This is a genomic window from Patescibacteria group bacterium, from assembly GCA_028716665.1.
Classification (GTDB): Bacteria; Patescibacteriota; Patescibacteriia; order UBA2591; family JAQUPP01; genus JAQUPP01.
In genome coordinates this window covers 171,265-228,935 of sequence record JAQUPP010000002.1, presented here as the reverse complement: position 1 = coordinate 228,935, position 57,671 = coordinate 171,265, and the positions used below count along the sequence as shown (strand labels likewise).

At 34.6% G+C, this 57,671-nt stretch carries 59 protein-coding genes and 3 tRNA genes (2 of these 62 only partly in view); all 62 read right to left on the bottom strand.

The features are described from left to right. A protein-coding gene (locus PHF10_04295) for an ATP-binding cassette domain-containing protein (GenBank protein ID MDD5534941.1) crosses the window boundary here: on the bottom strand, positions 1 to 819 show its 5' portion. Its footprint begins 663 nt before the window's first position; the window shows 819 of its 1,482 coding nt (coding positions 1–819); its start codon is at positions 817 to 819; its stop codon lies beyond the left edge, outside the window. A gap of 136 nt (positions 820 to 955) precedes the next feature. Beyond that, a complete protein-coding gene (locus PHF10_04290; GenBank protein MDD5534940.1) occupies positions 956 to 2,227 on the bottom strand; it encodes a hypothetical protein in 1,272 nt (423 codons plus the stop codon). 31 nt (positions 2,228 to 2,258) lie between these two features. Continuing rightward, positions 2,259 to 5,624, bottom strand: a complete 3,366-nt coding sequence (locus PHF10_04285; GenBank protein MDD5534939.1) for a DUF5018 domain-containing protein — start codon at positions 5,622 to 5,624, stop codon at positions 2,259 to 2,261. A gap of 513 nt (positions 5,625 to 6,137) precedes the next feature. Beyond that, entirely contained in the window at positions 6,138 to 7,535 is a 1,398-nt protein-coding gene (locus PHF10_04280; protein MDD5534938.1) for a PQQ-binding-like beta-propeller repeat protein, read from the bottom strand. Between the two features lie 362 nt (positions 7,536 to 7,897). Then, positions 7,898 to 9,541, bottom strand: a complete 1,644-nt coding sequence (locus tag PHF10_04275) for an NAD+ synthase (GenBank protein MDD5534937.1) — start codon at positions 9,539 to 9,541, stop codon at positions 7,898 to 7,900. A gap of 14 nt (positions 9,542 to 9,555) precedes the next feature. Next, positions 9,556 to 10,020, bottom strand: coding sequence for a GNAT family N-acetyltransferase (locus PHF10_04270; GenBank protein ID MDD5534936.1), 465 nt, complete (start codon positions 10,018 to 10,020; stop codon positions 9,556 to 9,558). A gap of 9 nt (positions 10,021 to 10,029) precedes the next feature. After that, complete coding sequence (locus PHF10_04265) at positions 10,030 to 10,470, bottom strand: NUDIX domain-containing protein (protein ID MDD5534935.1); 441 nt, start codon at positions 10,468 to 10,470, stop codon at positions 10,030 to 10,032. Between the two features lie 282 nt (positions 10,471 to 10,752). Continuing rightward, the gene (locus PHF10_04260) at positions 10,753 to 12,006 is read right to left on the bottom strand and encodes a hypothetical protein (GenBank protein ID MDD5534934.1); all 1,254 of its coding nucleotides are present in this window, start codon (positions 12,004 to 12,006) and stop codon (positions 10,753 to 10,755) included. Positions 12,007 to 12,083: 77 nt separating this feature from the next. Beyond that, positions 12,084 to 12,290, bottom strand: coding sequence for an exodeoxyribonuclease VII small subunit (gene xseB / locus PHF10_04255; GenBank protein ID MDD5534933.1), 207 nt, complete (start codon positions 12,288 to 12,290; stop codon positions 12,084 to 12,086). Between the two features lie 9 nt (positions 12,291 to 12,299). Continuing rightward, positions 12,300 to 13,871 carry an exodeoxyribonuclease VII large subunit gene (gene xseA / locus PHF10_04250; GenBank protein MDD5534932.1) on the bottom strand — a complete coding sequence of 524 codons (1,572 nt, stop codon included), beginning with the start codon at positions 13,869 to 13,871 and terminating at the stop codon, positions 12,300 to 12,302. A 391-nt stretch (positions 13,872 to 14,262) separates the two neighbouring features. After that, a complete protein-coding gene (locus PHF10_04245; GenBank protein ID MDD5534931.1) occupies positions 14,263 to 14,988 on the bottom strand; it encodes a ribonuclease HI family protein in 726 nt (241 codons plus the stop codon). A 20-nt stretch (positions 14,989 to 15,008) separates the two neighbouring features. Then, the gene (locus tag PHF10_04240) at positions 15,009 to 15,764 is read right to left on the bottom strand and encodes a hypothetical protein (protein ID MDD5534930.1); all 756 of its coding nucleotides are present in this window, start codon (positions 15,762 to 15,764) and stop codon (positions 15,009 to 15,011) included. Between the two features lie 51 nt (positions 15,765 to 15,815). Beyond that, positions 15,816 to 16,433 (bottom strand): hypothetical protein, encoded by a 618-nt coding sequence (locus PHF10_04235; protein ID MDD5534929.1) that lies wholly within the window; start codon positions 16,431 to 16,433, stop codon positions 15,816 to 15,818. 25 nt (positions 16,434 to 16,458) lie between these two features. After that, on the bottom strand, positions 16,459 to 17,571 hold the full coding sequence (locus PHF10_04230) for a HEPN domain-containing protein (GenBank protein ID MDD5534928.1): 1,113 nt from the start codon (positions 17,569 to 17,571) through the stop codon (positions 16,459 to 16,461). Positions 17,572 to 17,694: 123 nt separating this feature from the next. Next, positions 17,695 to 18,444, bottom strand: a complete 750-nt coding sequence (locus PHF10_04225; protein ID MDD5534927.1) for a hypothetical protein — start codon at positions 18,442 to 18,444, stop codon at positions 17,695 to 17,697. Between the two features lie 145 nt (positions 18,445 to 18,589). Next, positions 18,590 to 19,666 carry an ATP-binding protein gene (locus PHF10_04220; GenBank protein MDD5534926.1) on the bottom strand — a complete coding sequence of 359 codons (1,077 nt, stop codon included), beginning with the start codon at positions 19,664 to 19,666 and terminating at the stop codon, positions 18,590 to 18,592. 4 nt (positions 19,667 to 19,670) lie between these two features. Continuing rightward, positions 19,671 to 20,324, bottom strand: coding sequence for a hypothetical protein (locus PHF10_04215; GenBank protein ID MDD5534925.1), 654 nt, complete (start codon positions 20,322 to 20,324; stop codon positions 19,671 to 19,673). A gap of 4 nt (positions 20,325 to 20,328) precedes the next feature. After that, complete coding sequence (locus PHF10_04210) at positions 20,329 to 21,963, bottom strand: hypothetical protein (GenBank protein MDD5534924.1); 1,635 nt, start codon at positions 21,961 to 21,963, stop codon at positions 20,329 to 20,331. Positions 21,964 to 21,968: 5 nt separating this feature from the next. Next, entirely contained in the window at positions 21,969 to 24,473 is a 2,505-nt protein-coding gene (locus PHF10_04205; GenBank protein MDD5534923.1) for an Hsp70 family protein, read from the bottom strand. 9 nt (positions 24,474 to 24,482) lie between these two features. Further along, positions 24,483 to 25,016 (bottom strand): hypothetical protein, encoded by a 534-nt coding sequence (locus PHF10_04200; GenBank protein ID MDD5534922.1) that lies wholly within the window; start codon positions 25,014 to 25,016, stop codon positions 24,483 to 24,485. Between the two features lie 649 nt (positions 25,017 to 25,665). Next, positions 25,666 to 26,022: a four helix bundle protein gene (locus PHF10_04195; GenBank protein MDD5534921.1), complete on the bottom strand. Its 357-nt coding sequence runs from the start codon at positions 26,020 to 26,022 to the stop codon at positions 25,666 to 25,668. Between the two features lie 60 nt (positions 26,023 to 26,082). Next, on the bottom strand, positions 26,083 to 27,276 hold the full coding sequence (locus PHF10_04190) for a sigma-70 family RNA polymerase sigma factor (GenBank protein MDD5534920.1): 1,194 nt from the start codon (positions 27,274 to 27,276) through the stop codon (positions 26,083 to 26,085). A gap of 55 nt (positions 27,277 to 27,331) precedes the next feature. Then, positions 27,332 to 28,243: a GNAT family N-acetyltransferase gene (locus PHF10_04185; protein MDD5534919.1), complete on the bottom strand. Its 912-nt coding sequence runs from the start codon at positions 28,241 to 28,243 to the stop codon at positions 27,332 to 27,334. Positions 28,244 to 28,283: 40 nt separating this feature from the next. Continuing rightward, the gene (gene dnaG, locus PHF10_04180) at positions 28,284 to 30,113 is read right to left on the bottom strand and encodes a DNA primase (GenBank protein ID MDD5534918.1); all 1,830 of its coding nucleotides are present in this window, start codon (positions 30,111 to 30,113) and stop codon (positions 28,284 to 28,286) included. Positions 30,114 to 30,158: 45 nt separating this feature from the next. After that, positions 30,159 to 30,608 carry an RpiB/LacA/LacB family sugar-phosphate isomerase gene (locus tag PHF10_04175; GenBank protein MDD5534917.1) on the bottom strand — a complete coding sequence of 150 codons (450 nt, stop codon included), beginning with the start codon at positions 30,606 to 30,608 and terminating at the stop codon, positions 30,159 to 30,161. 31 nt (positions 30,609 to 30,639) lie between these two features. After that, positions 30,640 to 31,065 carry a DUF333 domain-containing protein gene (locus tag PHF10_04170; GenBank protein MDD5534916.1) on the bottom strand — a complete coding sequence of 142 codons (426 nt, stop codon included), beginning with the start codon at positions 31,063 to 31,065 and terminating at the stop codon, positions 30,640 to 30,642. An 8-nt stretch (positions 31,066 to 31,073) separates the two neighbouring features. Continuing rightward, positions 31,074 to 31,838 (bottom strand): DUF333 domain-containing protein, encoded by a 765-nt coding sequence (locus tag PHF10_04165; protein ID MDD5534915.1) that lies wholly within the window; start codon positions 31,836 to 31,838, stop codon positions 31,074 to 31,076. Positions 31,839 to 31,845: 7 nt separating this feature from the next. Then, the gene (locus PHF10_04160; GenBank protein ID MDD5534914.1) at positions 31,846 to 32,508 is read right to left on the bottom strand and encodes an MBL fold metallo-hydrolase; all 663 of its coding nucleotides are present in this window, start codon (positions 32,506 to 32,508) and stop codon (positions 31,846 to 31,848) included. A gap of 138 nt (positions 32,509 to 32,646) precedes the next feature. Beyond that, positions 32,647 to 33,186 carry an RdgB/HAM1 family non-canonical purine NTP pyrophosphatase gene (gene rdgB / locus PHF10_04155; protein ID MDD5534913.1) on the bottom strand — a complete coding sequence of 180 codons (540 nt, stop codon included), beginning with the start codon at positions 33,184 to 33,186 and terminating at the stop codon, positions 32,647 to 32,649. A 32-nt stretch (positions 33,187 to 33,218) separates the two neighbouring features. Beyond that, positions 33,219 to 33,413, bottom strand: a complete 195-nt coding sequence (locus tag PHF10_04150; protein ID MDD5534912.1) for a DUF5652 family protein — start codon at positions 33,411 to 33,413, stop codon at positions 33,219 to 33,221. 31 nt (positions 33,414 to 33,444) lie between these two features. After that, complete coding sequence (locus PHF10_04145) at positions 33,445 to 34,632, bottom strand: aspartate aminotransferase family protein (protein MDD5534911.1); 1,188 nt, start codon at positions 34,630 to 34,632, stop codon at positions 33,445 to 33,447. A 38-nt stretch (positions 34,633 to 34,670) separates the two neighbouring features. Then, positions 34,671 to 35,687: a hypothetical protein gene (locus PHF10_04140; protein MDD5534910.1), complete on the bottom strand. Its 1,017-nt coding sequence runs from the start codon at positions 35,685 to 35,687 to the stop codon at positions 34,671 to 34,673. 12 nt (positions 35,688 to 35,699) lie between these two features. After that, complete coding sequence (locus PHF10_04135) at positions 35,700 to 36,104, bottom strand: RidA family protein (GenBank protein ID MDD5534909.1); 405 nt, start codon at positions 36,102 to 36,104, stop codon at positions 35,700 to 35,702. 9 nt (positions 36,105 to 36,113) lie between these two features. Further along, a complete protein-coding gene (locus PHF10_04130) occupies positions 36,114 to 36,692 on the bottom strand; it encodes an MBL fold metallo-hydrolase (GenBank protein MDD5534908.1) in 579 nt (192 codons plus the stop codon). A 12-nt stretch (positions 36,693 to 36,704) separates the two neighbouring features. After that, positions 36,705 to 37,778 (bottom strand): radical SAM protein, encoded by a 1,074-nt coding sequence (locus tag PHF10_04125; GenBank protein ID MDD5534907.1) that lies wholly within the window; start codon positions 37,776 to 37,778, stop codon positions 36,705 to 36,707. Positions 37,779 to 37,831: 53 nt separating this feature from the next. Continuing rightward, positions 37,832 to 38,569 carry a class I SAM-dependent methyltransferase gene (locus PHF10_04120; GenBank protein MDD5534906.1) on the bottom strand — a complete coding sequence of 246 codons (738 nt, stop codon included), beginning with the start codon at positions 38,567 to 38,569 and terminating at the stop codon, positions 37,832 to 37,834. 22 nt (positions 38,570 to 38,591) lie between these two features. Beyond that, positions 38,592 to 39,461 carry a hypothetical protein gene (locus PHF10_04115; GenBank protein MDD5534905.1) on the bottom strand — a complete coding sequence of 290 codons (870 nt, stop codon included), beginning with the start codon at positions 39,459 to 39,461 and terminating at the stop codon, positions 38,592 to 38,594. A 41-nt stretch (positions 39,462 to 39,502) separates the two neighbouring features. Beyond that, the gene (locus PHF10_04110) at positions 39,503 to 39,766 is read right to left on the bottom strand and encodes a hypothetical protein (protein MDD5534904.1); all 264 of its coding nucleotides are present in this window, start codon (positions 39,764 to 39,766) and stop codon (positions 39,503 to 39,505) included. 26 nt (positions 39,767 to 39,792) lie between these two features. After that, positions 39,793 to 41,607: an ABC transporter ATP-binding protein gene (locus PHF10_04105; protein MDD5534903.1), complete on the bottom strand. Its 1,815-nt coding sequence runs from the start codon at positions 41,605 to 41,607 to the stop codon at positions 39,793 to 39,795. A gap of 16 nt (positions 41,608 to 41,623) precedes the next feature. Then, positions 41,624 to 42,247 carry a hypothetical protein gene (locus tag PHF10_04100; protein ID MDD5534902.1) on the bottom strand — a complete coding sequence of 208 codons (624 nt, stop codon included), beginning with the start codon at positions 42,245 to 42,247 and terminating at the stop codon, positions 41,624 to 41,626. Positions 42,248 to 42,253: 6 nt separating this feature from the next. Next, positions 42,254 to 43,231, bottom strand: a complete 978-nt coding sequence (locus PHF10_04095) for a tRNA-dihydrouridine synthase (GenBank protein ID MDD5534901.1) — start codon at positions 43,229 to 43,231, stop codon at positions 42,254 to 42,256. Between the two features lie 97 nt (positions 43,232 to 43,328). Then, positions 43,329 to 44,051, bottom strand: a complete 723-nt coding sequence (locus tag PHF10_04090; protein ID MDD5534900.1) for an SIMPL domain-containing protein — start codon at positions 44,049 to 44,051, stop codon at positions 43,329 to 43,331. 184 nt (positions 44,052 to 44,235) lie between these two features. Next, positions 44,236 to 44,320 (bottom strand) — tRNA-Ser (locus PHF10_04085). Positions 44,321 to 44,339: 19 nt separating this feature from the next. Continuing rightward, positions 44,340 to 44,594: a GIY-YIG nuclease family protein gene (locus tag PHF10_04080; GenBank protein ID MDD5534899.1), complete on the bottom strand. Its 255-nt coding sequence runs from the start codon at positions 44,592 to 44,594 to the stop codon at positions 44,340 to 44,342. 483 nt (positions 44,595 to 45,077) lie between these two features. Further along, a complete protein-coding gene (locus PHF10_04075) occupies positions 45,078 to 45,878 on the bottom strand; it encodes a patatin-like phospholipase family protein (protein ID MDD5534898.1) in 801 nt (266 codons plus the stop codon). A gap of 6 nt (positions 45,879 to 45,884) precedes the next feature. Then, entirely contained in the window at positions 45,885 to 48,383 is a 2,499-nt protein-coding gene (ppsA, locus tag PHF10_04070; GenBank protein MDD5534897.1) for a phosphoenolpyruvate synthase, read from the bottom strand. A gap of 74 nt (positions 48,384 to 48,457) precedes the next feature. Beyond that, a complete protein-coding gene (locus PHF10_04065; GenBank protein ID MDD5534896.1) occupies positions 48,458 to 48,820 on the bottom strand; it encodes a hypothetical protein in 363 nt (120 codons plus the stop codon). A 289-nt stretch (positions 48,821 to 49,109) separates the two neighbouring features. Continuing rightward, a complete protein-coding gene (gene groL / locus PHF10_04060; protein MDD5534895.1) occupies positions 49,110 to 50,759 on the bottom strand; it encodes a chaperonin GroEL in 1,650 nt (549 codons plus the stop codon). 12 nt (positions 50,760 to 50,771) lie between these two features. Continuing rightward, positions 50,772 to 51,065 carry a co-chaperone GroES gene (locus PHF10_04055; GenBank protein ID MDD5534894.1) on the bottom strand — a complete coding sequence of 98 codons (294 nt, stop codon included), beginning with the start codon at positions 51,063 to 51,065 and terminating at the stop codon, positions 50,772 to 50,774. 34 nt (positions 51,066 to 51,099) lie between these two features. Continuing rightward, positions 51,100 to 52,074: an NGG1p interacting factor NIF3 gene (locus PHF10_04050; protein ID MDD5534893.1), complete on the bottom strand. Its 975-nt coding sequence runs from the start codon at positions 52,072 to 52,074 to the stop codon at positions 51,100 to 51,102. A gap of 4 nt (positions 52,075 to 52,078) precedes the next feature. Continuing rightward, positions 52,079 to 52,369, bottom strand: a complete 291-nt coding sequence (locus PHF10_04045) for a hypothetical protein (GenBank protein MDD5534892.1) — start codon at positions 52,367 to 52,369, stop codon at positions 52,079 to 52,081. 14 nt (positions 52,370 to 52,383) lie between these two features. After that, complete coding sequence (locus PHF10_04040; protein MDD5534891.1) at positions 52,384 to 52,848, bottom strand: hypothetical protein; 465 nt, start codon at positions 52,846 to 52,848, stop codon at positions 52,384 to 52,386. Positions 52,849 to 52,991: 143 nt separating this feature from the next. Beyond that, entirely contained in the window at positions 52,992 to 53,219 is a 228-nt protein-coding gene (locus PHF10_04035; GenBank protein ID MDD5534890.1) for a hypothetical protein, read from the bottom strand. An 88-nt stretch (positions 53,220 to 53,307) separates the two neighbouring features. Next, entirely contained in the window at positions 53,308 to 53,988 is a 681-nt protein-coding gene (gene ftsE, locus PHF10_04030; protein ID MDD5534889.1) for a cell division ATP-binding protein FtsE, read from the bottom strand. 53 nt (positions 53,989 to 54,041) lie between these two features. Continuing rightward, positions 54,042 to 54,815: a hypothetical protein gene (locus PHF10_04025; GenBank protein ID MDD5534888.1), complete on the bottom strand. Its 774-nt coding sequence runs from the start codon at positions 54,813 to 54,815 to the stop codon at positions 54,042 to 54,044. A gap of 28 nt (positions 54,816 to 54,843) precedes the next feature. Next, positions 54,844 to 54,917: transfer RNA gene (locus tag PHF10_04020), tRNA-Thr, on the bottom strand. A gap of 68 nt (positions 54,918 to 54,985) precedes the next feature. Next, a tRNA-Gly gene (locus PHF10_04015) sits at positions 54,986 to 55,056 on the bottom strand. A 264-nt stretch (positions 55,057 to 55,320) separates the two neighbouring features. Beyond that, complete coding sequence (gene def, locus PHF10_04010) at positions 55,321 to 55,803, bottom strand: peptide deformylase (protein MDD5534887.1); 483 nt, start codon at positions 55,801 to 55,803, stop codon at positions 55,321 to 55,323. A gap of 84 nt (positions 55,804 to 55,887) precedes the next feature. After that, the gene (gene rplM / locus PHF10_04005) at positions 55,888 to 56,244 is read right to left on the bottom strand and encodes a 50S ribosomal protein L13 (protein ID MDD5534886.1); all 357 of its coding nucleotides are present in this window, start codon (positions 56,242 to 56,244) and stop codon (positions 55,888 to 55,890) included. Positions 56,245 to 56,259: 15 nt separating this feature from the next. Further along, positions 56,260 to 56,613, bottom strand: a complete 354-nt coding sequence (rplQ, locus tag PHF10_04000) for a 50S ribosomal protein L17 (GenBank protein MDD5534885.1) — start codon at positions 56,611 to 56,613, stop codon at positions 56,260 to 56,262. A gap of 9 nt (positions 56,614 to 56,622) precedes the next feature. Then, positions 56,623 to 57,420 carry a DNA-directed RNA polymerase subunit alpha gene (gene rpoA, locus PHF10_03995; GenBank protein ID MDD5534884.1) on the bottom strand — a complete coding sequence of 266 codons (798 nt, stop codon included), beginning with the start codon at positions 57,418 to 57,420 and terminating at the stop codon, positions 56,623 to 56,625. 10 nt (positions 57,421 to 57,430) lie between these two features. Further along, positions 57,431 to 57,671, bottom strand: the 3' portion of a protein-coding gene (gene rpsD / locus PHF10_03990; GenBank protein MDD5534883.1) for a 30S ribosomal protein S4. Its footprint extends 383 nt past the window's final position; 241 of the gene's 624 nt are visible here — the last part of the coding sequence; the start codon falls outside the window, past its right edge — the gene reads right to left on this strand; the stop codon is at positions 57,431 to 57,433.

Genomic DNA, 57,671 nt, shown 5'->3' with positions numbered 1-57,671 from the left:
TTCTGTTTCTTCGCGAAGCTTGCTGGCCAATTTTCTCATCTTTCCACCTTTATTGGCGAAAAAATTAACTTTTTCTTTGCGATCAAGAATTTGTTTTTTTAATTGAGCGTTTTTCATTTGTTCTCTTTCCACTCGCTTTGAAATTTCCTCAACCACTGAATAATAATCTCCCAAATACATTTCTGTCTGATGCGTAAAAATATCAAGATAAATTACGCCCTCGGTAAAACAATTTAAAAAATCAGCGTCATGAGAAATAACAATCACGGTTTTCGGATACATAATCAAAAATCCCAACAAGTGATCAATGCCTTCTTTGTCCAAATTGTTGGTCGGTTCGTCCAATAATAAAATATCAGGATTTTTAATCATGGCAAAAGCCAATAATAACCGAGCTTGTTGGCCACCGGAAAGATCGCCGACTCGCCTCTTCAAACTGATCGCTCCGCTGCTTTCTTCGGGGCCGATGGACATATTAACCGCATCCATAACTTTGGCTATCTGACTGCGCAAATCAGCCGGCACAATGGAAAAAGCTTTGGAAAAATAATCTTCTATGCTTAAATCCAAATCACTTCTGTTGATAGTTTGACTGGCAATACCTACCGTAGCACCCAAAGAAACCGATATTTGACCGCCCTTCGGTTTGATATCTCCTTTAATTAAATTAAAAATCGTGCTTTTCCCCGATCCGTTCTGACCCATTAAAGTTATTTTCGCGCCTTTTCGCACGCTAAAACTGGCCTCGTTCAACACGGGCTTTTTATGGACATATTCAAAAATAACTTTATCAAAACGCAAAACTACTTCTTCAGCCATAAAAAATTTAAATTATATAATTGCAATGCTTGATTTAATAGATTAGCAAATTTTTAAAAATTTGTCAAATATTTTTAACAAAATGAAAGGCGGATGAAAATCTCATCCGCCTTTCCGAGGTTCAATTAAAACTTAATTATTTTATCAACGGTTCTTGTTTTACTTCTTTCTTAACTTTCTTTTTTCCTTTAAGAATGAAGTAGCCAATAACACCGAGTATGATCAAAGTCACTATTACACCTAACCACACTTTACCGGTTCCGAGAGATAATACATTTGCCATTGAACCCAACAAACTTGATTTCGCAACTTTTTTAGCAGCAACAGTTGCGGTAACAGTATAAGCTTGAGTTGTATCGTCGGCAGCGGTAACAGTGTAAATAACTGAATGAGTGAAATCTTGCGTCATTCCGGAAGCCGGGCTGACCGCCACTCCGTTAATAACGATGGTCGGAGTAAGAGCGTTAACCTTGGTTCCAAAAGGAACGGTTACGGTAATGACATGATTTGTTTCATTGATAACACCCGCGCCTAAACCTTTAAAGCTGAAATCAGTGATTGCTTTAGCCGGATTAGCGGCAACGGTTATGGCAACAGTATAAGTTTGAGTGGATTTATCTTCAGCCGTGACTGTGTAAGCGATCGGATCAGAGAAATCCTGAGCCGCGCCAGAAGCCGGGCTGACTGATTTTCCGGTTGTAGTAATCATTGGAACAAGCGCGGTGACATCAGTGCCATAGGGCAAGGTGGCCACGATTGTTTTTGTATCTTCATTAATAGCACCTACGACCGCATAAGCTGCAAAGTCAAACGAAGTAATAGCTTTGGCTGAATTTACAACAGGAGCAGGCGTGGTTTCTTTTTTTGTTGAAGGAGTTGTAGTTTTCGGAGTTGTTTTAGGAGTTTCTTTCACGACAGGAGCCGGAGCAACAGGAGTCGGTTTGACAACAGGAGCGACATTATAATTTCCGGCTACGGAAGTATTAGAAACTGAAGTTCCTTCACCGATAATATCAACACCTTTGAAACTGATTGAAGACGGTTTGGCATTTTCCGCTTTAACAGATACAGTCATTAATGTTCTATCCGACACTGTACAACTCGGTATACCGATTAAGAAATAAGGACTTGAACAACTTGGAGAAGATAACGCTTGCAAACCACTTGAAAGAGTTATGCCCTGACAAGTTAAATTGTTAAAAACCAAAGTACCTTCAATGGTGCAAACCTTATCACCGGCATTATTAAGTCCTACGGTTGCGTTAAATACGCTTCCGGCAGTTTTGCTGACGTTTGTCGGAGAGACGTACAAGAAAGTACTGGCAGCATCTGCTGTTCCGATAAAACCGGCAACCGACAATAAGAGGACAGTTGTCAATAATACAATTTTCATTTTTATATTTTTCATATTTTTCATATTTATAATTATTTATTTATTCTTATAGAGACCAATTTAACATTAATAATGAGAAATCATATTTATCGACTTTGCTGTCAGTATTGACATCGCAAATGTTTAAACCTGTCTGTCCCCAATTTGCCATCAATATTGAGAAGTCATATTTATCAACTTTTCCATCCTTGTTAATATCACCTGTTTTAATATTTTGAGTAAAGGCTACGGTCACAGTATAAGTTTGCATTGCGCCGCTCTCGGCAGTGACTGTGTAAACAACAGGATTGGTGAAATTTTGAGCAACACCTGAAACTGGAGAAATTTTTGCTTTATCAGAAACCGTGATAGTCGGCACTAAATGAGTTACGTCTGTGCCATAAGGAGCAACCAAAAGAACTGTATAATTTGTTTCATTAATAGTGCCTACGATTGGTTTTAATCCATCAAAACTGAAAGCTGTGATTGCCTTGGCAGAGCTGTAAGTATAAGAACTTCCACCGCCGCCTCCGCCTCCACCGCCGCCTCTAACAGTTATGGTAACAGTATAGGTTTGAGTGGAATTATCAGCAGCAGTAACAGTATAAGTTACCGGGCTGGAAAAATTTTGAGCTACGCCAGAAGCGGGATTAACCGTTGCTCCGGCAGAAACCGTGATAGTCGGAACGAGCGCGGTCACAACCGTGCCATAAGACATGGTTAAAGTGATCGTGTGATCGGTTTCGTTAATAGCCGCTGCTTGATCAGAAATAATAAATGAAGTAATTGCTTTAGCTGAACTGGTGGCTGCGGCAACAGTTACCGTGTAAGCTTGAGTAGAAGAATCAGCAGCAGTAACAGTATAAGTTACCGGGCTGGTGAAATCTTGAGCAGTATCACTTAATGGATTAACAAATAATCCGGTATGCACGATGGTCGGCACAAGCATTGTCACGTCTGCGCCAAACGGCATAGTCAAATGAATATTATGAGTAGCTTCATTGATAGTTGTAGTACCTACTTGGTTAGGAATTGTAAAAGCAGTAATTGCTTTGGCCGGATTAAGAGCCACAGTAACATTCACAGTATAAACTCTTTGTGAAAAATCCGCGGCCGTGACAGTATAAGTTTGCGGAGTTGTAAAATCACGAGCTATACCGCTGAATGGATTAACAAATAATCCGGTATGCGCAATGGTTGGAGTCAACATTGTCACATTGGTTCCAAACGGAACAATTACTGTGATAACATCACCGTTAATAACACCAACAGCTGCCGGAGTTAATTCATTAAAAATGAAAGATGTAATTTCTTTTTCAGAACTGGTGGCGGCGACAACAACCGTAACAGTATAAGTTTGAATTGTCATATCAGCCGCAGTAACAGTATAATCAACCGGAATTGAAAAATCTTGAGCAGTGCCGCTTATCGGCCAAACTGATTGTCCGGTAATAGTAATGGTTGGTGTCAACATTGTCACGTTAGTTCCAAAAGGAACAGTAACGGCAATAGTGTGATTGGCTTCGTTGATAACGCCATTGGCTTCCGGAGCCACAAAACTGAAAGCAGTAATCGCTTTCGCCGGGCTAGGAGCCACAGCAACAGTGACAGTATAATCTTGAGTTGTCATATCCGTGGCAGTGACAGTATAGGTTACCGGATTGGTAAAATCTTGAGGTATGCCGCTCAATGGATTAATAAATGATCCGGTAATAGCAATGGTTGGTGTCAACATTGTCACGTCTGTTCCAAAAGGAACAGTTAAAGCGACAGTGTGGTTATTTTCATTAATAACACCAATAACATCCGGATTTAATTCATTAAAATTAAAAGATGTAATTGATTTGGTTGGATTGGCTGCGACAGTTACAGTCACAGTATAAACTTTTGTGGAAGAATCGGCCGCAGTAACAGTATAAGTTACCGGGTCGGTAAAATCTTGAAGTATTCCACTCCAAGGACTGACTGTTGCTCCTTCGGAAACCGTAATTGTCGGAGTAAGTAAAGGAAGTGTTCCAAATGGGACAGTCACGGCAATATCAGTTCCGGTAATAGCACCTACGCCTTCCGGGAAACTGAAAGAAGTAATATCTTTGGCTGAACTGGTGACAGTGAATGTAGGAAGTTTGGAAGGATTACCTTCTGGATAATTAAAATGCGCAATATTTCCCGCGTAATCTTTAATATCAAGTTTTTTTACTTCCCAAATTCCAAGCTCGCCATTTAATGGAATTAATAAATCACAAGAGAATTCTGAGTCTTGAGTGGTGCACTCAACTGTTTGATTTCCTGACGGACTGGCAATAGTTACTTTAGCAAATTCAACACCCGATCCCACATCATGAGCTTTGACAGTTGCGGTGACAGAATTTCCTATATGTATAATTGATGGATTAATTGTCACGCCATCAGGGTTGTTCTGGTCATTATTAAGATATGGTAGTGTATCATCAATTCTATTAAGAACATTTACGGTAACGAAATAATCTTGAGTATCACCGGAATCAACCGCAGATGTAACTGTATATTTAACTCGTGGATTAGCAAAATTTTGAGTTATGCCCGATTTTGGTTCAACTTCATTACCCTTAATAATAACGGTTGGGGTGAGAGCAGTTACCTTCGTGCCATGAGGCATATTTAAATTAATAGTATAATTATTTTCATCAGCTTCATTTATAGTTGTATCGCCTACCTGACCTGGAATAGTAAAAGAAGTAATCGCTTTATCAGTACTAGCCGCCACATTAACAGTGACTTCATAATCCTTGGTTGCATTATCTTCCGCAGTCACAGTATAAATTACCGGGTTAGCAACTGAATCGGTAAAATCTTGAGCAGTACCGCTTATCGGACTAATAGATGATCCGTGAAAAACGACGGTTGGCGCAAGTGTAAGTAAATCCGTGCCAGAAGGTACAGTTGCGGTAATTTTATGAGTTTCTTCATTAATAACACCGGCAACCGCTGGATTTAATCCTTCAAAAGTAAAAGAATCAATATATTTGGGTGAATTATAAACATTAAAAGTTGTGCCGGACATGGCAAAAATACCCGGATCGGTTTGTTCGGAATAAGAAGTAGACGCGCCTCCATTATCTACAATATCAACTCTTGCCACTTTCCAAAGTCCTCCTTCATTATTAGGTGAAATTGATATCGGACCAAACCATGTTGTTCCCTGATGCATAGATAAATCATTTTCAAACTGAGTTCCTCTTGGATCTTCCACGATTACTTTAACAGAACTTGCATCACTGGCATAAACAGTTGCCAAATAAGGATAAACAGTACCCCCTATTTCTACGTTTGTAGAAACATACACTGTGTTAAATTCAGTTAATGCAAAAGCAGGCAATGGAGAATTGCCTAAGATAATAAAACTTGCTAAACAGACTGTGAGAAATAAACTTAACTTTTTCATATTTTTCATAATGATAAACATTTAAAATAAATTAATTATGCGAAATAAATTATATTTTCTTGATTTTACATTATTGCTATAAAGAGCTTTAAATCTATGTTATAGGTCTGTCCTTTTATTTATTTATATAATATATCATAAAAATGAGAATTTGTCAAGCCCCCTTTTTGGGGATAAAACAAAAATTAACATTTTGTCAACCCCCTCACATGTGGAAAATTATAAAAGATATTAACCTTGTGTTGCCCGCACTCGCTCGGAAAAGAAAATAAATTTTCTTTTCCCTCACTCGCTTGGCAATAAAAATTGATTGTTTCTTATTATTTTATATATATACTGATTTTATTTTAATTAAGAGACTTATATTTAAGGAGGTAATAATTTTTAAGAAAGACAATAATTTTCCTTGTGAGGGGGTCAATCCTTCTGCTGTGGATAAGCTATTCCCCCACTCTTTAATAGTCCTTTCTAAAGAATAAAAAAGGCAGGTGTAATTTTACACCTGCCTTGTGATTGATAAGATCATCTCATCAATATTATCTTCTTCGTAACCGTAGCTCCACCTACGCTTACGTTAATAAAGTACATTCCGTTCGATAACTTCTTGTTTAATTCGTTTGTCCCATCCCAACTTGAGCTCCCTATGGTTTTAACCAGTTTACCGGCTATATCATACACTTTCTTTATAGCTCTTTCCGGAGCTTGAATTTCAAAGTTAGTGGCTGAAACGGTCGGAGACACTGTTACCATTTTTTCAATTTTTTCTTTTTCTGCGACCCCTACTGCTTGTTTAAAAACATACAATATGCCGCTTAAAGAATTGATGCGGAGCGTCTTATTGGGACCGATAGACGGGCTTCCAAGAGGTCCTTGTTTGGTGTCATATTCCCATAACAAAGTTCCATTTTTGGAAACTGCCAAAACTTTGCCTGCATCATTGCCGACGTAAATTGTTCCATCAGCACCAATGGCTGGGGAAGAAATTGTGATCGGACCTGCTAAAGCATAGTTCCAAACAGTGCTACCATCAGACAAAAGACAAGCCGTAATTCCGTTATCTCCGCAATAAATAATCGTGTCTCCAAATATTCCTACACTTGAATAACGAATTTTCGGCGATGATTTTTGCCAAAGTCTCCCTGATTCATTTATGCAGTACAGACTTGAAGGCCAACTCTGTGTTGGATAAGTCCAAACTAGAACTTCACCATGAGGACCAATTGTTGGTGTTCCATGAACACCCGTTGGTTCACCTGTTAAGGCTGTATATCCCCATTTCATTGTTCCGTTTGGATTATAGACATATAAAAGAAAATCATAATAAGCGGCCGGATTTGAGAGAGTAGCAACATAAATGTTACCACTGTCATCAACTGCCGGTGAAACGCTTTTATCATTTCCTTTGTCTAAAGTTACGGTCACCCAGCTAAGTCCGGTATCAACAAAACACCAGAGTTTATTATTGGCGTAAACATAAATATTTCCGCCGAAAATAGTTGGTGCCGAAGGGTTGGCTCCCAAATAATATGACCAATTCTTTGTGCTGTCTGTCAGATTCTTTTTAATCAAAGAATCTTTAGAGCAAAAGAAAATCGTACTATCATGGACAGCCACTGACACTTCTGTTCCATAACCGGTATCTATTTTTTGAATCAGACCTCCCTGAGAACTTATTTCATACACACCCTTTTGGGTGCCGAGAAATATTCTTTCATCACCATTAAACGAATCACTGATCGGTGAAGAAAATAATCCGCAGGTGGTCCCTAAATTTAAAGACCAACTGACATTATTTGTCTCCGGTCCGGCTGGTCCACTTCCATCGTGTTTTGCATTTCTTTGGAACATTGGCCAGGTACCATAAGCCATCGAGCTGCAAAGAATTGCAGCTATCGCCAAAAATGAAAAGACTTTTTTCATCTTTTCCTCCTTTTGTCTTTTGTAAAGACCTTCTTTCTTCTATCCACGTTACCCTCGTGTAGGGAATATCCATAAGTTATCTTTATAACTCGGATATTATTTAATATTATAATATCAGATTTTTCGGTTTTTGTCAACCCCCTCACATGGGGAAAATTATAAAATTACTTGTCTTTTGTTCTTTTATATACATATCTTAAGATTAGATGTTTATTTTAAGTTTATACTTAATTAAATCGTAATTTTTAAAAAAGACAATAATTTTCCTTGTGAGGGGGTCAAGAGCCCTTTTGGTGGACAAAATCCATTATAGTAAAAACGAGCCGAAAAGCTCGTTTTTACGCACTATTTTAAATAATATATCAATCAAATTTAGCCGCGATCGGCATTCTACGGCCCATACCGAAGGCCTTATTGGTTACTTTTAAACCGGGCGCCGCCTGTCTTCTTTTGAATTCATTGCGGTCAATTTTATGAATAACCCATTTAACTATTTTTTCGTCAAATCCTTTTTTAACAATATCTTTGGTTGAAAGTTTTTCTTCAACATAAAATTCCATAATCGGATTTAAAATTTGATAAGGCATAAGATCTTTCTCGGTTAACTGATCCGGTCTTAATTCCGGCGAAGGTTTTTTTTCTAAAACTTCTTTCGGAATTATTTCTTTATTTCGATTAATGTAATGAGCCAATTCATAAACTTTATTTTTCGGCAAATCGGAAAGGACTCCCAGTCCGCCACTCATGTCTCCATATAAAGTGCAATACCCGACAGCCAACTCACTTTTATTTCCGGTAGAAAGAACCAAATAACCATTTTTATTTGAATAAGCCATTAAAATATTTCCGCGAATTCTGGCTTGAATATTTTCTTGCGCCACGACCACTTTGTCGCTTTTCCCGAAAAGTTTTTTCAAGGCAATTAAATAAGCATCATAAATTTTAGCAATAGCAACTGTTTCAAGATGAGCGCCTAAATTTTTCGCTAATTTTTGAGCGTCTGTTTTGCTGCCCTTCGAAGAATAGGAAGAAGGCATGCTCACGCCAAAAACGTTTTTTGAACCCAAAGCTTCCGCGGCCAAGGCGGCGGTAACACTGGAATCTATTCCTCCGGAAAATCCGAGAATCACGCTTTTATAACCGACTTTTTGGACATAATCTCTAAGACCTAAAATCAAAGCTTGATAAATAGTTTCCATTTCCAAATCAGGTTTGTAAACCATCGTCTGATTAAATTTTGTCGTATCAACAATTTTGACAATTTCTTTAAAAGCCGGACAAATATCAACTAACTCCCCTTTTTGATTAACCACCATACTTCGACCGTCAAAAATCAATTCATCATTGCCTCCGACTTGATTAACGTAAAAAATCGGAAGTTTATATTTTTTCGCCTGGTCGTGTAAAATTTTAAATCTGATTTTTTCTTTTCCGGCATAAAATGGCGAAGCGGAAAGATTTAAAAATAAAGACGGTTTCATTTTCGCCAATACTTTCAACGGTTCTGATGAATATTCCTGTTCCAACCATTGCAGACCGGTCCAAATATCAGCGCAAATGGAAATACCCAATCTTTCTTTTTTAAAAGTGCACATTTTTATTTCGGAGGTCGGTTCAAAATATCTCGGCTCGTCAAAAACATCTCTTCTTGGCAAGCAAGATTTATGTTGTTGAAAAACTATTTTTCCGCCATGAACCAAAATAGCCGAATTATAAAGCTGATTGCCGGTCTTCGCCTTGCGAGTCGTGATATTGCCGAAAAGAATGCCTAATTGAGGATATTGTTTGGAAAATATAATAACCTCTTGATTGGCTTGTTCGGCTTTTTCAATAAACTCTTTTTTTTCTAAAAAATCGCGCGGCGGATAGCCGGTTATAAAAAGTTCGCAAAAAACAGCCAAATCGGCCTTCTCTTTATTCGCTTGAGACAAGGCTTTTTTCATTTTGGCTAGATTTCCTTTGAAATCCCCGATCGTCGGGTTTAACTGACAAATGGCAATTTTCATATTTTTTAATTATACTACTTTTTTAATATCATTTCAATCTCCTTGCCTTTTTCTTTTGTTTTTTTAAAACCAAGCGACTGATAAAGATTAATGGCGGGATCATTCAGCTTATTAACCTCTAAAATCAAACGTTTGAGTTTCAATTTTTTAAAAGCAATATCAATAAGATAATTCATGGAAATTCTGCCTACGCCCTTACCACGATATTCCCCTTCTCCGATTAAAATAAAAACTTCTGCTCTTTTTTCTTTCGTATCAATTTTTGATAAACCCATAAAACCAATAGGTTTATCATCGTTTAAAATCGTAAAAAAATTCTTACAAGGATTATTTTCGTAATTTTTAAACCACACCTTTTGTTTTGCCAGTGTCGTAGGTTGTTTAAAATTATCAAAAATAAAATTAACGACTTTTTTATCATTAAGCCATTTGAGTCGAAACGGTATCTCCTCCTTGGAATGCGGACGAAATTTAATCATATAAAAAATTTAAATTAAATCAACCACTTCTCCAACGATTTTATTAAAATAATCCCTAAGGTTTGCGTAACTGATTCTTTTCCCGACTTCTGCCAATGGCACCCATTCCACCTTATCGCCTTTATACTCCGGTTTGATCTCGCCGGATATTGGTCTTAATAAATACATATAACAAATAATTTCTTCATTGCTGTTAGTATTAAAATATTTAAAGGGAGTAATTTCTTTGATAATTTCTGATTTTATTTCACCTTCTTCCTCCACTTCTCTAATAACCGTTTGTTGAACAGTTTCGCCGTGTTCTGTATGGCCCTTGGGAAATGACCAGTCTTCATGATTGCCGCGATAAAGCATCAGAATATAAATTTTGCCATCTTCTTTTTTAGCAACAATTCCTCCGCCCTTCATCACCGAACCTTCGTTATCTTTTACTTTGTTTTGTAGCGTCATATGTATCATTTTTATTTAAAAAATCTTTTAATTGATTATTTATCTATTATTAGAATAGCATATTTTTTCACTTTTGTCAATTTCATTAAAAAAGTTCTAATTTCCACAACGAGTATAAAAAAATAACCGCTTGAATAAGCGGTTATTTTTTGGCTCCCCTCTCGGGTTTCAGAACGCTTTCGCATCTAGACCACGCAAGCGTTCCTGAGGGTCGGCCTAATGATTCTACTGACAGGGACGGGTCGGATTCAAACAAACAAAATGAGACAATATAAAAGGAAATTATGGATGTCTCGTTTTTTGAATTTTATCAGAATACTTTGTTAGCCATTTTCCAAAAACTATTGGCTTCCATTCTTGATTTATTAAAGAAATAAATTTATCTACTCCATACCCCATCGTTGCTCCCGCTATTCCGCCAATAGGACCACCAATTGTCCCTATTAATCCTCCTGTCACTACACCTGTTAACGATAAAATACTTTTGCCAAATTTTTCTAATTTAGCTTCCTCTGCCACCTCGTTATGATAAGCAATTATTGCATCCCTATCTCTTTCTCCTTCACACTGTAGCCATTTCCTAAACTTCAATGCTTTTTTCCGGATTTCAAGAATATCCTTAAAGGTTATTAAGTTATTATTTACCAAACCCCTAATATCTGGAAATTCTACTTCTTGATTTAATTCTTTAATAATATTCAAAACTTTATCATTATTCTTTAAGTTAATTTCAGATAATTTATTATTGACTAAACTGCTCATAACTTCTCCCAAACATATATCCGATTCTATAAGCGACGCTGTTTTAATTATCCTGTTGCAATGAGCAATTCCATGAAGTGGAATCCCTGGATTTATTTTAAATTTATTATTCGTTTTTTTATTTAATTCATCAAAATTAATATTCCAGGAAATATTAATTTTTTCTCCCATTTTATTTATTTTACTACTTATAACAGGTGGTTTTCCGAAATCAAATTCTTTATATAATTCATCAACAAAACTTTGAACAATAATATTACAAGTATCTACTTTTTCGTAATCAGCTCTAGCATTTTCAACTGCATCTTTGAATTTGTCTGCCCTAAATTCAATGACTTTATTTTCAATTACTCTATATAGTTGTTGTCTTTCTCTTCCTTTAATTATTTTATTCAATTCATCGTTATATAAAACTCTAGAATTAAAAATATCTTTTTCTTTTGATTCTTCGTCCTCAAGATTCCAGATACTATAAGTATTATTTCTAGGATCAAAAATAGGAGATGTAAAAAAAGAATGATAAACAAAATTTATAATACCCTCGTCCAAAAGTCGTAAAAAATCTTTATATGCATCCTGTTGTTTAAACCATTTTATAATTTCATTAAATAAAAAGTTTTTAGAAAGGATATCTATATTAATAAATATTTTTTCATAATAAATTAAAGATTCACATATTAATCCTATATCTATAATTGATCCTTTGAGTTTTAGTTTAGGCGAATGATAAAGCCATGGCTCAATAGGAATAATTGTTGTTGTATGTTTATTCATAAAATTTCAGTTTATAATTTGCCTATTTTAGAACATTTCCACAAGCTCCTGCTCAATTTCTTTCTGCCACTTAAAAATTACTCTTTGTCTATTTCTCTCTGTATCTCCGTAAACTCATTTTCGACTTCTGATAATCTTTTTCTGCAAACTTTTATTAGCTCTGCTCCTTCTTTAACTTTTTCTAAACCAATTTCAACATCTACTTCTTCTTGTTCATTAAACCATTCAACGATATTATTTAACCTACCTAATGACTCTTTTAAATTAATTTTTGGATCTGTCATATTTTTATATTAATTATTTTTAATAATTTTGACCTCTGAATCAAATACGCCCTCACTTAATCCAACGCTAACAATATCTCCTTTTTGTATTTGACTGGTTGTTTTCAAAATTCGACCATTTTTTGTTACGATACTATATCCTAATTTTAATTGTCTTTTAGGGTTATTATTGATGAGTTGTTTTTGATATGATATTAGTGATTCCTTAATTTTATTTTTAGCATCTATAAATCCTTCAAAAATTTCTTTTATAATGGAATCGGATATGTTATTTCTAATGCCTGATATGGAAAAGTTTATTTTTCTAAATACTGGTATAAGAACTCCATTAATTCTTCTATCAATATCAACCATCTGATCCTTAATTGATTTAAAGCCAATTTTTAATGATTCTTGGGCCTTTGAAAAATCATTAAATATTTTTTGGAAAGTATTTTTCATTATATCCAAACTGTCTCTAATATAATCTTTATTTTCTTGAATTGTATTTTGAAATTTTCTAAAGACTTTTTGTTCTGATAAGATTATTACTGATTCTGCTTTCTCCCATGATTCATTTAGATAATTGGCAACGGCTGTGGGTGTAGAAAACATCATATCAGACGCCAATGCCAAAAGAGAAACATCTTTTTCGTGTCCAATTCCAACTAGAACTGGGACGGGGAAACTCGCTATTTCTTTAATAAGAACTTCATTATTAAATGGTAAAAAAGATTCCATGGAACCTCCACCTCGAATAATAACAAGAACATCAATATCTTTATTTCTAAATGTTTTTATAGAGTTTAATAATTCTTCTGTTGCCAACTGACCCTCAACTCTTGAATCTATCAAAGATATTTTATATCCAAATCTTCCTATGTTAGTAGAAAAATCTGCTATCACAGCACCACTTTTCGAAGTAATTAAGCCAATCTTATTAGGATATAAAGGAATAGGTTTCTTTCTTGCTTCATCAAATAAGCCTTCTTTTTGTAATTTCGCTTTAAGTTTTTCATATGCAATTTTTAATGCCCCTTCACCAACTAATTCTACAGACGAAGCTTTAAATGATAAACGGCCACTGGGTTTATAGATATCTGGACAACCACTTAATATAATCTCCATTCCTACTTCAAATTCAACTCCGTTTAATTCGTAAACATTTTTCCAAATAAGGCAGTTAATAACACTTTCATCTTTAGAATCTTTTAAAGAAAAGTAAACTACTTTGTCTCTTATATCTAAACTACTAATCTCTCCTTGAATTCGCGCTGTATCTTTACTCAATTGATTATTAAGAAAATTAAGATAGTCACTAACTGAAAATGGCTTACTTTCTTCGTCTTTTATAAAATTATCCGCAAAAAATTCCGGCCCTTCTTGCCCTCCATTAACTAAAGCCAATATAGCTTCACCATATTTATTATATTTTCTATCACGGATACCTTTTATCAAGAAAAGAGCTTCTTTGTCTTTTGGTTTAAATTGAGCAATAGCTTCTATGACAGCATTAGAAAAAACTCTAAAAACTGGGACTCCTTCTGCCTCAGCTTTCGCTTTCCGCCAATCTTTTAATTTTTGTAATAAGTTATTATCCATTTTTTAGATTATTCATTCTATTATTATACTTTTCTATCCACGAACAAATACCAATACATTTTTTAGTCAGTTCAGTAAAGGTCTGTATTGTAAAATTGATTTAGTAAGGCAGGACAGCTGTCCGTACACTTATTTTTTATTATATCATAATTTGACTTTTTATCAATCAATTGTTTTTCTAATTTAAAACAAGTTCTAACTTCCACGATGGATATAAAAAAATAACCGCTTAAATAAGCGGTTATTTTTTTGGCTCCGCATCGTAGAGGACGTTAGAACCATAATTCAAAGACAAACTGGATATGTTTATATACCGGATTTGAATCCGAGAAGTTAGTCTACCCCACCGCGTTACTCACTATTGTTTTAAATAAACAAAATAAGAGAAGTACTAAAATAATGATTTAGTTTCATTTTGATGAATAATTTTATATTTTTCATCAAAGAAAACAGTCCTACATTTATTACACTTAAGCCATTTTTCAAAATGATAAATCCTCCGCATTTTTTTGGGGGTCATTTTGCTGTTTGCCCAATAAAGAATTCCACCACAATTTTTAGGACAAGCATCCCCTTCTTGGGGTTTTTTCTTAATTTTAGATTTAATGATATGCTTTTCCTTTTCTTTATCTATTTTCTTTGTAAAATTATATTTAGGGTAAATAGATTTAATAATACCCGCTTTAATAAGTGGTTCTTTCGATAAATCATCAGCTTCTTGATTCTTCTCTCTCGTCACCCATTGAATATTATAATCCATACCCTCTAAATATTTTAAGGCTTCATCAAGTAACTTTTTTAAATGTAAAGCTGTTTCATGGGGCATCCATACCGTCTTTTTCTTTTTCCATCCCCATTCTTTCGCAACAATACAACACACCATTTTACTATCACCATAAATCATTACCTTTTCTTCAATTCTTAATTTTTTAAGAGCTTTTATTCCTTCGATCAAACCATAATACTCGGCCACATTGTTTGTCATTCCTTCTCCTTTGCCTATAATACCTGAACCGCGCTCAATAATTTGATTGTCCCTCTTAATTAAATAACCATAACTTGCAGTACCACCGGGATTTACTGGCTCGCAAGCACCATCAAAATATATTTCGATCATAAATTTATTTTACTATTTTTTTAAAATGATTTAAACTCCTGAAAAGGATTTTTCTCTGCTCTAATTATATCCCAATCAAAATCGTATTTTTCGTTTTCGCGCCATTCGGGTGGTTTGATACTAAATATAAAGGAATCTTTAGAAATTATTTTACCCAAATCATCTTCGTCATAACTCTTTACAATTTGGTAGGGATTAAAAATTTGAACACCATATTGAGAAAACAAAATTATAAATAACCCACAGATTGAGTCAAGTAAATTACCCAAAGAAGCTAAATGAAAGTTTTCTTCCCTAGAGTGTTTTACATTATTGTAATCTTGATACCAAACTAGTATACCACTCTTGCTCTGTGCCCAATTTCTAAAAGGGACGCAACCACCACTCATTCCCCTACCATTGTTCCAAAAATTTATTAACACTTCATAATCAGATAATTTTAATACAGGTTCTAACTTTTTGTAATCAGTCATATCCCACCATCTCCCAGTTTTTACATATCCATTTGCCTTTAATATTGCCTTCATATTGGACTCTAATTCCGTGCAAGTTCTAATAAATATTTCGTATAATCTATGAGAATAAACCGCAGTATTCTCATCACTTGGATCAATATATTCACAAATTTTTTTAAAATCTTCAATTATTAAATTAAAGGCCCTAATCGGGGAACTCCAATCCAAAATGTTTCTATAATCAATAACGTAATCCCCAAAATATCCATCCTTCTGTTTATTTGGCCTAAACATCTTATAAAATGGTTTTTGTATATTCATATGTCTTAAATTATTTAATTATTTTTTGTTGGCCAGTCAGCCATAAAACACTTATGACTTTTTATTTTTTACATGTATCCATCCATACACATACCGAAATAATTGTTCAGTAATACTTATCATAGCTTGTGCAGCTTCAGTGGCGTGTTTCTCTGGGATTGTTTGTTTATCTGAAATAACAAAATCAATAACACCGCCTTCATCTAATTTCTCTACTACACTCAAAATATGTTTATCACTGATGTGCACAAATTTTGATGTTTCTTTGTATAAATTTAAAACCCACGAAGTTTCTTTTATTTCTGAGAGTGACATTGCTAAGTAATTATCCGTCATTTTATTCCCCTTTAAGTCTTTTAAATTATTTGTTTGCTCTCCCTTTATCTTTTTAAACGAAAAATCATCTGAATTTTTCACAATAAAAGCCGCGTGCATCTGTAATAGATTGTCTAGATGTAATCGAATAAGCGGGGCTGCGCTTAAAAAATTATTCTGTCGCACTAATGTACAAAATCCCGTTGTCAACAAAATAGACCTCTTGATTATTCCAAGAATAAACAAATCAAATGAGTATAAATTACCATTATTCGCTTGTAGCATCTCCTTGGTTATCTTGATGTAACTTTCTTTTAAAGATTCTAAATGTTTTAAAGAATTTTCTATGGTCATATTACTTAATATATTTTTCTATTGTTTATTCAGTTACTTTCTTGATATCATCAATCTTGATACTTTTTATACAAGTATTATCCTCGCCCCATACTTCAAAGGTTATATTATTAAAATTGGCATTTAATTTTAACGTTGTTTCTAATTTTAAACTCAGTTTTCCTTTGCTATCTATTATACGATTTAATAAATTTTCCTCAATTAAATCTATTTTAGGTTGTTTGCCAAATTCGTTAATTTTGGGCGGTTCAAAATTTACTAAATTCGCCTTAATAATAAATCTGATTGTTTCATTATATAAATTAGATTTTTGTTTAATTATTTTATCTATATCTTTTCCTTCCATCCCTAATAATTTACCTAATCCCACTATTAAAGTTTTTTTAACAATAGGATTATATTCTTTAATTTCATTAATAAAAATATTATCTAATGGACCACCATGTAAAAGTTTGCCCCTTGCTTTTCTTATATCTTCAAATTTTTTATCGTTAATTTTTATCTCATCAATAAATAATTTTTTAATTCCGGTTGTAATTGGATGAAGGACTTCACCGCATTTTTTACATTTTAATTTCCTTTCCTCCTGAGGAATAATAAATAAATCACATAATAACTCATTTATAGATTCTAATCCAGTCCAAAAAGCAATAAATTTATCAACATGTTTTTGCTCAAGGTACCCCTTTCTTAACCAAGATATAGCCATTTCCGTTCTTTTGTCTTTATTTTTATCAAGAAGGTTAAATAATTTGCCGAAGAAATCTTGATCAATCACTGCGATATTTCTTTCTCGTATAGGAACATATAAAATTTGCTTATATTCTCTGATGGGCAAATTAGAAGAAGCATTATAAGATGTTATAAATTGGGGAGATGCTGAGGCAGATGACATTGAGAGATCAATTAAGTTTAAAATGTTTTCTATAAAAACCTTCGATTTATTCTCAGCATCGTTCAAGGAGTCTGCTTCAATATAACAATCAGAAGAAAGACCTTTATCATGATCATAGAAAGATATTTCATTACTACCTAGCTTAAATTTCAACCCCAAAATCTTACCTGATTCTATATTTCTACGATTACCAACAGAGTTAGGAGTTTCTATAAAATATCTTGTAAAATATATTTTTGTCATATTTATTTTCTAAACTTTGTTTTCATTATAGCAGATTTTTGTATTTATTCAATTTAAAGAGGTGAGATTTTATCTCACCTCTTTAAAGTAAACCGTATTATCTTATTTTATTCTTATCTATTTTTAATAGCCACCGAATTCTACCGCGTTAATTTCTTCTGTTTTAGCTTGTCCGCCAATTACAGGATTTAATGTTACGCTAAAAGTTATATATCGTGTGCGTATATAATCGCCTTCTCTATACTCTGATGTAGTAAAGTCAAAATTTTCTTTAAAAACTTCATAGCTAGAATTTACGGCGAACGCCTTAACTTCTGTGCTCCAATCATTTCCGAGATTAAAGAATAGTTTATAATTGCCATCTAATATTTTATTAATATCATAAGTACTATTAGCTTTTATATATACTGTAAGAATCGATTTATTGGTTGTGATATCTACTAGTTTAGCTATAGCATCTAGGCTCGTCCCATTGTCTATTTTTAATTGTCCCAATCCATTAAAATAATAAGTATTTTTGGATAGAGGTGTGCCATTGGGCAATGAAATATAGTTTTTGGGATCTTTGATTTGAGCCACTGGAGTATCACTCAATTTAATCGATGAATTCTCGTTGCTTGGAATAACCGAAACTGGAGTATGACTATAAGTTGTATGCGTGTTATTTTTTTCTTTTTGGAGGCTGATAAAAATAATTAACAGTAGTAGAGCAAGAATTGGAATATATTTTTTAAAATTATTCCATTTTATTTTTTTAAATTTATTGCTTAGTTGCTTAAAATAATTTTTTAATTTTCTATTAATCGAGATTTTTGCGCCTTGATTGACAGTGTGTGATGTGTGTTTTGAATTAGAATAAATTCTTTCAACCAAAACCCGCCGACAATAAGGACAAATGTCATTATTGTCGGTGATAGAATTTTTACAAAATTGACAGTTCTTCATTTGTTTAAAAGTTATAATGCTAATTCCCCTAAAGATACCAGTACCAATTTCATTGGTGCGTCATCACCTAAAACTACCACCTTTCCATACCACTAAGTTGTTCGTAATGTCGAATTTGTTCTGGCGAAATTGATGAATTAAGTTTGTTTATTGATTTAATTAACATTTTTTCATCAATATTTTTTTCCAACTCTAATGCCACGTAAGCCGCATTTTTAACTATAAGTTCAATATCGGTACTCGCATAATTATTTGTCATCTTTGCTAATTTTTCTATATCAATTTCTTTGCCACAGGGTCTTCCTGAAAGAAAATTTATAAATAGTCCCTTTCTAGCATCAAAATCTGGCGCAGGAACATATATCTTATAATCCGTTCTTCCGCCTCTAAGTATTGCTAAATCAATCATTTCTGGCCAGTTTGTTGCATAAACAACAAGAATTTTCTTCTCTCCAATATTATTTAGTTCTAGTTTAAATTGGTTAATTTCTTCTTTTTTTATATCCGCACTAAATGATAGCTCTTCTGTTTTTGGTATAAGTGCTTCGGCATCATCAATAAATACAATTGACGGTGCTTGTAATTTTGCCCTTTCAAAAAGTTCGGCAATCTTATTAACAGCACCGTGAACATAAGGAACTGCAACCGATGAGGGTTTTAATTCAACAAAGTTGTATCCCAATTCTTCTGCCAGTTTGTTGACAATAAATGTTTTTCCGCATCCGGGTGGTCCGTACAGTAAAATACCGTTTGGAATTGAGAGTCTGTATTTCTTAAATTTTTCAGGATTTCGAAGTGGTTCAATAACTTTTTTAATTAAAAAAGTTTTTAATTTATCCATTCCAGCGACACAATCAAAACCTTTTGTCGTAGTTAGATCTTCAATAGCTGTTAATAATTGACGATTCGAATAATCCTTAACAATAACACCAGGTAATTCCTCTCCTTCTTTTTTTATTCTAACAAGGTCGTATTTTTCGCGACGATCAAATATCTCGTTTGGTTTAAGATTAAAAAATAAGTATAAAAAAGATCCGTCAGATAACGCATATACTTCGGTAAAGAAAATTCGCTCAATGCGATTTTTGACGGTTAACCCGTCTTTGACTTTGAATCCATTATAGAGAATTGGTTTCGTTAATGTTGTCATAACTTTATCTATTAAGTGTGCAATTATTTCTTAAATAATTATTATGGGCTTCAATTTGGGTATTATATCTTTCAACCCGCGAATTAAAATTTGCCTCGTCTCGCTTATATGAAGTAAGTTTAATATTATAATCGTTCACCGTCTCATTGTATTGATTAATCTCATATTGCGATGAGTATTCATCCACATAAGAACTATCAATTTTATTTTTCAAACGATCAAGCTCATTACTTTTATATTCCAAGTCATTTCTGGCGGTATCTATTTGCTGTTCACTTTCACTGGGAGTAAGTGCGACTGCTCTATCGTAGTTATAACTTAAACATCTATATTCACCTATCACAACCGTATTACTATTCGACGACACTTGATTTACACTAGGTGGTGTATAGCTTCCGGTATTAGTATCATTCTTTGAGTTACTATTTGAAAAAATAACCCAGCCAAAGAATATAACAACGCCACCTATTATTAAAATATTTTTCCATTTATATTTTTTACCAGAGCCGGAATTAGCATTAGCCTTGTCTTTATCGTAATATCGCCAGTTTGGTTCGCTACCCTTAGGAGATTCTAGCTTAGGCGGTGTAACTCTAGTCGGCTCCTTTTTATCAAGGAATTCAAGGTCGATATCCAAATGTTTTTTATCATTTTCCATGTATTTATAGACGATTAATGCATGCTTTAACTAACCCTGGTATTACAACCGCATTTGGCGTCGACATCGCTATTGTGGTAAATTGTTGACTCACTCCGTTTTTATCTTTCCATAAAACTACCATTCCGGAACTGAACTTTGGGGTGTAAATAGTATCCGTCCAGTAAACTATCTCTTTCTCGCTCTTGCCAAATAGCTTGGATTTGGTTTGTGAATATCCTTGTTTGGAGAATTCAATACGACCAATGGTTATGGGTTTATCGCGATCAAAAATTTGATCGACCATACTTTCTATAATATGTGACTCAATTAGTCCCTCTGAAAGCCCAATCAACTTTCCCCACACCTCTTGCATTGTTTTGTGACCAATATAGAGGGTAGTTCCAAATGAGAATGAAATAGTCTCATTTGGCGAAGCAACCATGTAACTGAACGATTGTGAAGCCGGAATAAAGTTTATTGACTGCGAATGGGCATGATAAGAAATACTTGTCGCGTCTTTATAGAATATTTTCTTGTTATTGTATTCAAGATAGTTATTCTTAAAAATAACCGTACCTCTCCCAAACGTGCCCGGTACGTCTATGGTAAGAGAATTTTCTGCATCGTCTTTGATATTTTTTTGGATTTGTTCGAGTTGACCTTGAAGTTCGTATTTCAAGGATTCCATACCAGCGAACTTAATTGCTACCTCTAAAAGTCCTCGAGATTTATCAAGCTCGCTTAAGTTATTGTGTAAATCCAAAGCAATAGATCGTAAGGCATTAGCCGAGCGATCCCGCATTATTTTGGTCTGACTATCGTCATAGAGTCTTAAATCAATCAGTTGATTGAGTTCCTTCTGTATTGTAGTAATAAGCCTCTTGATTGTTTCTGACTCTTCTTTATCAAATATACTATCCTTACTCACTTCCATTTTTTCAAGTTCATCAACGGCATTATTAATCATTTGGTATGCTGGTTCTAAAACGTTTTTTTCTATTCGCTCACCTTTTACTGAAAAAACTTTTTGAAATTGACTAATATAATCTACATTTTTATGGGTTTGATATAAATCCGTATAAATATCGGCCAGATAACTTACTACATGCTTTTTGAAATCAAAAATAATATCTTCGCTGGCAGTTTGTTCATCATGAAGTTTGTAGACTTCAGAAAAAAAAGTCCAAAATTTATCTGAGTCTATAAGTTCTTTCCATGCAACTAAGGAACTTCTTAGATAGTCTTTATCATCCTCGGCAGAGAGTACAAGGCAATACAAAATAGCAAGATTCTTCTTATAAGAGAAAGCTTTCGTACTTTGACCTTCGGCCACATTCTGCCAAGTGCGAATGGCATTCAAGTAATCTTTAAATTTAAACAGACCCAGTACCTGCTCATCGACGCTATCTGCTATCTGAAACCAAAAGAAATATTCTTTGATCCGTTTCTTGGAAGCTTGGAGTCGCTGCAGGGCATCTTTTACTGCATCCTCTGTCCGAAAATCTTTAAACAATCCAATATCTAAATCGTAGTCAGGAGTGTCATCAGCCTTAAGACGATTAATAATCTCCTTTGAGCGTTTAAGAATATCTTTCTCACTAGCAGAAGTATCTAGTCCAAGGATGTGATATGCGTTGTTTTTGAGTGTAGATGACATATGGTTTAGCGGGTAATGCCCGAAAGATTATCTTTTATTTTTTCTTGTACATCAGACGGGAGTAACAGCGACAAATTACGGACGCAACGTTTTATCTCATCGACATCACCAAGTTCAATCGCTCTTTTGCCCTTTTCAATATAATACTTTGCTTCTTTTTCATTAGTAAAGTCTGGCTTGCTATCAGTAATTTTTTTAAACTGATGAATCCATGTGGCCGGGTTAGAATAAACGGCTTTTGAGCGAAGTTCGTTAATTTGTTCATTGGTCCGAATCAAAAGAGATTTATCATTATCGGCTATTGCTTTCTCTCCTTCTTTAATGAGCTTATTTAATTGATCATTGTTTATATCTTTGTCTTTTTCATCTGCGTAGTCATTGATGATCGATTGTGTATCTTGAATACCATCTTTAAATTCCTTAACCAGTTGAGGCATTTCCTTTTCTTTTTCAATTTTATCCAACGCAATCTTAATATCTTTAATTTGTTTATTCGCTTTCATTTTTTCATCTTCGTCTATGGAAGAATTATTAACGCTCGTTTGGGCGGATTGAATATCATTATCAATTGTTTTTCTTTCATCGGGCGACAAATTTTCAGAGACAACCTTTGCTCTTTCTTTTTGAATTTCTAAATCCTGTTCGATATTCTTAAGATCAATTGTCTCATTGTGAAAAGTGGAGCGAGCATTAACAGTAAAATCAATCAGTGGAATATGAGCAGTAACAAAAACTTCTTGTGATTCATTCATCACAACAGTTATTTCTACCGGAGTTCCTTCGGGAAGATCATGGGGTAGATCCTTGCCAGGGATACCCACTTTGCATAAAAATCCATTACGATCTGGCATATCGGATTCTCCTTCAACCACTATAATATCAAGATCATTCTCTTCGCCCTTCTTTAGCTTTCTTGATGTTTTATACACATATAAAGTTTTTTTAATAGGAAGTATTGACCCTTTATCAAAAACTAGGTCACAAATATTAAAAGCCACATTCCTCGTATAATCCTTTTGAACCACAACTATTTTTACCGAATGGGACAAGGGTATACCCGATATCGTCTGACCCTGAGTAATGGTAAAAGAATCTTGATCAACTGGAACAGAATTACCTTCTTTGTCAAAAAGATAAATCCAGTAAACATTAGACTTATTCGGCTCGACAGAAACTGTGTCAAAAAATTTACCGCCTTTTAGTTTTTTCTTTGAACCGTTATAAAAGCCACTGTCAGATTGAATTTGTACATAATATTCATCCTTAGCATCTTTGAGGTCTTCTATGATTCCCGCGATCGTTGCCTCTGTGTCAGAAGTAACGGAATCGTAATTTAGATCAATAGAAAGAGTTCCTTCTCGGAGTTTTTTACCATCATTTTCTTGGAATTCCTTTGGAATCTTCTGGCCGATACCAAACACGCAAGCACCTCTCGCAACGACAGTTAAAGGATCAACAGACGCATCAGCAGTTATTTTGAGATCATTCTCTATTCTTTCTCGAATATATGGAATCTGAGTCGGACCACCAACGAGAATCACTTTAGCAACAGAACCACTCTTAATGCCGGCATCTTTCAGGGTTTTCCTAGAAAGCTCGATAGTGCGGTCAACCATTGGTTTGATAAGATTTTCAAATTCTTTTCTCGTAAAATTAATGGAGAGAAAAATCTCCTTATCCTCATCGTCCTTCCCGACATTTTCTACCACGATTGAGGTTTTATTATATTCAGAGAGTTCTATTTTAGCCGTCTCTGCAGAGAACTTTAATCGAGAGAAGGCACTTATATACTTTTCATTATTCCTGTTGAAGTTTTTGACGGAAAACTTCTCTAAGATTTTTGGTACTATTATTTTATCGACAATCTCTAAATCAAAGTTTTTACCACCAAGGAAATTGTCACCGTTATGGCCAAGCACTGAAAGCGCTCTGTCTTTGGAAGCAATTAATGCAACATCAAATGTGCCACCACCAAAGTCGTAAATGAGCCAGTTTTCATTCTTGATATTTGTGGAGCCGTAAGCAGCAGCCGCAGCGATAGGTTCTTGTAATAAAACTACGTGTTTAAATCCGGCAAGATTACCAGCCCGTTTAGTTGCCTCCGACTGTAATACAGAGAAAGCGGCTGGAACCGTAATTACGGCGGCTACAGTATTAAAGTTTGGATATTTTCTTAGAATGTCCTCTTTTAGGCTCTGAAGGATTTCAGCAGATATTTCTTCCGGCCCCATGTCTATATTTACTCTCTCGAAGTGAAACTTCTCTGAAGAGCCCATCAATCTTTTTACTTCCGGTTTGTAGTTTTTTACGTCTGCAGATCTATAAAAACTCTCATAAGCCTTTTGGCCAACTACTTTATTTTCATCTCTATTAAAGCCAAAAACGGACGGCGTATATTCCACGCCCCCCGCCCTTTTTATGATTTCGATGTTACCGTTGTTATTGATGGCAACAGACGAATTGGTTGTTCCAAGATCAATACCTATTGAAATGTTTTGTTGATTAGCCATATTAACAAATTAATGATTGTTTATTAAAATAATTTTTGCTTTACGAACAACCTGGCCCTTACACATAATAGTTGGCTCGATTATTTCTTTTATGATTGGCTCAGGTAAAGAAGAATTTTTTTCAATAGACAGGATATCAAGATTAAGACCGTCGTTATATTTTGTATTTTTATAATCCAAGATTTCAATATCGTATTTTGAAAGATACCGTTTCAATTTTTGAACTGAATTATCTAATCCCATAAGTTGTTGTTCTGATAAGCTTGAAGCGGATTTTGCGATACGCTGTTCAATGCGCCATATTTCAACCGCAAGATCAGTAATCTCATTCACCTCGGCCGACACGTTTATAAATTTAGGAGTTACTGCGTACTTAATTTCCTCTCTAATTTTTAAATGGAGTTCATTAAATTTTACGGATATATTATCTTTATGAATTATTTTTATGAATATTGAGAATAAAATGATAATAAACAGAATTGTTAAAAATAAAACCGACGAGAAGATAATAAAATTTAAATTTTGCAAAATATAGTTGCTCATAATATTTATTTTATTAAATCATTAAGTAAAAACTATAACGACTATTATAAATTTATATTATCACAAAATTTGAATAAAACAAGGACTTTGACTGGAGCTGGACTCGAATTTTTGATCATCATATAACCCAGTATTTACGTTGGGTTCGATTCCTATTCCCTACCGGGGTTGGGACGGTTTTGAAATATAAAAATAAGGGTTTTAAAACCCTTATTTTTATTGACCAATTCCCTGACGGGGACGGGTCGCTTTCACAAGAATATTTGGCTCCGGCGGAGGGAATCGAACCCACAACAAGCTGGTTACACTTATCCTAGAATTGCTTCTAAGCGTGGACTATATCATTCCCGTAGAATTTAATAAAATATTAAATTCTGTGCGGGATAGGGCGCTTCGCCTACATCAACAAGTTGATCGGCTACTCCATAAATGGATAGTCTCTACACCTTCCTTAACTTTATAGGTTAAGGCTTGGCTCGGGATTGCCCCAGTGGGGTTTCCCCGATTTCACCCTATTTTTCTACCCCGAATTACTTCGGAGGGCTGCCTTTTTTTGACAGCCAGCTGCTCTACCATTGAGCTACGCCGGAATAAAAATTGCTAAAACAATTTTACAAATAACAAAGAACAAATAACTAATAACAAAATATTATTTCTTTAATGATCGAGTAAAAGCGCTAATTTGTCTAGCGATATTCTCTAATTGAAACAAATATTTACTATGATCTTCCTCATTAATATAACAACTATCCAACATAAGATCAAGGCAGGCTACAACCTCATAAAGAGATGCTATCGCTTGATTAAGAAAATGAGCAAAATCTTTATCAGACTTTCTATATGAACCCTCGGCAATATTTAAAATAATTGAATTAATTGCTCTCTCAATTTGAGGTATTAAAATATATTTTTCTGCAGATGAAATTTTTGGTAATAAATTTCTTTTAATATCCAATCTTAACTTTCTCGTTTCATTATAAATATTCCATTTCTGAAAGCGAAACATAGTTATTGGTGGTTATTAGTTATTCGTCTTTTGTTATTGGTTACTAATTTGCTCTGCAAATTAGTAATAGTCTTTAATTTTTTCAATACCCTTGAATTCTCTCATTCGCTCCAATGCTTTAGATTCAATTTGACGAATTCTTTCACGAGTAACACAGAAAACTTGCCCCACCTCTTCCAAGGTATGGGCGGCGCCATCGGTTAAACCGAAACGCATATCCAAAATTTTTCTTTCGCGCTGAGGCAAGTCAACGACAATTTCTTTAATATAATCTCTTAATAATTTCAAGGCGGCGGAACGATCCGGAGTTAAAGTTTTGACATCTTCAATAAAATCTCCCAATTCCGTGTCGCTGTCTTCGTCGTCGCCAACTGTGGTTTCAAGCGAAACCGTTTCTTGAGAAATTTTCATTAAATATCTTGACTCATCAATCGGAATGCTTAATTCGCTTGCCACTTCTTCCGGAGTCGGCTGACGTCCAAGTTGCTGAGCCAACCAGCGAGTGGCTTGTTGGAATTTGCTTAAAGTTTCCACCACGTGAACTGGAATTCTGATTGTTCTTGATTGATCCGCCAGAGCTCTAGTGACCGCTTGTTTAATCCACCAAGTGGCATAAGTGGAAAATTTATAACCCCTTTTCCAATCATATTTCTCCACGGCTTTGAACAAACCGATATTGCCTTCTTGAATCAAATCTAAAAAACTTAGTCCATAACCGGTAAATTTCTTGGCAATACTGACAACCAAACGCAAGTTCGCTTCTATTAATTTTTGAGATGATTTATGATCCCCCTTATCTTTAGCCTTCGCATATTCCACTTCTTCGCCCGGGGTTAATAATGGAACGCGTCCAATTTCTTTTAAATACATTTGAATTGAATCGGATGAAAGCTGGCTTAAATCAAACATTAATCCCCCATCCTTTCCTGATTTCTTTTCTTCTTTTTTATGAGGTTTTTCCAAAAATCCTTCCGGAGATTCAATGATTTTGATTCCCATTCTTTCCATATAATCCAAAAAGTCTTCATATTCATTCAAATATTTCTCACAGCGGGGAAAAGTATAAAAAAGTTCTTTTTCTGTCACAAAACTTCTCTGTCTGCCCTTATTGATTAATGCCTGAGCTTCTTGTTCCGGCCATTTTATTCGCGAAGCATTATCTTGATGATCAGAATTATAAACTTTTTTGGAAGCCTTCTTCACTATTTTAACTGATTTTTTCTTGTTGATTTTTTGTTTATGATTTGATTTCATTGATTTTTTTTCCGCCTTAACGGAATTAAAAATAAAAAACAAAATATTATTTTTCTTAATTGCCGGTCGAATTATCCCATTCGTAAACGTCGCTTCCGAACATCTGCCATAATTGTTTCCACTCTCCGCCAGCCATAAAATCTATTTCTTGAATGCCCAAATTGACGGCATTTTTGATATGACCGACTGTCAATAATTTGCCTAAATTTTTTATACTTGAATCATGTCCGCCCATAATAACAGTATAAACACCCTTATGGAGAATGGCAAATTGCGCGCCGTATATCTGATTTAATTTTTTAATAACAACCATGTGCAGCTCCCCTTTTTCCTTAGTCAAAAGAATTAAATTTAATAAACTCTTGCTAAAACTGGGAGTGGCAAAAAAAGAATCATCTTTAAATCGCCCTAAATTATAACGAGAAATAATATCAATAATATTTTCTTCAAAATTATTTTCCAAGTCAGCGGTAAAACCTTGAACCGACAAACCGTTAAGATCGTATTTAAGATTTTTGCGATGTTTTTTACCAAAGCTTTGCAAATAATCTTCAAAAGAATTAAAGCCTGTCAAATTCAAGTGATAATAACAATCATCCGGATGAACTACAATTTTGAAAGAAGGGAAAAAATTCTTATCATCTTGATTAAGATATTCCAGATAAGTCCTGTCTGGACATTGTTTCAAAAATTCAGGCAAAAGCTTTTTATCTTTTAAAAATAATTTATTTTCTTCCGGCAAATCATCGCCGATGAAAGAATAATATTTTTGATCCGGATTATACCATAACGGCAAAATGCCCAAGATTTCATCTCCTTCGTAACCAACGATAAAATATAACGGATAATTCGTACCCCTGATAAAACAATCCCTGACTTCCCATAGATCCCACAGGCATTGATTAGGACTGAACATCTGCCATAATTCTTTGGCTTCTTTATAATCACTGACTATTTTAAATTTCATGAACTTTATTAAATTTTATTCGTCTTATCAAAATTAAACTTTAAGAATGGTCGCAAACATTTATTTCATGCGATAATTCCGTAATTTCCCTGATAATTTTTTCAACCATTTCTTTATCTTTATTTTTTTCCGCTTCTTTCAATTCCAGCATCACTTTTTCTCTTCTTTTTTCCAAATGCCGTTTTTTTAAAATGCGGAATAAATTATTGAATTCTTTTTCTATTTCTTTGTCTTTTTGGCCGGCAAATTCCTTTTCAATCAAAAAAAACAAAAAATCAATATATTCCGAATCTTTGTCTTTGAATTCTTCCTTAATTTGATCAACTTCAATTTTATTATTCTTAATATAACATTCTTTTATGATTTTGGCAAGGGTTTGAGCCCTGGGCCTAATGAACATATCAAAAATCAATTTGCTCGCTATTTCTCCTTTTTCCGGATATTTTAAAATCAAGCCGAGCAGCATATCGCCTACTTGTTCTTCGCTTGATGGTTTTTCATTGGCTTCCGAATTATCTTTTTCTTTATTTTTTTGTGGCAATTTAATTTTTTTCAAAGCATCGTGTAAAGAAATTTCGGAAATATCCAAATCATTGCTGAGTTTTTTTACCCAGAGGCCTTGTTCAACCGGACTGCCCAATTTGGCGATAAAAGGCAATAAAATTTGTGAAACTTGCTTTTTATTTTCAATACTTAAAATTTTTGAATCCGGATTAACGCGAGCAATGGCCGAAGAAAAATAATATTCCATAATCGGCAATGGTTCTTTAATGGCTTTTTGCCAAATCTCCGGTGTTTTCCTGATACATTCGTCAGGATCTTTTCCGGATAACAAATGAAGAATTTTAACATTCAAATCTTCTTGAAGCAATAAATCTATGCCTCTTTGAGTGGCATTTTGACCGGCCAAATCAACATCAAAAGCTAAAATTATATTTGGCGTGTAACGTTTTAAAAGCTTGATCTGTTCCGAGGTTAAAGCCGTGCCCGAAGTGCAAACCACATTTTTGGTGCCGAATTGATGGCAAGCGATCACGTCCATATTCCCTTCAACTAAAATAACAAAATCTTGGAGTTTAATTTCTAATTTGGCCTTATCCAAACCGTATAAAACGCGGCTCTTGCTGTAAATTTGAGTTTCCGGCGTATTGATATATTTTGCCACTTCTTTTTGTTCATCGACGGGCCTGCCCGCCGTATCCGCCAGCTGGTCGGAGAAGGCGGGCATAACTCTTCCCGTGAAACCGACCACTTGGCCGAAAAGATTAAAAATCGGAAACATTATCCGACTGCGAAAACGATCATAATATGAAGATTGATGAGTTGACTTGATAATCATGCCTGACGCTTCAATCTCGGCCGGCTTATAACCTCTTTTTGAAAGAAACTCCAAAAGCAAATTTCCTTTTTCCGGCGCAAAACCCAATTGAAATTCGGCAATGGTTTTTTGATCCAATTCCCTTTCTTTAAGATATTGACGGGCTTTTTCCGCGGAGGAAGATTCCAAAAGAATTTTATGATAAAATTTTGCCGAAATGGAACAAATATCCTGTAATTTTGTTTTTTGGCTGACTTCGGCCTGATTATATTTTTCAATTTTAACTCCGGCGCGCTGAGCCAAAATTCTCAAAGCTTCCGGAAATTCCACCCCTTCTATTTCTCTGATAAAACCAAAAATATCTCCTCCCTTGCCGCACCCGAAGCAATGCCAAATTTGCCTTTCCGGAGAAATAAAAAATGACGGCGTCTTCTCGCGATGAAATGGACAAACCGCTCTGAAATTGGCGCCCGCCTGTTTGAGTTGGATATATTCGGACAGAACATCAACAATATCCAATTTAGATTTTATCTCGTCAATGACGCTGCTCATAATTTTTATTTATTTGTAGCATTCGGATACATTCGCAGATTCGGATTATTTTAATTCATTTTCAAAACTCTTTATTTTATTAATTCTTCTTGAATATTTTATATTTTTCAACGGTTTGGTTTTTAACCAAATTTTAATTATTTCTTTGGCCGATTTAGTTGAAGTAATGTGTCCGCCCAAAGTTAAAATATTGGCTTGATTATGATCTGCCGCGTGCTTGGCGGTTAATTTATTCCAGGCCGGCATGGCATAGATTCCTTTTACTTTATTGGCCGCCAAGGCCATTCCTTGACCGGTGCCGCAAAATAAAATTCCTTTGGAATTTTTTTCTTGAGCCACTTTCTTCGCCACTTGATAAGCAAAGTCCGGATAATCATCCTCTGAATCAAAAATTTGATTACCTAAATCTTGATATTTAAAACCTGAATTTTTTAAATATTTTTTTATTTCTTCTTTTAATTTGAATCCGGCGTGATCCGCCCCTAAATAAATCATAAATAATATTTTTTATTTTAATTTTTTAAAGTTATTTTTTACAATCTGCCGGACAAGTTTCTTTTGTTTCCGCGCAAGGACTCCCTATTTCCTTGCAAACAACTTCTTGACATATTTGATCTCCGCATAAATCAACACATTTATCTCTTTCTACCTTGCATTCTCCGCGAAAAAATTCCCATTCATCGCACTCGGTGCCATTCGCGAAAACACAAACTCCATACTCGCCTGCTTCATTTTTTCTTATTTCCAATGTTCCGTTTTGTTCAACGCAATATTTTGAAGCTGGATTGACCATTCCGGTTTGCGATTGGGACTGATTTTTAAATTGCTCTTGAATTTGATTTATTTTTTTCTTTTGCCAATAACCACTTTTCCATAAACAACATAACAAAATTATTCCGGCAATAACCGCAATAATTATAATGCTAAAAATTAATTTTTTATTTACTTTCATAATCTAAATTATTTACAATCTTTTGGACAAGTTTCTTTTGTTTCCGCGCACGGGCAACCGACAGTCAAACAAACTACTTCTTCACAAATGCCGTTCCCGCACTGGTCTTCGCAATTTTTTGCAGAGCTTTGATGTTTAATGCTTTCATACCAACTGCTGTCAAATCCGATATTTTTACAAAATTCTTTTGATTGGCAGCTTATGGAACTGCATTCGGCGCAAGGCGGACAAACTACGCAATCAGTTGGACAATTTTCCACGCTGTAATCAGTGCATTTTTGGTTTAGTTTATTAATCTGCGTACATTTATAATTTTCACATTTTATTTCCAAATTGGCTGCAATTCCGTTGCAAAAATCCGGACACTGTTGATTTGTGTTTACAAATTCTTTTTGTCCATAAAAACAGTTATCGGTTGTTTTATTTTTCCCGCAAGCGCAGTCTAAATCTTGCTCGCAATAATTCGGATTTTCCGCGCCGCACTCCCCTCTAAATAACGCCCATTCCTCGCATTTTGCGCCGCTTGAAAAAACACAAAGACCGTATTGGCCGCCGGTTAAATCAGTTTTTATTTCTAAATTTCCGCCTTTATTAACGCAATTAACCGAAGCGGGATTTGCCAATCCGGTTTGCGGCTGTGTTTTCGGTAAATTCGGTTGTCGATATTGATCTGATATTTTTTGTATTTTATTAAAAGAAAATAGCACAATACAAACTGCGATTACCATTATTACAATCAAAAAAATTAAGATTGTTTTATTGTTTAGTTTCATATTAATATTATTTTATAAAACTCTCTCCTATCGTTAAAAATTTAAAATTCAAATCTTGTGCTTCAAATTCTTTTTTCACGCGCTCAAAATCAGCGGGATATTTCGGATTGTCATAATGGATCGGCACAACTAATTTGGCACCCGTTTCTTTGGTGAACAATGCTGCCTCATAAGGACCCATCACTAAACCGTGATCGCAAACCGGCACGAATAGAACATCACACTTATAATTATTATTAAAACAAATGGTGTCGCTGGTTTGATAAACTCTGCAAGCACCATCATCAATTATATATCCGACATTTTCTTTTATTTCTTTATCGCCCTTAAGAAAAGGGACATAACCGTGAATCGCCTTTACTGCCTCAATTTTAATATCATCGCAGTTTAAAATATCACCTTCCTTTATAATTTCTGATTGAATTTCCGGATAAGCGGCGGCAACTTCTTGGGTGGTATAAAACTTTGTTTTTTTATTTTTTATAATTTCTTTAATAGCATCAATATGGCAATGATCCGCGTGTTTATGTGTAATCAATAAAACATCAACGTCTTTCCATTCATTATTTAAAAATGATTCCTGGTATTGAATATTTCCGGGATCAATTAAAATCCTTTTATTTTTTGTTTCAATTAGAACACAAGATTGCGCAAATCGCGTAATTTTCATATTAATATTATTTTAACACTAATAAAGTAATAATGCTAATCAGCCTGCTTTTTCTAATTATATCACAAATTAAAAAAAGGTCAAATTTTAAAAAATAGCCCCTCTAATCCGAAGATGGAGCTATTTTATAAATTATAATTATTTTTTCTCAATAAATTCTTTAAATTTATTCAATGCCTTTCGTCTCATACTGATGGAATTTTTTTCTTCTCGGCTGATTTCGGCAAAACTTTTATCCATGCCTTCCGCCTGAAAAATCGGATCCCAGCCAAAATTAGTTTCCCCTCTTGGAACGACAATTTCTCCTTTTACCGAGCCCTCAAAAAAATATATTTCTTCCGGACTTTTGGCGTAACCGACAATAGTTTTGGCCTCTGCTTTAAAATTACCCCACTTTTCCGCGATTTTAAATATGCCTTCATTCCCGATCGTCTGTAAAAACCATTTTATCAACGGACCGGGCAAACCATTAAGACAATCCAAATAAAGCGATGTGTCTTCAATAATAAATTCGCCTTTTTGATGTTTTAACGCTTCCAATAATTTTTCTTTAACAATATTTTTTGCGTCAATATCCTGAATTTCCGTCAAATTAATATCCAATTGTTCAACATCATTCAATATTGATTTTACTTCAGCGAATTTATTTTTATTTCCGGTAATAAAATAAAGCGGCATAATTTTAAGGTTTAATCAGCCAATTGAAAAAATTAAACCTTCCTTTTGCTGAATACAAAAATATAAAGAATTTCAAGTATTCCCAAGGTATTAATCACTAAGAGTGCCACAAACCACCAAATATCATTTCGTCTGGCCGCCATCCAAAGCGCTATTCCCTTCCACGGCAAACACCAGATAATTATTAAATACATTGCCCATGGATTCTGCGTTAAAAATTGTACCATAAATTTTATTTAAATTAATTAATTATTTAAATTATAACATTAAAGATTTTTCTAAAATATTCAATCCTTTTTCGGCTGTTTTTCTATCAATATTTAAAGCCGGAAATAAAGTGAATATCGTATTACCAAGTGATGAAAATAAAACACCGTTTTTTTGCGATTGAGCAACTATTTGATTAGCGTAATTTGGTTTTTTAAATTCAACTCCTATTGCCAATCCTTTGACATGAACATTGGCCGGATATTTAAATTTCATTTTTGAAAGCCGTTCTGTAAAATATTTGCTCATTTCATTTATATTTTTCTCCAATTGTTTTTTATGTTTCAAGATATATTTGATATTAGCAATGGCAATTTCTGCGCTTAACGGATGCCAACCATAGGTTGAATAAAAACTGAATTCGTATTCCATTGATTTTGCAATTTCTTCGGTTGTGATTGTCGCGCCCAAACCGCCATAACCGCCGGTAATCCCCTTTGCCAAACACATAATGTCCGGTTCTAGGTCAAAATATTCTGAAGCAAATAATTTTCCGGTTCTCTCAAAACCGGTCGCCACTTCGTCCATAATCAGTAAGGTACCGTATTTTTTACAAGACGATTGCGCTCGGGTCATAAATTCTTTTTCCGGAATTATTACGCCGAGATTACAAATAATCGGTTCCATAATCAGAGCAGCAATGTCTTTTTGTTTTAATAATTTTTCAACTTCATCAGCCGCTTTATCGTCCAAGGGCGGTTTTATTTTATAACAATCCGGCAGGAGATTTTTATACCAATTACGAAAATCAGAAGACCCGACGCTCATCGCTCCGATTGAATGGCCGTGATAGCTGCCTTCAATGGAAATAAATTTATGCCGTTTGGTGTGCGACATAGCCGCTTGAAGCGCGATTTCCACCGCTTCCGTTCCGCCAGTCGCGCGAAAACTCTTTTTCAATTTACCCGGTGTTATTTTTGCCAACAATTCTGCCAATTCAGCCCATGATTTATACAAATAATTCGGATTAACATAGTCCGGCCCATTATATTTTTTTATTTTCTTTTTTATTTCTTCGTTCCCCCAACCGACATTTCCAACGCACCAACCCATTAAAAAATCTATGTATTTTTTCCCTTTGGAATCAAATAAAAAATTCCCATCTGACTTTACTATTTCAATATCGTCGGGCGGCAAATCTCGTGATAAAAATTTTTTATCCATTTCTTTTACTTGCATAATTTTGGAAATAAAAATTAAAGATAAATAGAGACGCGTTAATTCCATTTATTAAAATCTTCAATAGTATAAGGAATATTTAAGATATTAAATAACTTTTTTGCTTTATCAAGAAGCTCATTTTCGCGCTCCATTTCTAGCTGCTTTATGATTCCAATTGCAACAGCAATTCCGTGAGGAATTTCAAGTTTTAAATCTTCCTCGATTCTATCAGAAAAATCATGTCCTCCCCTTAGAATTTTTCTAGAACCATTCTCATTTTCTTCTACGTCAACATCAATACATACATTCTTCAAGGCTGCTGCCCAAAAAATGGCTTTTTTTAGTTTTTTTATGTCGACAAAAAAATCTTTTCCTGAACGAAGAATATAATCATAAAGTTTAGGACTCTGAAACAAACCATGTTTTATAATCTCAACAAAACCAATACTGATTTGTTTTTTGGGAAGCGACTCAAGAAATCTCTTATCAAGAAAAATCGCGTTTGGTTCGTAAAACGACTTATAAAAATGTTTGTAGGCGCGATTATCGGAAATAAAATTTATTCTAACTTTTCCTCCTGCGCCATCAGCCATTGCTATAACAGTAGTCGGGAAAAGAATAAGATTTGCTGACAATTTTTCCGCAAGATAAGCGCCGACATTAAGAAGCAAACCCCCTCCAATAATGACTAATGTTAAATTTTGTTTTTTATTCAAATCATGGTTTTTTATCAATTCATCAAGAAAAGGCTTGGTCTTAACTTTACCCTCAATTGATTTAAGAATGATTGGACTGATATTTTGTTTTTTAATAAACTCTCTGACAAATGATTGCTTGCTGACTGATTCATCTATAATAAAGATATGATTTTTCGTTAAATTGTAAGTTTTATTTTTTGTAAGATTTTCCAAAGCCAATGGACTAAAAGTATAGCCTGAAATTGCTTTTGCCCTAGGATGAAATTTAGGAATATGAAAAATTATCTTTATCCTGTTTAGTTGAGATTCATTGATTTTCTTGAATTTACCATCAACAGATTTGGATTTTTTTATTATTTCTTGATAAAACTTCATAAATTATTAAAATTAATGTTTCTTTTTTATCGCCATCACTTCAATCTCAATATCGCAACCCTCTTTTACGGTTTTATTAATTTCAACCAGCGTACTTACGGGCTTGGCGTTTGCAAAATATTTATTTCTCACAGCCGAAATTTCTTTAAATTTAGAAATATCAGTAACGTAAATAACCGCTTTTACCACATCGTCAATTGAGGCATTGCCTTCTTTAAGAATAGCTTGAATATTCTCAAACACAAATTCCGTCTGTTTTACTATATCGTTCGGCGCGACCGCATTTCCATCTTTGTCCATGGCGATTTGGCCGGTTACAAAAATCATCTCGGAATCGCCAATATCAATCTTTAGGCCGTGCGAATACGCACCCATGATGTGAGTAAAATTTTTTGGATTTAAATATTGTTTTGTCATAAATAAAAATTATTTTTTAACCCTAAACATTTTACCGTGTCCTGGAATTATATAATCAGCCAGTTTTAGTATTTTTTTACGGGAGACAATAAGTTTTTGAAGATTCATATGTTCCGGATCGTTATCCGGTTTACTGATATCTATTTCTTGCTTTTCATTCTCCAACCACCAAAAAACATCTCCGGCAACAGCATAAACTCCTTTTTTTGTTTCAACAATTAAGGAACAGTGCTCTTCCATATGGCCGGGCGTACGAATTACTTTTAGGTCAGTGTTAGGAATAATTCCATTGTGTTTAATAATGATATCTTTTTGATAAATATAAAGTTCATCAACTATTTTTGCCTTTTCAAAAATTCCAGACAGAAGCGAATGATCAATATGTCCGTGAGTTAAAAATACAAAATCAATATCCGAAGTTTTTAATTTTTCTTTCTTCAATGCGCTTAATAATTTTTCTCTGTCAAAACCGGGGTCTGCAATGATATTTTTTCCATTTGATTTTATAAAAACAACAGAAGAATTCGCCAACCAGCCATTTTTCAATGGTTTTGCGTAACCCTCAATTAAAATTTTAATTTCGGTCATAGTATTAAATTATTATAACATATTTACAAAATCATTTTCTTTTTTTATCGCATTCATTACATTAATATAGCGTTTATACCAAGTACTTGGCTTTGTGCCCCCGCCCGCAGATATTGTTGATGTTCTGTTTGAAAATAAAGATTTAATATCCGGAAGTTTTTTTATTCTGTATTCATTCATTTTGCGCACGACATCAGATAAATTATCGCTTCTTGCATCTCCTATTTCCACATATACAGGATCTTCTTGAAAAAACCAATCACAACTTAAACCCGTTCTTTTATCAATAATAATTTTTCCGACATTATTTATGTGCAGGCCGGGTATTATTCCCTGGCAAAGAGTTCTCTTGTACGGATAACCTAAAATTTTATCTATTTTTGTTTTTAATTCAATTAAATCGCTATCGTTTATTTTAAGATCTTTATAATTTAATTTAGCTCTATGCGTATATTCCATTTCATCAACACACGGAAAAATATTATGCTTTTTGCAAAAATTAATAACATCGGGGATTGCGTCAAAATTCAACTTTGTCGCGACAATGGAAAAAGCAAGATTTGTTTCGTTATCCGAGTTGACTTTTATGAAATTATCTTGAATAAGCTTATCCACGAAATTATATATTTTCTTGCTGGCTCCTTTTTTAGATAAAATTTTATCAAACGTCTTTCCGTCAAATGTGTCTAACTTGAGTATAATATTGGCATTATATTTTTTTAAAAGTTTTACGTCTTCTTCTTTATAAGCCAAACCATTGGTGAAAAAAGAAACCTTGATATTTTGATCTTTTAAAAATTTAAGAATGTCAAAAAAATTATTTTCTTCTCTTGGTTCTCCCAGACCGCAAATAAAAAGCCATTGAAGTCCCAATTTCTTGAGTTTTAAAATCAGTTTCTTTATTTCCGGAAATGTCAATTCGCCGCGATTTGCCATACCTGACTTTGAATCGCAATATAAACATTGACAATAACTGCACTTGGCCGTCAATTCAAGATAAGCTGTGGGAATTTTGCCTTTGGTATATTCTTTTAGGGCATTATCTAATATTCTAGGGCTCCATGGATAATATTCAAGCTTTTTCATGATTAAGATATGACTTAATATTAATAAATTTTACTAAAAGAAGCAAATTTATATTATTTTTTTACAATAAGAAACACAAAATCTCCGATTTTATCGTTGTGAAATAAATTTTCTTTTGGCCATAATTTAATATATTCTTTTATATTCATTCCGCTGGCTTCTATGTCATCTTTAAAATACTGAAAATCAACTTTATATTCTTCGTGGCGAATTGCAGTAAGATATTGTTCGTTAAACAAAGCAAATAATTGATTTTTACTGAGCTTCTCAGCTTTCATCATATATTTTATTCTTTCAAGGTAAAATTGAGTACTACTATCAACTGCTTCAATTTTATTAGAAAAAGTGTCAATAATTTTTTCATAAACAATTAAAATACCATCGTTTTTAAGATGAGAAAAAATATTTTTAAGAAATACTCTTTTTTTATTATCTTGAATATGATGATAAGACGAAGTAGCGAGAATAATATCAAATTTTTTATCAGTTTTGAATAAAATTGAATCATTAACAACAAAACCAAACCTATTATTTTTTAATTTCTTTTTGGCGAACTTGATAAAATCAGAATTTATATCAACTCCAAGATATTTTATATTGTTTATTTTTGTCAGCCATTTTCTTGGAAAAAGGCCTGTCCCACAACAAAAATCAAGAATTTCAACAGATTCTTTTTTGTTGGCAATTTTTTTGATTAAATCAAAAACTTTATTGAAATTTATTCTTTCAATTCTGGTATCTATATAGTCATCATAAATTTGAGGATCCATTTCGTACAAATTTAATGCCATAATTAGTAAAAATTAAAAAATTTTAATTAATAACCGCTATTAAAGTTCTTTCTTTGCCGAATTTATTATAATCTTGTTTTGCAAGATATAAGCTAAAAGGAATAAATTGTTGGTCAATTAGGCGTTTCGTTTTTTGATAAATAATTCTGAAAAATTTTTTGTGTTGTACTGTAGCTTCAAAACCATCGGAATAAAAAATGATTAAATCTCCTTTGTTCAATTCAATTTCTCCAAAATTCATAAACTTTTCACCTGCACTCTCGCCCGTTAAAGCGCCATAAGAAACACATTTATCATCTATGATTTTTTTAATGTTGTTTCTATATTCCGACCTGATCATTTTGCGATATTTAGGCATAGCAAAATTGAAATCGGATTTTTGCAGATATTGTTTTTCATATTCTTCAAATGGCTTCATCCAGTTTGGAGTTTGAAATTTTACCTTGCCATGTTTATCGTAAATAATTATTCCACAATCACATATTCCACCCCAGAATAGTTTATTGCCATGAATTATTCCACCAATAGCAACACAGCTGAAAAAATCATTTACCAGATAATCAACTTTTTTAATATACTTCTTGTTTAGTTTAAAAATTTCTTTATTCCCGAAAATAAATGCGTCTCTAACATTTTTTATTGAAAAGCTTTTGTTTTTTAATGACTTTATAAACGATTCACAAAAAATATCCGCTGCTAATTTTGCACCACTCGGATTCGGATATTTTTTCAAAGCCTCTTCGTATGACAATCTGGTAAAATCTTTTGAAAAAATTGGATCCCTTGTTACTCCGTCAGCAACACAAAAAATTTTTCCATCAACCAGCATTGAATCTTCGGATGGCATGAGATGGCCGTATAAAAAATTCAGTAAGGATATTTTATAAATCATAAATTAATTTCAACTTTATTGCGCCTAACTTATTTTTACGCCTATTTTTCCAACTTATCTATAAACTTGTCAATTCTTTGCGCGTGAAGTTCATTGTTGTCATCAAAATACAAGTCCAAAATGATTTTAAGATCCATTAATTCTTTATCCAAATTTTTGTAGCCGTCTGAATTTTTGGACGCGTCAGTGGCCTTTAAATAATTATCTTTTTCCAAACATTCGCGCAAGTGATCCAATAACGCCAATTTGCAGAAATATTTATTGGACCATATACCCTTCTTTAATTGAATGATTTTATTTTCCATAATGTAAAAATTTTATAATTTATTGATTATTTTTTCGCGATAAAACCGCCGGCTTGAAGATTCCATAATTTGGCGTATAAGCCGTCTTTCTCATTAATAAGATTTTCGTGCGTGCCTTCTTCAGAAATACTCCCCTGCTTCATCACTATGATTCTGTTCATTTTGCGAATAGTGGAAAGACGATGAGCAATAACAATTACCGTCTTGTCTTTCATAAGATTATCAAGAGCGTCTTGAATCAAGCTTTCCGAATAAGAATCCAAGCTTGAAGTGGCTTCGTCAAGAATTAAAATCGGAGCATTTTTAAGAATAGCCCGGGCAATGGCAACTCTTTGCCTCTCTCCGCCCGAGAGTTTGATGCCCCGTTCGCCGACATAGGTATCATATTTTTGAGCCAAACCTTCTATAAATTCGTCGCAATGAGCAAGCTCAGCCGCTTTTATCACTTCGTCATCCGTGGCCGATGGCTTGCCATAGCGGATATTTTCCATAATCGTGCGATGAAAAAGGAGCGGATCTTGCGGCACTAAACTAATCGCCTCTCGCAAACTTTCTAGCGTCACATTATGAATATTTTGTCCGTCAATCACAATTTCGCCGCTGGTCACATCATGAAATCTCAAAAGCAATCTGATAAAAGTTGTTTTTCCGGCACCTGAAGGACCGACTAAAGCCACTTTTTCTCCGGCTTCAATTTTGACATTTATATTTTTCAAAACTTTACGATTATTATTAAAAGAAAAACTGACGTCATTAAAGGCCACTTTGCCGGAAGAAACGCGGAGGGGTTGCGCTGTTGGAATATTTTTAATTTCATGAGGCAGTTTCATAATTTCAACCATTTCTTTGGCATCGGCATAGCTTTCATAAAAATCGCGGATAATACGGCTAAAATCCCATAAGGTCCCGCCAAGACTGATGACGTAAAGTTGCAATAATATAAAAGTGCCTACGGTCACAACGCCTGCTTGCCAATAATGAATGGCAAAATAAAAAATAAAAAATTCCACCAGCAAAATAAGACCAGATTGGATAGCATCAAGCCAATTGTGAATATTCCAATTTAAAAGATTTATTTCTTGCTGAGCGGTTGTCGCTTTTTTTAAATATTTAAATTCGTCTTTATGACGATTAAATACATCAATATTGTTTTGATTGGTAATAGCATCAGCGAGAACAGCGGTAGTATGCGAGTCCGCTGCGGCGGCTTTTATTCTATAAGGCAGGCGCCAGAGCGAAAAAAAATAATTAACAGTCATATTTACCAACGCCCAACATAAAATCAGAATGGCTAATCCTGGCTTGATAGTCCAAACGATAATAACCGTACCGGTAATGCGGATAATGAGCGGCCATAAATCCCAAGTAATACGATCAGCCAAACGCTCAAAAGCCCGCGCGTATCGACTTATTCTCTGCACTAAAGCGCCGGTAAAATTATTAGTAAAAAAACTGTATGAATGATACTGCAAAGAATCATAGGCTTGCTCGCGTAAAGTGGCCATTGATTTTATTTGAAAATACCCGTTTGCAAATGAGCCAATGCGCGCGCCGAGCCATTTTAAAATATTGAGACCTAAAATGATTAAAATAATATGTATAAGTTGGGGCGCCAAATCGGCTTTAGCTTGAGAGGACATAATTTTTTCTCCCGAAGTTAAGGCATCAAATAAATGCTTATAATAAAGAGGAATAATTATGGCAAAAACGTTTTGAGCGCCAATGCCAATAACACTGATTGCCAGTGAAGGCCAGTTTCGGCGTACACCCTTCCAAATTGAATTAAATACGTCTTTAACGTATACTTTTGGATAAATTATATTTGAATGTGTTGATTTCATGCTAAATATTCTTTTTTTATTTACACTTACTCTCACAGTTAAACAACTTTATATTATCATTTTCATTAGCGTCTATGCATTTTTGAACGCATGATTTGCACTCTGTAAATTGAGAATTTTCTATTTGCCGGCATTCGCCATTTTGAACGCCGCATTTGGCATATTGCAGACATTTATCCCCGATTAAGTATATTTCCGTGCAAACATCAGGCGGATTTGAACCGCATTTTATGTCCAATCCATGACAATTTTCCAATGAACAGGCGCCCGGAGTGCAAGTTATCGGCGACAATTCTACGGTTGAATCTTCTTCAATGGTTGGATTATATATTCTCTGGCTCATAATATTCTTTTGGTTATCCATAAAAAAACAGGTTGCTGAAATAATCGGCCGTCCGGAACCTTCTTGAATAAAAGCAATATGCCAGCCGTCGTCTGTTTTCTGAGTTTTAATGGATTTTGGCGGCAACTGATTGCTTGGATATTCTTTGAATTCTGGAAATTGATTTTTTATTATTTCAATCGCAACAGATTCGCTGATTGTTTTTGAAACAGGAATTTGATATTTTCTAATAAACCAGCAACCGATCCCCGCACAAAATAAGATAACAAAAATTAAAATAAGTATTTTATTTTTCATAATATTTTAAAATATATTAGTTTCTTTGATAAATTTTTTCGTAATCTTTTTCACTTCAATAGCATTTTTCGCCCCCATCAGCAGAACTCTTAAATCTTTCGCATTGTCAAATCCACTGATATATGCTTTGAAATATTTTTTTATAGTATTGAAACTTTTTAAATTTTTATCACTATCTGTTTTATACATTTTTTCAAAAAGCTCGACGTGTTTTACCATGCATTCGAGCCGCTCCTGAATGCGGAGCATTTTTTTTGAAAATAACCACGGATTTGCCAAAATTCCCCTTCCAACCATTACTCCGTCCAGTCCGGATTTTTTTGTTTTTTCGCGCGCTTCATCCAATGTATTTATATCGCCATTGCCGAGAATAATCGTCTCCGACGCGTAACAATCTCTTAATGCTGCGATCTCAGGGGCAAGCTCCCAATGCGCGGCAATGTTATACCCCTCTTTTTTTGTGCGAAGATGGACAGTCAGCGCGGCTAAATTTTCTTTCAAAAGAATCGGAATCCATTCTTTAATTTGATTTTTGGAATAACCGATTCGCGTTTTTACGGAAATTGGCAGATCCCCTGCTCCTTTTTTTGTCGCTCTGATAATTTGTTTTGCCAATTCCGGATTTTTGATTAATGCCGCTCCGGCACCTTGTTTCTCAATATCTTTGTCCGGACAACCCATATTGATATCAATGCCGTCAAAACCGAGTTCGCGTATTATTTCAGCCGCCTTTTCAAATTTTTCAGGTTTGGCGCCGAATATTTGAGCCACAATCGGATGCTCTTTTTTATTATACCACAAATCCACCAACAATTGTTCTTTGCCCTTTGAAGTTAATCCTTCCACGGAAACGAATTCTGTCAAAAAAATATCCGGCCGACCGTATTTTAAAAGCATTTGCCGAAACGCCGCATCAGTGACATTTGCCATCGGCGCGATAGCCATAATTGGTTTTTTCAATTTTTCCCAAAAATTTTGTTTCATAATATAACATACCTGAATAATATAGAAAATGTCATTTCTTGAGAAGTGACATTTTCTATATTAACAGATTAATAAATTTACTGATCGTCTTAAATAATTATTTAAGACGGAAAGAAGCTTTAATTGTTACCATCACGTCTTTTTCAATACTGGAAGTGTCATAATTGCCGTAATCGGAAATATCAACCGAATTGGGCGTTAAAATTTGCACCACGCCATTTGAAGCCGATATGACGCTGCCAACGTACCTGCCTGTGCCTTCGGCAATTTTTTCAGCCCTAGCTTTGGCATCTTGAACCGCTTGTGTTAAAAGCGATACGCGAAGATCTGGTAATTTGGAATAATAATATTCCAATGATTGAACTGAAATAATAGCTCCCTGCTCAGACAGAGTCGGAATTTTTTTGGAGATATCGGTTATTTTATTAACATCATTTGATTGCACGGTGATTATCTGGCTTAATTGATAACGAATTTGACCGGTATTATTTTGATCCCACACTTGATTCATGGAAACCGGTCCTTCCACAATATCAGTGTCGGCCACACCTGATTTTTTTAACAGATCGCGTGTCAAAGCCAAATCATGGGCAATATCACGATTACCCGAAGATAAATCATTGGCATAAACAATACTGGAAAGATTGATTATCAATTTAGCCTGATCTGAGGTCACACGTATTTTAGTCGAACCGGTAACGGATAATGCGTCTGTGGAATTTTTTGATTGAGCGAAATAATAAAATCCGCCGAATATCAATGCACTGATTATTAGGGCGACTCCGAGAATAACACTAACATTTAATTTTGATTCAGTCATAATTTTTTTCGATTAAATTAAAAATAATACGTTATTAAAAACGGGGGGAGATTCGCTTCTCGCCGCTGCTGCGGCTCGAAACCTTCGTCCCCTCTTCGGGGACTGCGGCCCGCGGTTCGAATCATATTTATTTATATATTTGTATATTATTATTTATTTTTTAATAAATAATAATATTTAAAAACGGAGAGGGGGGGATTCGAACCCCCGATACCTTGCGGTATACTTGCTTTCCAAGCAAGCGCACTCGACCACTATGCGACCTCTCCTCATCTATCTAAACTTTATTTATATTTTATTTACAAAAAATAATCTTTTATTTAAAATTCTTCTTCCTTGTCCTGTTTTATAAAATAACTCTTGTTGTTGAGCTGCTTTTTTATCACTAAATGCTTCGTAATAAACCAATTCTAACGGCAATCTATTTTTAGTTGCTCTCACTTCACCACTTTTATGTTGTTTAATTCTCTCTTTTAAATCAGAACTAAATCCAATATATTTTTTACCATCTTTTTTGCTTTGTAAGATATAAACATAAAACATAATAATTTTCTACTACGCTCAGCCCTACTCAAATTATTGAGCAGGTTGAGCGAGCCCGCTCGCATCGCCGAGCGGGTGCGACCTCTCCATAACATTTCAATTATAACATAAATTTTATAATTGAAAAGGACGTATATCTTTGTATACGTCCTTAATTTCCAGATGCGCCAGTTATGGCTACAGCTTGCAAGTATGCAAAACTAATAGCCAACAGTCCAGGCCAAAACTACTCCAATCTTGCTTGGAGAGATAAAAGATATTTAAAATTAAAGATCTTTTATCATCGGTAATCTAAGTATTTGCCTGCTCTTATGCTCGGTCACATTATTTGAGAGACCGATTCTCTGTACGAGAGCAACCATCAGCGCCATCGGTCGTTAGGGTCTGCTTAGACTAACCTTCCCCTCCTGGCCACATCAATTATTTTCCAAAGAACTATTATTTTAACAGTATAATCTATTTATTTTTAATGTCAAGCCATTTTTAAACAATATTTAATCGTTTTTTTATTTCTCCCAATTTTTTCTGAGTTGCCAATTTACCCAATGAAATTATTTTTTCCGCCAATTCGTATTCCAATATGTTAATTTTAGCCACCTTTGGCATAACAACAACAATTTCTTTTTCTTTTGAAAGTAAATTCTCCAAATTTTTACTTTCAACTATTTCCAAACTGCGTCGTAAAATGCCAATAATATTGATTGAATAGACATTTATTTTTTGCACAGGAAACTGAGTATTGGAAACAATTATCAAATCGCCTCCCAAATCACGCGCCAAATCTATGGGCAACGGATTACTGATTCTGCCGTCAATTAAAATTTTATTTTTAAATTTAACCGGCGAAATAAGCCCCGGAATAGCCATGCTCGCCAAGATAGCTTTAATTAAGGGTCCTTTATTTATCACCACATCAGTCCCCTTATTTAAATCAGTGGCCACGGCATAAAATGGAATTTTTAAATTTTCAATTCTTTTTTTACCGACAATATTCGCAATGTATTTTTCTATTTGGTCTCCCTGAATTAAACCTGTTTTATTGGGCCGGGAAGTAAAAAATAAAACTTTTTTAAATTTTTTGATTTGCTTCGCTGTTTCTCCTATTTCTTCAATACTCATGCCGGCTGCGTATAAACCGCCGATAAATGCTCCCATACTCACCCCGATTATTGCGTCCGGTTTAATTCCTTCTTTTTCCAAAACTTTTAAAAAACCCAAATGCGCGAGTCCTCTCGCTCCCCCGCCGCTTAAAACAAAAATTATTTTCGGTTTTTTAAAATCCATTATTTCTTATTTATTTTTCTTTTCCGCCCGAGGCGGATCGGCCTTGGGCCGAATATTTTTCTCGGTCTTTAAAATATCCATCGTAGTCTTAACCACCGTATCAGGATTAAGAGAAATGGAATCAATTCCTTCTTTAACCAAGAATTCGGCAAAATCAGGAAAATCGCTTGGCGCTTGGCCGCAAATTCCAACTTTTCGTTTATACTGATGAGCAATTTCAATAATTTTTTTAACTAATCTTTTTACCGCTTCATTTCTTTCGTCAAATAAATGCGCCACCAAAGCCGAATCTCTATCAAGTCCCAAAGTCAATTGAGTCAAATCATTTGAGCCGATTGAAAAACCGTCAAAAATCTTGGCAAATTCCTCGCCCAAAATAACATTGGAAGGAATTTCGCACATCACATAAACCTTCAAAGGTTTAATGCCTTTTTTATTTTTACGCAAACCGTATTGGTCAATAATTTTCAGCACATCCTCCCCTTCTTTAACGGTTCGGCAAAACGGCACCATTACAATCACATTGTCCAATCCCATCACTTCGCGAACTTTTTTAATCGCTTGGCATTCCAATTCAAAAGCCGGTTTAAATTTTTCTCCGTAATAACGGGAAGCCCCGCGCCAGCCGATCATCGGATTTGCTTCCGTCGGTTCAAACAAAGAACCGCCGACTAAATTCGCGTATTCATTGGTTTTGAAATCAGAAAATCTGACAATTACGTCTTTTGGATAAAACGCGGCGCCGATATGAGCAATGCCTTCGGCCAATTTATCAACGTAAAATTTAACTTTATCAGAATAACCAATGGTAATTTTATTAATTTGTTCTTTTATTTTTTTATCTTTAATTTTCGAATAATGAATAAGCGCCAAAGGATGAATTTTAATATAATCATTAATAATGAATTCTTCTCGCGCCAAGCCAACGCCGTCATTTGGAATCAAGCCAAAAGCAAAAGCCTGCTCCGGATCGCCGACATTCATCATAATTTTTGTCTTCGGTCTTTTCAAACCCTTAATCACGGTTTTTTTAATTTTAAAAGGCAGCAAACCGTTATAAACAAAGCCCTGTTCCCCTTCGGAACAAGAAACGGTTATTTTTTGTCCTTGATGAATTTTTTGAGTGGCATTCCCCGTACCCACTACGCAAGGAATTCCCAATTCGCGAGAGACAATCGCCGCATGGCAAACTCTGCCGCCGGCATCAGTAACAATGGCTTTGGCGATTTTCATAATCGGTACCCAATCAGGATCAGTCATTTCAGTAACTAAAATTTGTCCGGGTTTAAATTTACTGATATCTTTTGCGGTTTTAATAATATTAACTTCACCTGTGCCGATTTTACTGCCAATTGCCACGCCGGTTGTTAAAACACTTCCGCCCGAGGCGGATCGGCCTTGGGCCGAGAACTTTTTACCTCTCGCTAAAGTTCGTGAATTTATTTCCTTTCCCGATAAAACATATTCTTCCAAAACATCAAGAGATCTTTTGGATTGGATTGTTTCCGGTCTTGCCTGTAAAACATATAATTTTTTATCGTGACCGTCTTTCGCCCATTCCATATCCATTGGCCGCTTATAATGTTCTTCAATAATAACCGAGTAACGCGCCAATTCCAAAACTTCTTCATCAGTTAAAGTAAATTTATTTTGTTTTTCAAAAGCAGTGCGCAAATTTTTTGTCGATTTATTTCCTTTATTGTCATAAGTCATTGTCCATTCTTTCAAACCTAATTTCTTGCTGACAATTGGCTTAAATTGGCCTTTATTCAACGGTTCATAAACTATAAATTCGTCTGGGCTGACTTTTCCTTGCACGACATTTTCACCCAATCCCCATGATGAATTTATAACCGTCACGTCTGCAAAACCGGATTCCGTATCGCAAGAAAACATTACTCCGGAACAAGACAAATCACTACGAATCATTTTTTGCACTCCGACTGAGAGAGCCACATTAAGATGATCAAATCCCTGTTCTGTTCGATAAACAATAGCTCTGTCAGTAAAAAGAGAAGCAATACATTTAAGTACTGCTATTAAAAGTTCTTTTTCGCCATGAATATTTAAAAAAGTTTCTTGCTGGCCGGCAAAAGAAGCACCGGGCAAATCTTCAGCGGTGGCAGAACTTCTTACCGCCACATCCACATTTTCCACGCCGTATTCTTTGGAGAGATTTTTATAAAATTTAACAATCTCCGATTTTAAATCTTGAGACAATTCTGATTTTAAAATTAACTCTCGAATCTTTTTACCGCGAGTCATTAAATTTTTCATGTCCTTTACATCAAGGCCCTTTAAAATTTCTTTGATTCCTTTTTTGAGACCTGATTCATCCAAAAAATACCAATAAGCATCAGATGTGGTGGCAAAACCATTTGGTATTCTAATCCCTTTTTTCGTTAATTTCTGATACATTTCTCCTAAGGAAGCATTTTTACCGCCAACTCTGGGAACGTCTTTAATGGTTAAATCTTTAAAAGGTATAACTAATTTTTTGGTCATAAAAAATATAATTTAATAAAAAATCAACAATCTCGTCGATCTTGCGAGTTAAAAAATACTAAAAACTTTTTGAGTTAGATAATTTTAATCTTGTCGGCAAAACGATGGATAAAAGGCGCGGTAAAAAGACGGCCTGAGATAGATTGAATAAATCCGATTACTGAAACAATAATACAGAATATCCAGCCGATAAAACCAACAACCCAACCGATAAACGGAATAACCCAGATTAAAGTAAAGATAATCTCGGCCACAAATAAAACCATGCCTTGACGAGCATGAATATTGACGCCTTCATCTTTTACTTTTACCACGAGAGGGACAAAACAAAAAACACCGACGTAAGAAATAGCGGCTAAAAACTTGCTTAAAAGACTGGTATTTTTAGTCGTCTCAATCGCAGATTTAATTTTCTCTAAAGTTTCTTTTTGGTCCATATAATTTTTATTTAATTTATTAAATTATTTAGCTTATTTACTTATCAGCTTACTAGCTTATTACTTATTCTAATTATACCATATTGCCAATAAAATGAAAAGAAGAGGCGTAAACCTCTTCTTTTCATTTTATCTATCTAATAGTCCGAGGATTGTGCCGCAAAAAAAGCGTTTCGCAGGTCGAGCGGGCACGGTCTCCGACGAATGTCGGAGGAGCGAGACCGAGAACGAGCTGCGATTTTCCCGCTGGGGAAATCGACAGTGTCTTTTTTTGTGGCCTGTCCAAGGACTAGTACTCCCCGCCCATTCCTCCCATTCCGGGCATTCCGCCACCCATTCCGTGTTCGTGCTTGCATTCTTCTTTAACAGGTTTATCGGTTATTACCGCTTCAGTGGTTAAAAATAAAGTAGCAATGGAAGCGGCATTTTGCAAAGCCGTCCGAGTCACTTTGGCCGGATCAACAATTCCCGCTTCAATCAAATCTTCAAATTTATTTGTCGCGGCATTATAACCCATATTACCTTTTGTCTCTTTTGCCTTTTGAGCAATCACCGCGCCGTCTTCACCGGAATTAATGGCAATTTGACGAATCGGTTCTTCCAATGCTCTTTTTAAAATTTGCAGTCCGATTATTTCATCGCCTTCAAGTTTTATTTTATCCACGATTGACAAGCATCTTAATAAAGCCAATCCTCCGCCGACAACCACTCCTTCCTCCACGGCCGCTTTAGTGGCATGAACCGCGTCTTCAACTTTAAATTTAATTTCTTTCATCGCTGTTTCGGTTGCGGCTCCAACTTTAATTACCGCCACGCCGCCTGATAATTTCGCCAATCTTTCTTGAAGTTTTTCTTTATCAAATTCAGAAGTTGTTTTTTCCAATTCTCTTTTAATGCCGGCAATTCTGTTTTTAATCGCTTCTTCTTTTCCCTTACCGTTAACAATGGTTGTTTCTTCTTTATTGGCAATAACTTTTCTTGCCTTGCCAAGATCGTTTAAATTTACATTTTCCAATTTTAAACCCAAATCTTCAGTAATAACTTTACCGCCAGTTAAAGCAGCAATATCGCCAAGTGTTTCTTTTTTGCGATCGCCAAAACCAGGCGCTTTGACAGCCAAGACATTAAAAACTCCTCGTAATTTATTAACCACAAAAGTGGCCAGAGCTTCGCCTTCAATTTCATCAGCAATCACCACTAAATCTTTTTTTCCTGATTGAGCGATTTTTTCCATAATCGGCAAAATTTCACTCACGGCTGAAATTTTTCTTTCAGTGATTAAAATATAAGGATTATCATATTCAGCTGACATTTTTTCCGGATTGGTAATCATATAAGGAGAAACATAACCGTGATCAAATTGCATTCCTTCAGTTACTTCCAATTCCATATTAAAAGATTGAGATTCTTCCACGGTAATAACTCCGTCTTTGCCGACTTTTTCCATTGCTTCGGCAATAATACTGCCGATTGCTTCGCTGTTGGCCGAAATTGAAGCCACTTGTTTAATTTCCGCTTTAGTGGAAACCGGTTTGGATATTTTTTCTTTCAATTCTTTAACCACTACTGCCACGCCTTTATCAATGCCTCTTTTCAAGGCTAATGGATTGGCTCCGGCAGCCACATTTTTTAAACCGGCGGAAATAATGGCTTGAGCCAAAATAACCGCGGTGGTCGTACCATCACCGGCTATATCATTGGTTTTTGTCGCCACTTCTTGAAGCAATTGCGCGCCGACATTTTCATATTTATCTTCCAATTCTATTTCTTTTGCCACGGTTACGCCGTCATTGGTGATAATCGGCGAACCGAAACCTTTGTCCAAAATAACATTGCGGCCAACCGGTCCCATAGTCACTTTGACTGCTGCCGCCAATTGATCTACTCCTCGCTTTATAGCAGCGCGAGCTTTTTCATCAAATAAAATTTGTTTTGCCATATATTTAAATAATTATTTAATTAACGCGACAACTTTTTCGTAATCAACAACTAAAAATTCTTCCTTGTCTATTTTATATTCGTCCGTACCGTATTTTTCAAATAAAATTTCATCACCGACTTTTACGTCAATAATTTCCCGTTGGCCGTTTTCCAACATTTTGCCCTTGCCGACGGCTATCACCTTCCCTCTGACAGGTTTTTCTTTATCAGCTGTATCCGGCAAAATAATGCCTGATTTGGTTGTTTCGTTTACTTCAATCGGCTTAACGATTAACCGACTGCCTAATGGTTGAAGTTTTGTCATAAGTATAAATTTTAAAATAATTATTATTTATATTTTATCTTTTTATTCTGATTAGTCCGGAACAAGGAATGATTTCAATTTTTTGTTTGGCAAGTTTATCTAAAAATAAATTCAAGCCCAGCGAATCTGATGAAATATGCCCGGCCACGACTACGTTAATGTGTGCTTTAATAGCTTCTTTAACATGTTTTTCGCTGAGATGCATGGCCACCACCGTACCAACTCCGGCCTGAGATAATTTTTCGTAAATTTCGGGCGAGCCTTCGGTACCGCCGGTAAGTTCGGTTAAGGCAATTTTTCCGCAATGATTTTCCGATTTGCCGGTAAAAAGCCTCGGCCCGACTCCGATTTTAATCGCCTCTTTATATTCAGGAATGCTTTTTAATAATTTCAATAAATCTTCAACAAATTCCGGTTTTTCTTTTTCTATTTTTTTCTTGAGAAAATCAGCCACTAAATTATCGCACGGAGTATGAACACACATAAAACCCATATTTAATAATTTTGCCGCATCCACGGCTTCATTGTGATTAGCTGAAGAAACCCCTCTACTCACCTCTTCCATGCGAATATGAATTAAATTCTCGGCAATATTAATCGGCACGCCGTAAAGATTTAAAACGTCTGCCTGAAGTTTCATCACATCGTCCAGCCCGGCCAAAGCGCAACCATCCGGATGATGCGCTAAAACCAAATCAATATTACCCAATTTGTCGGCTAGTAAAAGTTCGCCTATTTCCATATCAACGCCGACTAAAATTCTTTTAATTTGCTTTTTTGCCTGCCCTGAGCCATGAGCTTGTCGAATGGTCGAAGGGTCAAATAAAATACGCGAATCGGAATACGGATTAGTCAATCTTTCTTCATCAAATTCTTCTTTTTGATCCTTAGACATTGCCTCGTATTTTTGATTGATTCTTTTCATTATTTTTTCAACCATTTTTTTGCCTCGCAAATCCGCTTCAATGCCCATTTTAATGGCTAAATTGTAAATTTCTTTTTGAGTCATAAATTTATTTTTTATTAAAAAATTTTTTAATTCTTTCCGCCTCTTCTTCTACTACCCTGCCTTCATATTCGCCGCTATGAGCCGAAGTGCCTTCATAACTGGGCGCTTTCTGATCCAAATGAAGATTAAAATATCCATTTTCTATATAAATATGAAAACGCGGATAATGATAGCCGCGCAATCTGCGAATATAACTTGTTTGACCGCTTCTAAAATCTTTAATTTCCGCGTAACCGGTTCGCCTGATAAAAACAACCGGATTAATGGAATCGTCTAAATCAATTTTAATACGCATAAAACAATACTAAATTACTTTCCTAATTTTTCTAATTCCGTTTTCACTTTTTCTAGTTCTCCCTTTATCATACTTATTATATTTTCCAAGACTTCTGTTTTAATTTTTGAATTTTGAATTGTATTGATAATTTTTTTAATTTTCGGCATCGCAGTGTGCTCAATTTCCACTTCTATGTCCGAGGTAAATTTTTTATCTATTTCGCCCGCCCCTAAAGATGGATAATTAAAATTTCCTATTTCGTTATTTCCAATTTCTTTTTCTGCTTTTTGGGGCGCGCTTTCTGTTACACCGTCTATCTTTTCTAACATTTTTTCTAAAACTTCTTTTCTCTTTTTTGGATCATAAATTTCTTCAACAGAAGCCATTATTTCTGATATTCCATTTTTTACATCTAAAACGTCTTCGTCTCCCATTGGTCCCATTTGTTCTCTCTTGTTTGAGGTTAAATTTTGAGGTAGATTGTTTTCTTTCCTCATAAAATTAAATTTAATTTATTATTTTCCTCTATATTTAAATATATCCTTAAAGTTTAATATTGTCAACCCCGCTCCAATTCAGTATATGAAGTAAAAAATAGAGGGTCTTAGAACCCCTATTAACTCTCAATGAAGGTAGATATTTAATATCCTAAATATTGCTTAGTCAAAGCTAAAGAAATTCCACCCCAAAGCAAAGAAAAAATCATCATTAATTTCCCTTCAGCTTGAAATTTTTTCTCCCGCCATAAAGCAAAACCGTAAATCAATCCTGCCGGCAAAGGATTAAAAATAATAATCAATAAACCGATAATCATCCATTTTTGTTTGGATATTAGAATCTTGTCCGCGTCTTCAATTTTTTGCGGCATAATCAAATTATTATGTTAAAAAATATTCTTACCCGATTACTTTAAAAACTTTATCATCGTAAATATTAAAATTTGTAACTATTGGCATTTAGATAACGTATCTGCCTCTTGTCTGATCGCCAATAACCACTCCTCTATCCAAGGTAATAACTCTCTTTTTAAAGAAATTAACTATTTCCCGATTATGGGTTACCAATAAAATTGTGGTGCCAAATTCATTGATTTTTGTCAAAAGTTCAATAATATCGCGAGTAGTGATAGGATCAAGATTGCCGGTCGGTTCGTCGGCCAATAATATTTTTGGGCGATGAACGAGCGATCTGGCAATAACCACTCTCTGTGCCTCGCCGGATGATAATTGTCTCGGAAAATAATTAATTTTATTCTCCAAACCGACAATTTTTAAAACTTGTTTAACAATCGGTTTGATATTTTTATAGGGCGTGTTAATCACTTCCAAGGCAAAGGCGATATTTTCATAAACCGTTTTTTTAGATAAAAGCTTGAAATCCTGGAAAACTACGCCAAGCTGCCGTCTTAAAGTCGGTATTTCGGCCGGCCTGACTTTGGTAATATCCCATCCGCCGATAATAATTTTTCCTTCGTCTGCTTTTTCTTCTGCGGTTAATAATTTTATGATAGTGCTTTTCCCCGCTCCTGATTGACCGACAATGGAAACAAATTCGCCCGGTTTAATATGAAAAGAAACATTGCGCAAAGCGTAAGTATTCGGCCGATAGAATTTAGTAACATTAGCAAATTTGATCATACCTTAACATTATAGCATTAAAATAGTTATTTTTCTATCCTCTGAAAACTAATTTAAATAAACTTGGATAATTCTTCCGCCAGAACTTCCACGTCTTCGCGTGATTCCTTTATTTCTTTTTGTTCTTCTTTGAGAATATCTTGTTTAACATAAGGATGAGCTGAAATATCTTTTTCATATATAAATATTTTATCTATTGATTGCGTTCGATCATGAAAAGCAAGCCCTCCCTTGCCAACATCTCCGTATTTAATTTTTTTATTTAAATAACCAATATTATTCTGATAACCCTCATCTTTAGGTGAATTTTGCATAGAAACAGCAGCTATGTCAAAATCAATTTCTAATTGTTCTAAAATATTCACTAATTTAGATATGCTCTCACCCGAAGAAATAAATTCCGTGACTAATAAAACCTTACCCAAATGATCTTTTTCATTTTTTATAAAATTTTTAATACCATCAAAAATTTTTGATTCATAAGTTATATGGCGACCGGAGGCTAAAAAATAAGTTTTTACCGGAGGCTTATTCAATTCAGTTCTTTTTTTATCGATTAAACGCCGTAATAATAGAGAAACTTCTCGCCCGCTGATATCATCTGAAAGAATGGTGTCATAATTTGGCATTTCTTTTTTAAGCTCTTTAACTAAATGAATGAGCGACTCAAATAAGCCATCTCCATAAATGGCTTCTCTAAATCGAGGAGTTTTTATTTTTTTCAAGATAACACTTGTATCAATTTTTTGTTCATCCTCTCTTTTATTCTTTGTTTTTTTCAAACTTTTTGATTCAAAAAAATCAAATTGTTCCATTGAATTTGGCATATTTTAAAATATAAAAAATATTCATTTATGGAGCCCTCTGTCAGAATCGAACTGACGTATGCGGTTTACGATACCGCTGTTCTACCACTGAACTAAGAGGGCTTATTTGGAGTAACGGGAATCGAACCCGTTTCTTCACCTTGGCCCCGCAAAAATTTTGCTTCGTTATGAGCGGGATACCAGAATCGAACTGGCAGTTCTTCCTTGGGAAGGAAGCGTATTACCACTATACTAATCCCGCAAAATTTAACGGGGTAAAGAAGATGACATAATACCCCTTATACTACGCTCGCAAAATTATCAAATATGCTTATGGCGAAATTCGCCTGAACGAAATCGCGGAAAAGCCTTAGAAAATTAAGGAGTTTTATTGAAAAATTCATCTGTTTGACGATCCCGCTATAGTCGGGAGAGGAGTTATGAATTTTTAAAAATAAAACGAGTATAATTTTCAAGGATTTGGAGCGCTGAGTGAAGGCGGGTTTCGCCACCATTCGTTATCAATTTATTTCATGTTTGTTTTTAATTTTCCCAAGGCGCACCATTTTTCCCAAAATGGAACTCGATCAATAATCAATTTTCCTTCAAGATGATCCATTTCGTGTTGAATGACTCTGGCCAACAATCCCTCAGCTTTAAATTTTTGAATATTATCAGTTTTAATATTTCTGTTTTCTATTTCAACCCAAGAAGGCCTTTTTATTTTTAAACTCACATTTGGCAAACTTAAACAACCCTCTTCGCCTTTGACCAAAATATTTGATTTTTGAATAATTTTTGGATTAATTAAAACCAGAGGCCCTTTGCCCGCATCAATTACAACCAACTGCCAATTAAGACCAACTTGAGGAGCGGCTAACCCAACTCCCCTGCCATGATACATTGTTTCCAACATTTCCATGGCGGTTTTTTTTACCTGGTCGTCGATATTTTTTATTTCTTGGCATCTTACTCTTAAGATAGAGTCGCCGAATTTTTTGATATCCATTTTTGACATAGAATCATTTTATCAAATTTAACTAAAAAAACAACCCCTTAACGGGGAAGTTTTTTTATTTGTAAAAAATAAATTTTAAATAAATTTTAATCTTTTAATCATTCCCCTTCTCAACTGATTCTTGGGTAACATATTGTAAACAGCTCGATGTAAAACATCTTGCGGATTTTTTACAAAAATCTTGCCCATTGTTCTCGTTTTCATACCGCCCGGATAACCACTATAATGATAATATTTTTTCTGAGTTAATTTTTGACCGGTAATTTTAACCTTTTCAAGATTTTTGACAACTACAATGTCGCCTTGGTCAAGATACGGAACATATTCAACTTTATGCTTACCTGAAAGAAGCCTGACAGCTTCTGTCGCCAAACGCCCAATCGCTTTATCTGTGGCATCAATTGTATGTATTTTACGAATTACATTTTTCATAGAATGATATCAAATTTATTTAACTAATTCCATAAAAACCATCTCCGCAGCGTCTCCGCGGCGTCGGCCGATTTTTATAATTCTTATATAACCGCCTGCTCTTTCTTTATATCTCGGACCGATTTTTTCCAAAAGTTTTTTGGTAACTTCAATATTATTAAGAGAGGCAATGATTTTTCTTCTGGTAGCCAAATCATCAGTTTTAGCCGAAGAAATTAAACGTTCAATTATCGGTCTTACTGCCTTGGCTTTTGCTTCTGTGGTTTTAATTTTTTCTTTTAAAAGAAAATTAATGGCCATAATTCTAATCAAGGCCTTTCGCGGACCGATTTTTCTAGATAGAATCTTTTTTTTATTTCTATGCTTCATACCAAAATTTTATTTCGATTTTTTCTTAGATTTTACGGCAGTTTTTTTCTCTTTTTTCTCTTTTTTATCTTTAGTTTTTTCTTTTGTCGCCTTAGTTTCCATTATCAATCTAGAACCGTCAGTTAAAGCGGAAAATTGTTCAGTTAATAATTGGCTGGCGGTATAAAAAGCTTCCTGAGGAGTTAGAGCGCCATTTGTTTCAATGGTTACTATAAGTTTGTCAAAATCAGTTCTTTTGCCGACACGGACATTTTCTATATTAACCGCCACTTGCACAACAGGAGTAAAAATTGAATCAGTAACGATTATTCCCACTTCTAATCCTTCACGGCTTTTCTCTTCTGAAGAAATCCAGCTATATCCTTTCTGTACCCAAATATCCATTTCAAAATGAATTTTTTTGTCTGTTAAAGTGGCAATAATCAATTCTGGATTTAAAATTTCAACATCAGCACAAGGCGTAATATCGCCGGCGGTTACCTTTTTTTCTCCGCTTGCTTTAAGATTCAATTTAATCGGTTCATTGGTATCACTTAAAATTTTAAGGCGTAATGATTTCAAATTCAAAATTATATCCAAAATATCTTCTGAAACGTCCGACATGGCGGAAAATTCATATTTCGCGCCCTTAATCTTAACTGCGGTTACCGCTGCTCCTTCTAATGATGAAAGCAAAACGCGGCGTAAGGCATTTCCCCATGTGTTTCCATAACCCGGATAGCAAGGTTCGACAATAACAGAACCTTTATTTTTATTTTTTTCGTCAGCTTGATATTCAATTTTAACTGGCAAAGAAATATTTTTCATAATATATAAACTATCGATTATAAAACTCAATAATTAATTTAATATCAAATTCTTTAGGAAGATCTTCCGGCTCCGGTTCTTTAAGAATCGTAACCTTAAGATTCTTGGCATCAACGTTAAACCATGATTTTAATCCTTGGTCTTTTCTTGAATTTAATTGTTCGCTGACTTTATCGGTAATTTCCTTTTTCGGCCGAGGAGTGATGATATCGCCCACTTGTACTTGATAAGACGGGATATCAACCGCTTTA

Excerpts from the sequence above, each read along its gene's own strand:
- PHF10_04290 (MDD5534940.1), bottom strand. The coding sequence starts at position 2,227 with ATGAAAAATATAAAAATGAAAATTGTATTATTGACAACTGTCCTCTTA.
- PHF10_04285 (MDD5534939.1), bottom strand. The coding sequence starts at position 5,624 with ATGAAAAATATGAAAAAGTTAAGTTTATTTCTCACAGTCTGTTTAGCA.
- PHF10_04280 (MDD5534938.1), bottom strand. The coding sequence starts at position 7,535 with ATGAAAAAAGTCTTTTCATTTTTGGCGATAGCTGCAATTCTTTGCAGC.
- PHF10_04275 (MDD5534937.1), bottom strand. The coding sequence starts at position 9,541 with ATGAAAATTGCCATTTGTCAGTTAAACCCGACGATCGGGGATTTCAAA.
- PHF10_04270 (MDD5534936.1), bottom strand. The coding sequence starts at position 10,020 with ATGATTAAATTTCGTCCGCATTCCAAGGAGGAGATACCGTTTCGACTC.
- PHF10_04265 (MDD5534935.1), bottom strand. The coding sequence starts at position 10,470 with ATGACGCTACAAAACAAAGTAAAAGATAACGAAGGTTCGGTGATGAAG.
- PHF10_04260 (MDD5534934.1), bottom strand. The coding sequence starts at position 12,006 with ATGAATAAACATACAACAACAATTATTCCTATTGAGCCATGGCTTTAT.
- xseB (MDD5534933.1), bottom strand. The coding sequence starts at position 12,290 with ATGACAGATCCAAAAATTAATTTAAAAGAGTCATTAGGTAGGTTAAAT.
- xseA (MDD5534932.1), bottom strand. The coding sequence starts at position 13,871 with ATGGATAATAACTTATTACAAAAATTAAAAGATTGGCGGAAAGCGAAA.
- PHF10_04245 (MDD5534931.1), bottom strand. The coding sequence starts at position 14,988 with ATGATCGAAATATATTTTGATGGTGCTTGCGAGCCAGTAAATCCCGGT.
- PHF10_04240 (MDD5534930.1), bottom strand. The coding sequence starts at position 15,764 with ATGAATATACAAAAACCATTTTATAAGATGTTTAGGCCAAATAAACAG.
- PHF10_04235 (MDD5534929.1), bottom strand. The coding sequence starts at position 16,433 with ATGACCATAGAAAATTCTTTAAAACATTTAGAATCTTTAAAAGAAAGT.
- PHF10_04230 (MDD5534928.1), bottom strand. The coding sequence starts at position 17,571 with ATGACAAAAATATATTTTACAAGATATTTTATAGAAACTCCTAACTCT.
- PHF10_04220 (MDD5534926.1), bottom strand. The coding sequence starts at position 19,666 with ATGACAACATTAACGAAACCAATTCTCTATAATGGATTCAAAGTCAAA.
- PHF10_04215 (MDD5534925.1), bottom strand. The coding sequence starts at position 20,324 with ATGGAAAATGATAAAAAACATTTGGATATCGACCTTGAATTCCTTGAT.
- PHF10_04210 (MDD5534924.1), bottom strand. The coding sequence starts at position 21,963 with ATGTCATCTACACTCAAAAACAACGCATATCACATCCTTGGACTAGAT.
- PHF10_04205 (MDD5534923.1), bottom strand. The coding sequence starts at position 24,473 with ATGGCTAATCAACAAAACATTTCAATAGGTATTGATCTTGGAACAACC.
- PHF10_04200 (MDD5534922.1), bottom strand. The coding sequence starts at position 25,016 with ATGAGCAACTATATTTTGCAAAATTTAAATTTTATTATCTTCTCGTCG.
- PHF10_04195 (MDD5534921.1), bottom strand. The coding sequence starts at position 26,022 with ATGTTTCGCTTTCAGAAATGGAATATTTATAATGAAACGAGAAAGTTA.
- PHF10_04190 (MDD5534920.1), bottom strand. The coding sequence starts at position 27,276 with ATGAAATCAAATCATAAACAAAAAATCAACAAGAAAAAATCAGTTAAA.
- PHF10_04185 (MDD5534919.1), bottom strand. The coding sequence starts at position 28,243 with ATGAAATTTAAAATAGTCAGTGATTATAAAGAAGCCAAAGAATTATGG.
- dnaG (MDD5534918.1), bottom strand. The coding sequence starts at position 30,113 with ATGAGCAGCGTCATTGACGAGATAAAATCTAAATTGGATATTGTTGAT.
- PHF10_04175 (MDD5534917.1), bottom strand. The coding sequence starts at position 30,608 with ATGATTTATTTAGGGGCGGATCACGCCGGATTCAAATTAAAAGAAGAA.
- PHF10_04170 (MDD5534916.1), bottom strand. The coding sequence starts at position 31,065 with ATGAAAGTAAATAAAAAATTAATTTTTAGCATTATAATTATTGCGGTT.
- PHF10_04165 (MDD5534915.1), bottom strand. The coding sequence starts at position 31,838 with ATGAAACTAAACAATAAAACAATCTTAATTTTTTTGATTGTAATAATG.
- PHF10_04160 (MDD5534914.1), bottom strand. The coding sequence starts at position 32,508 with ATGAAAATTACGCGATTTGCGCAATCTTGTGTTCTAATTGAAACAAAA.
- rdgB (MDD5534913.1), bottom strand. The coding sequence starts at position 33,186 with ATGCCGCTTTATTTTATTACCGGAAATAAAAATAAATTCGCTGAAGTA.
- PHF10_04150 (MDD5534912.1), bottom strand. The coding sequence starts at position 33,413 with ATGGTACAATTTTTAACGCAGAATCCATGGGCAATGTATTTAATAATT.
- PHF10_04145 (MDD5534911.1), bottom strand. The coding sequence starts at position 34,632 with ATGCAAGTAAAAGAAATGGATAAAAAATTTTTATCACGAGATTTGCCG.
- PHF10_04140 (MDD5534910.1), bottom strand. The coding sequence starts at position 35,687 with ATGAAGTTTTATCAAGAAATAATAAAAAAATCCAAATCTGTTGATGGT.
- PHF10_04135 (MDD5534909.1), bottom strand. The coding sequence starts at position 36,104 with ATGACAAAACAATATTTAAATCCAAAAAATTTTACTCACATCATGGGT.
- PHF10_04130 (MDD5534908.1), bottom strand. The coding sequence starts at position 36,692 with ATGACCGAAATTAAAATTTTAATTGAGGGTTACGCAAAACCATTGAAA.
- PHF10_04125 (MDD5534907.1), bottom strand. The coding sequence starts at position 37,778 with ATGAAAAAGCTTGAATATTATCCATGGAGCCCTAGAATATTAGATAAT.
- PHF10_04120 (MDD5534906.1), bottom strand. The coding sequence starts at position 38,569 with ATGGCATTAAATTTGTACGAAATGGATCCTCAAATTTATGATGACTAT.
- PHF10_04115 (MDD5534905.1), bottom strand. The coding sequence starts at position 39,461 with ATGATTTATAAAATATCCTTACTGAATTTTTTATACGGCCATCTCATG.
- PHF10_04110 (MDD5534904.1), bottom strand. The coding sequence starts at position 39,766 with ATGGAAAATAAAATCATTCAATTAAAGAAGGGTATATGGTCCAATAAA.
- PHF10_04105 (MDD5534903.1), bottom strand. The coding sequence starts at position 41,607 with ATGAAATCAACACATTCAAATATAATTTATCCAAAAGTATACGTTAAA.
- PHF10_04100 (MDD5534902.1), bottom strand. The coding sequence starts at position 42,247 with ATGAAAAATAAAATACTTATTTTAATTTTTGTTATCTTATTTTGTGCG.
- PHF10_04095 (MDD5534901.1), bottom strand. The coding sequence starts at position 43,231 with ATGAAACAAAATTTTTGGGAAAAATTGAAAAAACCAATTATGGCTATC.
- PHF10_04090 (MDD5534900.1), bottom strand. The coding sequence starts at position 44,051 with ATGACTGAATCAAAATTAAATGTTAGTGTTATTCTCGGAGTCGCCCTA.
- PHF10_04080 (MDD5534899.1), bottom strand. The coding sequence starts at position 44,594 with ATGTTTTATGTTTATATCTTACAAAGCAAAAAAGATGGTAAAAAATAT.
- PHF10_04075 (MDD5534898.1), bottom strand. The coding sequence starts at position 45,878 with ATGGATTTTAAAAAACCGAAAATAATTTTTGTTTTAAGCGGCGGGGGA.
- ppsA (MDD5534897.1), bottom strand. The coding sequence starts at position 48,383 with ATGACCAAAAAATTAGTTATACCTTTTAAAGATTTAACCATTAAAGAC.
- PHF10_04065 (MDD5534896.1), bottom strand. The coding sequence starts at position 48,820 with ATGGACCAAAAAGAAACTTTAGAGAAAATTAAATCTGCGATTGAGACG.
- groL (MDD5534895.1), bottom strand. The coding sequence starts at position 50,759 with ATGGCAAAACAAATTTTATTTGATGAAAAAGCTCGCGCTGCTATAAAG.
- PHF10_04055 (MDD5534894.1), bottom strand. The coding sequence starts at position 51,065 with ATGACAAAACTTCAACCATTAGGCAGTCGGTTAATCGTTAAGCCGATT.
- PHF10_04050 (MDD5534893.1), bottom strand. The coding sequence starts at position 52,074 with ATGACTCAAAAAGAAATTTACAATTTAGCCATTAAAATGGGCATTGAA.
- PHF10_04045 (MDD5534892.1), bottom strand. The coding sequence starts at position 52,369 with ATGCGTATTAAAATTGATTTAGACGATTCCATTAATCCGGTTGTTTTT.
- PHF10_04040 (MDD5534891.1), bottom strand. The coding sequence starts at position 52,848 with ATGAGGAAAGAAAACAATCTACCTCAAAATTTAACCTCAAACAAGAGA.
- PHF10_04035 (MDD5534890.1), bottom strand. The coding sequence starts at position 53,219 with ATGCCGCAAAAAATTGAAGACGCGGACAAGATTCTAATATCCAAACAA.
- ftsE (MDD5534889.1), bottom strand. The coding sequence starts at position 53,988 with ATGATCAAATTTGCTAATGTTACTAAATTCTATCGGCCGAATACTTAC.
- PHF10_04025 (MDD5534888.1), bottom strand. The coding sequence starts at position 54,815 with ATGCCAAATTCAATGGAACAATTTGATTTTTTTGAATCAAAAAGTTTG.
- def (MDD5534887.1), bottom strand. The coding sequence starts at position 55,803 with ATGGATATCAAAAAATTCGGCGACTCTATCTTAAGAGTAAGATGCCAA.
- rplM (MDD5534886.1), bottom strand. The coding sequence starts at position 56,244 with ATGAAAAATGTAATTCGTAAAATACATACAATTGATGCCACAGATAAA.
- rplQ (MDD5534885.1), bottom strand. The coding sequence starts at position 56,613 with ATGAAGCATAGAAATAAAAAAAAGATTCTATCTAGAAAAATCGGTCCG.
- rpoA (MDD5534884.1), bottom strand. The coding sequence starts at position 57,420 with ATGAAAAATATTTCTTTGCCAGTTAAAATTGAATATCAAGCTGACGAA.